Below are 57,566 nucleotides of genomic sequence, written 5' to 3' on the forward strand. Positions count from 1 at the left end.
TTATCGGCTGTGGGGGGCGGGATTGGCGACGGTGGGGGGGCTTGTCAGCATTGCCTGGGACTTCTCCGACGCCAAGGAAGCAGAAGCTAGATCCAAACCAACGCTTGCAGCAGCCTACGGACTTAGAGGAAGCGCAACCATCGCCCTAATTCTGGGACAAGGAGGAATAGCGTTTTCACAAGCGAGTGCGTTTTTCCAATGGCTATCAATGAGTGCCAACCAAACATGGAGAAGCAGCTTATACGCTACCCTTTCCACTCTTTCCGCACGGCTAGCCGCGAACCGTGCAGCCATGATGTTTCTGAGCCGCTTGAGTTGGATAGGCGGCGCTATTGTACTCGGCACCACAATAACCTTACTCATCATCGATGACGACGCATTGGAGAAGTGGTGTACAAAATGCTGCTTCCGCCTTAAACCCTCCGCCAAAGGATACATGAAGGACACCGATGAGCTCGAAGCGTTATTCAATGCCATGAATGAGGTAGTTTAATGTATTTTATTGAGTGGTTCGCATGGCTGGCCGCCATTGACCCAAAAGAAAAACGCGAAGCCTTTAAAAAGCAGAACAAAACAATCAAGAATAGAGGGGTGTATGAAAGCGAAGACGAAGAATACGTTGCAGCCGCAAAAAAATCAGTATGTGAAACCCCAAAGAGCCGTGGCCCAGTCTACGTATACAACGAGCATGTGCTCGAAATGCGCAGTGGCATGTGGGAGGATAAACGCGGACTGATATCGATACTTTCTTTGATCGTTATACTTTCAGCAGCATTTAACTTATGGATAGCCCTTGGCGGCATAGAAAAGCTCAATCATTTAATATCTAATGGCAAGCCATATGGCGAGCAATTATTTATGTCACTTTTTTTCCTTGGCATATCTTTAATCCTCGCAGTGCCTTATCTGATGTATGGCCTGCGTTTAACTCGCTTGGAAATGTTCACCTCCCGTCACTTGTTGATACGCTTCAACCGTACCACTCAACAGGTCTACCTTCATCGTCCTGTCTACTGCGGTGGGATCGTCACGCTGCCGTGGAACGGCGTATCGTCCAGCGGCTCTGATAAAAAGTATGCTCCACCGGGTGGTATGGGCATGCCGCTGGAACTCACATGGTCGCCCGTGTTCACTGGCACACTGCGTCCTGAACTGATCTGGGTCGGCAAATCCGCCAATAATTTCGCAGAGCTTCAAGCCGAATGGGAGTTTATCCGTCGTTTCATGGATGAAGGCCCAGAGGGACTACCGCGCCCCCACATCACCTCGCACTTCCCCTGGCCTTGGCAAGCCTTCACGCCTCAATTCGAAGGCCTGACCCACTACTTCCGCAATTCCCCACGCGTCATCAAGTGCGGTCTGGTGCTGCTCTCTCCTGCCTTCCTGATCATCGGAACAGGTCACTGGGTGAGTCTCCTGCTGTGCTGGAAACCTCGCTGGCCCAAAATCATCCGTGAAGCCGGCCTGCCGGGAAAACCCGTCCCGGCAGTGACCACCGTTGACGATTACCCACCCCATATTCAGGAGAGGCTGCGGGAGAACGCCTACCTCTGGACTATACGCCCAGGCAAACGACCGGAGAGGAAACCCCGTGTCTCTGAACGTCGACCCAAGAGCCCAAGTCAAACTCCTGATATCGAGAAGGATGCGCCCCATGAGGTCGACAGTAACGATCAACCGTAAAGCCGGGTTGTTGGTCGGTATGGAGGGCGTGTCCTCCGGGGCGCGGCTGCTCGCCCAGTGGTGGCGTCCGCCGGCACTCACCCCAGGCCTTGGTAAGCACAGCATCATGGCTGCAACTTTGAACGTCACGTACTGGCCAGATCGAAACTCTCCTGAGGCCTATGCACACTTAGAAATCCAGGCGATCAACGAATGACTAAAACCAATGAATATCTACCTCGCCACCCCATTGGCTGGAAGTATGACCTACCTCTTCCCACCGAAGAACCACCCCAACCATTCAACCCAGCCCTGCTACCGCCCACACCAAACCAAATAAACAACATCTACATGGAAGTCTCCAGAGCAACTTTGAGTACCAGAGGCCTTGGCAGCATCGGCGGAAGTGCAACATTACTACTTATCCTTCTAGCAAACTTACCGTTCATCTATGACTCAATCACAAATAGCAGCGAAATAGACACAGACTTCATTCTCCTAGGATACCTAATTATAACTGCATTATGTTGGACGATTATACCTTATATCCGTATAGACCTAGAACTACCGCGCGACGAGCCAATACGCTTTAACCGTTCACGCCAGAAAGTCTACTTCTATCAATACAGATTTGATCGCATCAGCGTGTTCAGCCGAAAAAAATGGGGGATCCACCCTGTGGTCTACGACTGGAAAGATCTTATCGCCGAAGTCTGTAGTGTCTACGCCCCCATGGGTAATGGTGGAGTCGTCGAAAAAGTCCTTATCGCAGTCCGCAAGCCAGGTACCGACGAAATTATCGACCGTCTCTTCCTCACCCATAATATCGAGGTTGGAACACGATACTGGGAGATCATCAGACTGTTCATGCAACAGGGCCCAGACGCCCTGCCCACCTTTGTTCGCCCACCCCGCGATTGGGACAATGACTTCGAACTCACCCCCATTCGCCGACTGGCCCCCAGGGTGCAATGGCCGGAAGCGATAGACCGAGAGTCCCGTACCGGTCCCACAGGAGACTCCACGTGAGATCGATTGCGTGTACAGCCCATCAGGAATTCATGGAACTCTGTCAATGACCATTAATAACAATACGCTACCTCACCGGGGCCTAGGGTGGAAATACAATCTACCTCTACCCAATGAAAAGCCCACACAAAATCTCAACGCAGTCGTGCTCCCCCCAACGCCAAACAAAATAAATGAAACCTACATGGAAGTACCCAGATCCACACTAAGAGTTAGAGGCATCGGCCTCATCGGCGGAAGCATAGTTCTGTTGACAGGGCTACTACCAATACTATCTTTAATATACATAACGGCATTCGAAAGGGTGAGAATTGAACTGGATTTCACCATAATAAGCCTAACCGCGCTGACAGCTATATATTGGTTGACCATTCCTATCGTACGCTTAGACGCTGAACTACCGCGCGACGAGCCGATCCGCTTCAACCGACTACGACAAAAAGTTTACTTTTACGAATACAAGCAAGACAAGGTTCGAATATTCAGCAAAAAGCACTGGGGGGTACGCCCTGTCGTTTATAACTGGAGCGACCTCATCGCCGAGGTCTATAGCCTTTATGCGCCGATGGGCAACGGCGGACTCGTTGAGAATATCGTCATCGCCGTACGCAAGACAGGTACCAACGAAATAATCGACCGCCTGTTCTTCAGTCATGACCTTGAGGATGGCAAGCAATACTGGGAGATCATCAGACTCTTCATGCAACAGGGCCCCAACGCCCTTCCCACCTTCGTTCGCCCACCCCGCGATTGGGACAATGACTTCGAACTCACCCCCATTCGCCGATTGGCCCCCAGGGTGCAATGGCCGGAAGCGATAGACCGTGAGTCCCGTACTGGCCCTGCCGCAGGAGAACCCACATGAAACCGGTCGTCCTTGTAGGCCACCTGCACGAGTGCCCGCTGCATGGCGCGGGTGTGGTGGAATCCGGCAGTGAAACCTACCAGTTCAATGGCAAACCCGTTGCCCGGGTCGGGGACCGTATCAGCTGTGGGGCGCTGATCGAAACGGGGGCCACGCACTTTCTCATCGATGGCAAGTGCGTGGCACGCCAGGGCGATCGCACCAGTCATGGTGGCACGCTTGTCGAGGGGGACTCGGGGTGGCTTCTCGACTGACAGGTGCTTGTGCCTTGGGGCAAGAGACGCCATGCACCTGCAACCACCAAATCCCAGGCACAAAAAAAGAGGCCTTTCGGCCTCTTCTTTGTGATCCCAGCGACGCACTGCGGATCGATATTTGGAGCGGGAAACGAGACTCGAACTCGCGACCCCGACCTTGGCAAGGTCGTGCTCTACCAACTGAGCTATTCCCGCGTCGTGATGGGTGCCATTCTAGCGATTTCCAGAACGGCGTCAACCCCTTGATTCAAAAAAACTTTTACTTCTGCTCCGAACCTTCGCGCAGGTGCGGCCAGGCGGCCAGCAGGTAGTGCACCATCGAGATCAGGGTCAGGCCCGCCGCCACCAGTAGCAGCCCATAGCCCAGCACCACCCAGAAGGTCAGCAGCGGCGGGTTGGCCAGCAGGATCACCAGCGCCAGCATCTGCGCGGCGGTCTTCCACTTGCCCAGGTTCGACACCGCCACGTGGGCGCGGGCGCCGAGCTCGGCCATCCACTCGCGCAGCGCCGAAACGACGATCTCGCGGCCGATGATCACCGCCGCCGGCAGCGTCAGCCAGAAGTTGGCGTGCACCTGCACCAGCAGGACCAGGGCCACGGCGACCATCAGCTTGTCGGCCACCGGGTCGAGGAAGGCGCCGAACGGGGTGCTCTGCTGCAACCGACGCGCCAGGTAGCCGTCGAGCCAGTCGGTGGCGGCGGCGATGGCGAATACCGTGCTGGCGGCCATGTAGCTCCAGTGATAGGGCACATAGAACAGCAGGATGAAGATCGGGATGAGCAGGACGCGTAGAACGGTGAGCAGGTTTGGAATATTCATCGGTACGACTGGCTGCGAGTTGAACCCGGCATTCTACTCGCTATGCAGGCTGGCATAAATCGACTCGGCAAGCTTTTTACTGATGCCGGGGGCTTTGGCGATCTCGTCGACACTGGCGCGGTTGAGCTCCTGCAGGCCGCCGAAATGTTTCAGCAGGTCGCGGCGGCGCTTGGGCCCGACCCCGGCGACGTCCTCCAGGCTCGAGGTGCGCCGGGCCTTGCCGCGCCGGGCGCGGTGGCCGGTGATGGCGAAGCGGTGGGCTTCGTCGCGGATCTGCTGGATCAGGTGCAGGGCCGGCGAGTCGCCCTTGAGGGTGAACTCGTGGGCCACGTCGTTCAGGTACAGGGTCTCGAAACCGGCCTTGCGGGTCACGCCCTTGGCCACCCCCAGCAGCGTCAGGTCAGCAAAGCCCAGTTCCTGCATCACGTCGCGGGCCATGTTCAGCTGGCCCTTGCCGCCGTCCACCAGCAGCACGTCAGGTAGCTTGCCCTCGCCGTCCTTGATCCGCCCATAGCGGCGCTGCAAGGCCTGGTGCATGGCCGCATAGTCGTCGCCAGCGGTAACGCCTTCGATGTTGAAGCGGCGGTAGTCGGACTTGAGCGGGCCTTCGGGGCCGAACACCACGCAGCTGGCCACGGTGGCCTCGCCGCTGGAGTGGCTGATGTCGTAGCACTCCAGGCGCTGCGGCACCTCGTCCAGGTCGAGCACCTGGGCCAGCGCCTCGAAGCGCGCGGCCATGTGCTGGCGGTTGGCCAGGCGGGCATTGAGGGCCTGCTCGGCGTTGGTCACCGCCAGCTGCTGCCAGCGCGCGCGGGTGCCGCGCACCCGATGGCTGATGCTGATTTCGCGGCCGCGCAGGGTCTGCAGCGCCTCGCTGATGGCGGCGAAGTCGTCGTGCACCACGTTGACGATCAGCTCGCCCGGCAGCTCGCGCTCGGCGTTGCCCAGGTAGTACTGGGACAGGAACGCGGCCATGACCTCGGCCACCTCCTCCTCGATGCCCACCTGGGGGAAGAAGTTCTTGCTGCCCAGCACCCGGCCGCCACGCACGCTGATCAGGTGCACGCAGGCGCCGCCCGGGTTGACGAAGGCCGCCACCACGTCGACGTCGCCGGAGCCGCCCTCCATGTACTGCTGGTCCTGGACCCGGCGCAGCAGGGCGATCTGGTCGCGCAGCTCGGCGGCCTTCTCGAAGTTCAGGGCCATGGCGGCCTTTTCCATCTCGGCGCTGAGCTCGTTGCCCAGCTGCTGGCTGCGGCCTTCGAGGAACATCACCGAGTGGCGCACGTCCTCGGCGTACTCCTCGGCGGCGACCAGCCCCACGCACGGCCCCTTGCAGCGTTTGATCTGGTACTGCAGGCACGGGCGGGTGCGGTTGGCGTAGTAGCTGTCCTCGCACTGGCGCACCGAGAACGCCTTCTGCAACAGGCTCAGGCTCTCGCGGATGGCACCGGCGCTGGGGTACGGGCCGAAATAGCGGCCCTTGGCCTTCTTCGCGCCGCGGTGGATGCCCAGGCGCGGGAATTCGCCGTCAGACAAGAATACGTACGGGTAGGACTTATCGTCGCGCAGCAGGATGTTGTAGGGCGGTCGCCATTCCTTGATCAGCGTCTGCTCGAGCAGCAGCGCCTCGGTCTCGTTGGCGGTGATGGTGGTTTCGACCTGGGCGATGCGCCCCACCAGGGCAGCCGTCTTCGGCGCCAGCCCGGTCTTGCGGAAATAGCTGGCCAGGCGCTTCTTGAGGTTCTTGGCCTTGCCCACGTACAGCAGCCGGGCTTCGGCGTCGAACATCCGGTACACGCCCGGGCGACCGCTGCAGGTCGCCAGGAACGCGCTTGCATCAAAAGGTTGTGACATGAGGTGTGTGCTTACAGACTTGCGTCGACCATACCGTGGCGGACAGCCAGCAAGGTCAGTTCGACGTCGCTGGTGACCGAGAGTTTTTCGAAGATTCGATAACGGTAAGTATTGACGGTCTTGGGGGACAGACACAACTTGTCAGAGATGATCTGCACCTTCTGGCAGCCGACAATCATCAGCGCAATCTGGATTTCCCGCTCGGACAGCGCGTCGAACGGCGAGCCCTGCGGCTGGAACGACTTGAGCGCCAGCTGCTGGGCGATCTGCGGGCTGATGTAGCGCTGGCCGGCGAAGGCCAGGCGGATTGCCTGGACCATTTCGTCGAGCCCGGCGCCCTTGGTGAGGTAGCCCGCGGCACCCGCCTGCAACAGGCGGGTGGGGAACGGGTCTTCCTCGCACACGGTCACCGCGACCACCTTGATGTCCGGATGGCTGCGCAACAGCTTGCGCGTGGCTTCCAGACCACCGATCCCTGGCATCTTCACGTCCATCAGGACCACGTCCGGCTTGAGCTCGCGGGCCAGCTTGAGGGCGGACTCGCCAGAGTCCGCCTCCCCCACCACCTGCAGCCCGTCGATGTCGGCCAGCATGCGTGTGATGCCGGTACGCACCAGATCGTGATCGTCGACCACCAGGACCCTAATCAAGCAGACACCTCGTCAGTGGGGCGATTGGATCCCGCCACCTTAACAAAATTTTTCACAACGAACCTAGCGCAAAGCGTCATGGAAATATGCCTGCCGGTCAGGCCGCCGAATACGCAGCACTTGTGCCCCGCCCTCCTCGCCCGCCAGGCGGTTGAGCAGGTGCCAGACCGCGGCCTGGTCGGCCGAGGGCAGGCGGCGGAACGCGTCGAGCAGACGGTTTTCGTCGGACGTGAGGCTGTCCAGCGGCGCGGGGGTGTGCACGCCGCTCAGCACATAGAGCGCATCGACACCCTTGCTGGCGACCGCCGCGAGGTAGTCCATGCGCGGCGTGCGTTCGCCGCTCTCGTATTTGCCCTGGGCGTTGGGCTCGACGCCACCGATGTCGCCAAAGATACGCTGGGTCAGCCCCAGGCGTTCGCGCTCTTCTCTGAGTCGCGGACCGAATCCGTTCATCTGCTTGCCTCCTTTGCATGAATGGAAGAAGGGTGCATCCCGCACCCGAGTGAATGCCTGCGCAGTCGTCCGGCACTATGCCAATTGGATCCAATCCTTGCAAGCCATCATTGCGCCACAGTCGGACGCCTGGGGGACATGGAAGCGCCCGACGACAGACGAAAATAGCACTTCCAAGAATCAGAAAAATCACCCAAGTCAGTAAAAAAGCGCACATCGAAGCGCGACTGAAACGGTTGAAAAAGTGGCGAAAAGCGCCATTTTGGCGTCATTTTATCGGCACAAACAAGGGTATCGTTTTTTTGACGCCCAACTTTTATCTAACTTTAAGTCATTGTTTTATAAACGATTTTTAACTTTCTCACAGGGCATTTAGAATTTATCAAAACAACAACACAACAAAGCTTGCCGAACTATCAGAAAACTCCTTAGGATGTAAAAAGACCACCAAGAAACAGCCTGCATCGCTATATATCTAGCGCGGCCTGATCCTGCGCGTCTGGCATTTTCAAAACTTCTGAACTGAGTATCTCGGCCGGCCTTGCGCCGCGCCTGGGGAGAGGGATCTATGAACATCAGTATCTTCGGACTTGGCTATGTGGGAGCGGTCTGCGCCGGCTGCCTGTCGGCACGCGGACACCAGGTACTGGGGGTGGACGTCGCCCAGGCGAAGATCGACATGATCAACCAGGGCCGCTCGCCCATCGTCGAGCCGGGCCTGGAACAGCTGCTGCTCGACGGCGTGCGCCAGGGCCGCCTGCGCGGCACCACCGATGTCCAGGCGGCGATCCTGGCCACCGAGCTGTCGCTGCTGTGCGTCGGCACGCCGAGCAAGGCCAACGGCGACCTCGACCTGGTGTACATGGAAGCGGTGTGCCGGGAGATCGGCGCGGCCCTGCGCGACAAGGCCAGCCGCCACACCGTGGTGGTGCGCAGCACGGTGCTGCCGGGCACGGTGAAGAACGTGGTCATCCCGCTCCTCGAGCAGGCCTCGGGCAAGCAGGCCGGCCGCGATTTCGGCGTGGCGGTCAACCCGGAATTCCTGCGTGAAAGCACGGCGATCCAGGACTACGACTTCCCGGCCATGACCGTGATCGGCGAACTCGACAGCCAGTCCGGCGATCTGCTCGCCACGCTGTATACAGGCCTCGACGCCCCGGTGATCCGCAAATCGATCGAGGTCGCCGAGCTGATCAAGTACACCTGCAACGTCTGGCACGCCACCAAGGTCAGCTTCGCCAACGAGATCGGCAACATCGCCAAGGCGTCGGGGGTCGATGGCCGCGAAGTGATGGACGTGGTCTGCCAGGACTACAAGCTCAACCTGTCGCGCTACTACCTGCGCCCGGGCTTCGCCTTCGGCGGCTCGTGCCTGCCCAAGGACGTGCGCGCCCTCACCTACCGCGCCAGCCAGCTGGACGTGGCGCACCCGCTGCTGGCCTCGATCATGGACAGCAACCGCAACCAGGTACAGAACGCCTTCGACCTGGTGACCCGGGCCGGCAAGCGTCGCATCGCCCTGCTCGGGCTGGCCTTCAAGGCCAACAGCGACGACCTGCGCGAAAGCCCGCTGGTGACCCTGGCCGAGCAGTTGATCGGCAAGGGCTACGACCTGCGCATCTTCGACGCCAACGTCGATCACGCCCGCCAGTTCGGCGCCAACCGCCAGTACATCGAGCAGCAGATCCCCCACGTCAGCGCCCTGCTGCGCAGCGACCTGCAGCAGGTGATCGACGAGGCCGAGGTGATCGTGCTGGGCAACAACGACGAGCGCTTCGTCCAGGCCCTGGACGTCGGCAACGGCAAGCAGGTGATCGACCTGGTCGGCTTCATGGCCGGCAGCAGCGACGCCCAACGCCACGGCATCTGCTGGTAAGGCACGCCGCCGCCCGCCGTTACGGCGGGCCCCGACCCAAGGAGCTACAACGCCATGGAACGACAGCAACAGCGGCCTTTCGCGGCCCCGGGGTATATGCGCGCGGCGGCTAGCTTCTGTGCCTGGGCGCTGCTCGCCGGGCTGATCGCCCTGGCCGCGCAGATGGTTGCGCCACAGTACCTGGACCCGAACCACCACCTGTTCATCTTCATCATCGGCACCCTGGGCATGTGGCGCTACGGCAACGCCATCGTCCACTACCTGCGCGGCATGTACTTCCTGCACTGGCGCTTCCCGCGCCTGCGCCGCCAGGTCGAGCGCCTGGGTGACGCGGCCTTGCCGTCGCACATGTTCATGGTGGTGACCAGCTTTCGCATCCCCACCCACACCACCTTCAAGGTGTACCAGTCGGTGTTCCAGGAGGTGCAGCGGCTGAAGGTGCCGTGCACGGTAATCGCCTCGATCGTCGAGAAGGGCGACGAGCAGTTCATCAAGGACATCATGCGCGACGAGGTGCGGGGCCGCGACGATATCGGCCTGGTGATCGTCCGCGCCCGCGGCACCGGCAAGCGCGATGGCCTGGCCCACGCCTTCCGCGCGCTGTCGCGGCAGATGCCGCTGGACGACGCGGTGGTCGGCGTGGTCGACGGCGACACCATGATGCTGCCCGGCTGCGTCGAGCGGGCGGTCAAGCTGTTCGCCGTGCTGCCCGACGTCGGCGGCCTGACCACCAACGAGTTCTGCGAGGTCGAGGGCAGTCGCTGGATGCGCCAGTGGCACTCGATGCGTTTCGTCCAACGGCATATCAACATGTGCTCGATGGCCCTCTCGCACCGGGTGCTGACCCTCACCGGGCGGCTGTCGTTCTTCCGCGCCGGGGTGATGACCGACCCGGATTTCATCCGCGACGTCGAGGCGGATTTTCTCGAACACTGGCGCCTGGGCCGCTTCCAGTTCCTCACCGGCGACGACAAGTCGAGCTGGCTGAGCCTGATGCGCGCCGGCTGGGACACCTTCTACGTGCCCGACAGCCACACCCTGACCGTCGAGCACCCGCCCAGCGACAGCTTCTGGGTGGCCACCCGCCAGCTGATGTTCCGCTGGTACGGCAACTCGCTGCGCCAGAACTTCCGCGCCACCGCCCTGCTCGGCCGCGCGCGCCTGGGGCTGTTCACCCTGTACGTGCTGCTCGACCAGCGGGTGTCGATGTGGACCTGCCTGATGGGCCTGACCGGCTCGGTGGTCGCCGGCCTGGTGTTCGGCATCCAGTACCTGCTGGTGTACCTGTTCTGGGTGCTGGTCTCGCGCAGCCTGGTGACGGTGCTGTTCGTCTTCGCCGGGCACCCGGTCAGCCCGATGTACCCGTTCGTTCTCTATTACAACCAGATCGTCGGTTCGCTGATGAAGGTCTACGCGATGTTCCACATGGACCAGCAACGCTGGACGCGGCAGAAGACCACCCTGGCCACCGGCAGCGTCGACTTCGACGCCAGCCTCAACCGCTGGTCCTCGAAGGCGATGCTGTGCTCCTCGATCGCCATCTTCTTCGGGGTCATCACCGTTCTCCTGGAACTCTCGCAACGTTAAGGAAAGGCGCCTGCACATGAGTACTTCGAATACCCCGGCGGCCCCGGGCACGACCGCGGCCAATATCGTCCACGAGGCCATCGACGAGCGTCAGTACGTGCGCACCCGCATGCACGCCCGGGTGCGCCTGTCCGGCGCCGGCCGCGAACCGTTCGAGGCCGACCTTGCCGATATCTCGCTGGGCGGCATCGGCCTGCTGCACGAGGCGCCGCTGACCGTCGGCGCGCTGTACGACGCCTCGATCCAGCTGCGCCTGAACCAGGTAGACCTGTCGATCGACGGCAAGGTGCGCATCGTCTCCCAGCGCGGCAAGGAGGTCGGCGCGCAGTTCGTCGACCTCGACGCGCAGAAGCGCGACATCCTGCGCTACCTGATCAGCGCCTACCTGTCGGGCGAAGTCGCCGACATAAACGGCCTGTTCAACGTGATGCAGCGCGAGAACTACATCAAGGCGCGCAAGCACCAGCAGGCCAGCGCCCGCACCCCGGCCGAGCGCCTCAAGGCCGTGGCCGGCACCGCGCTGTACGCCACCGCCGGCCTGGCCGCGCTGGGCTTCGTCGGCTACAAGGGCTACCTGCTGTTCTTCCGCGTCCCGGCGCTGCAGGCCACGGTGGCCGGCAATGCCCAGGTCATCAGCATGCCGGACAACGGCTACGTGAGGTACCTGCTGCCGGCCGGCGCCAGCGAGGTGCAGGCCGGCCAGCCGCTGGCGAACATCTCCACCCAGCTGGCCACCAGCTTCACCAGCCCGGCGGACATGAAGGCCCTGGCCGACCTCGCCCCGGGCGACCTGCAGGCGCTGCTGGGGCGCGCCAGCGTCGAGACGGTGATCAACAGCCCGTGCGACTGCCAGGTCTGGTACCCGTCGCCGCCGCTGGACGGCTATGGCTACAAGGCGGCGCCGATGATGCACCTGCTGCCGAAGCACGAGGGCTTGTTCGTGCGCGCCAACGTGCCGTTCGACAAGCTCGCCGATGTCGGCCGCGTGCGCTCGGTGGACATGCAGGTGTTCGGCCTCGACCAGCACTTCAGCGGCAAGGTGGTCGACGCCCGCTCCGACGAGCTGAACCACAACCTGGCCCTGACCATCCAGCCGGACAGCCCGCTGCCGGCGGCGGCCTACCAGAAGGCCGTGGCGGTCGACCTGTACCTGGGCCTGCCGTTCGGCAGCGGCAACTGAGGGCCGGTCATGATCGCCAAGAACGCCCCGCGCCTGTTGCTGGCCGGCCTCGGCCTGGCCTGGGCCGGCAGCGCCTGGGCCGGGCAGAGCCTGGAGCAGATCCGCTACGCGCTGTACAAGGACCCGAGCGCCGATGTCACGAGCGACCTGCGCGCCCTCGCCGAGCGTGGCGACCTGGCCTCCAAGCAGCTGCTCGGCGATGTGCTGGCCAACAGCGACAGTGCCAACCGCCAGGACATCGTGAGCCTGTACCAGGAGGCCTTCGCCGACGGCCACGGCCAGATCCCGGCGCTGGCCTCGCTGGCGCGCCTGCTCGACCGCACCCCGCGCCTGCAGCGCAGTCACGAAGCCTGGGTGCGTCAGGCCCTGGCCCGCTACCCCAACGACCGTGATCCGCGCAGCACCAGCACCAGCCTGGAGGTGTTCCTGGTCTATCCGCAGCTGTTCCCCGGCGAGCGCGCCGCCGAACTGCTGGCGCTGTACGAACAGAGCTGCCTGCTCAACTGTCGCCCTGAGCTGTACCGCGCCGTGGTCGCCGAGCGCCAGGGCGACAGCGCCGCAGCCGAGCGCTGGTACCAGCAGGCGGCGCGCATCGACCCACGCGGCATCGAGCGCTACTACCGCTTCCTCGGCGAGCGCCAGGACCCGGCCTTCCTCGCCTTCGCCCGCAGCCTGGAGCCGGAGATGGCCAGCCTGCCGGTGGAGGTCGTGCAGCGCATCGGCGCGCTGCTGGACAGCATCCACGGCACCACCCGCGCCGAGCTGGACGCCGAGCGCGAACAGCGCCTGAGCCGCGCCATGGGCCCCAAGGTCGAGCCGACGCCCGAGCAACTGGCCCGCGACAAGGCCAACGACCAGTTGCGCGCCGACGGCATCGCCGAGGCCCAGCGCTGGCTGGACAACGCCGTCGCCCGTGGCTACCTGCCGGCGCAGGTGTCCAAGGCCAACTTCATGATCTCCAACCCCACCGAGCACAACGCCGAGCAGACCCAGGCACTGATCGCCCAGGTGCGGGCCAAGGACCCGACCCGGGCAAAGGCGCTGGATGCGGCGTTCTACATGGTCAACAACTGGCTGACCCTGGATCCGCAAAAGTCCCAGGCGCTGATCGACGAGCTGATCACCGCCCGTTATCCCGACGCGCAGCTGCTGCTGGGCGACCTGTACAGCAAGGGCGGCCTCGACCAGCCCGACCAGGAGCGTGCCCTGGCCATCTGGCAGCGGCAGGCCGAGCAGGGCTCGACCGCGGCCTGGTACCGCATGGCCACCGTGCACCTGCGCGGCCGGGCCATCTGCCACGACCCGGTCAAGGCCTACACCTATGCGCGCATCGCCCTCGACCTGGGCGAGACCCGCGCCCGCGGCCTGATCAAACGGCTGGACAAGACCTTGCCCAAGGATGACATCGAGCGCGCCCTGGCCGCGCGCAACGATCTGTTGAAGGAGGCCACCCTGTGAAAGCCCACCCACCCCTGCTCGGCGCCCTGCTCGCCCTGGCGCCCCTGACGGTGCTGGCGGCCGAGGAAGTCACCGGCCCCGAGGCCGACAGCAACGCGCCTGTGCGCGTCGCGGCCGTTGACGGCAGCGAGCCGCTGATCACCTCGGAGTTCTTCAACAAGCTCACCGTGCAGACCGGCTACGGGCCGCAGGACTCCCAGGTCGGCCGCGACCGCGAAAGCTTCTACAGCCTGCGCTACGAGCCGTCGTTCGCCTGGTACTCGCCGGAAAAACGCTGGGCCAAATGGATGGTCTATGGTCGCCTGTGGCTGAACTACGACTCCAGCCAGTCGAGCAACCTGGCCAACGAGTCGACCAACAACAATGAGCGCGAGCAACCCGAGGGCTGGTACGCCGAGCTGCGCGAGCTGTACGTCAAGCGCAACCTGATCGGCGACGACCCGCGCTTCTCGCTGTCGTTCGGTCGTCAGCGCTTCTACGACGACTACGGCATCTGGTGGGACGACAGCCTGGAGTCGCTGCGCTTCAACTACCAGGACACCTTCAGCGACGCCTTCGTCGCGGTCGGGCAGAAATTTCGCAATTACAACACTGACGTCAATTCGCTGGCCGCAAGCGAAGCGCGCACGCTGTACCTGATGGGCCAGTACGCCTATCGCTGGAGCCCGAACAACCAGGTCGGCGTGCGCCTGATGCAGGAGAACGACCGCAGCGGCCACGATGTCGACGACCGCTACGACTTCAAGGGTTGGCGCTACGGGTTGTTCTTCAAGGGCGACAACCTGCCGCTGGCCAGCGACTACCACCTGGAACTGGCGGCGCTGGACGGCACGATGGACAACACCGCCGGCAACGGTGTCACCAGCACCGGCCACGGCAGCCGCGGCTGGGCGGCGCTGGGCGAGGTCGGCAAGCGTTTCGAGACCTTGCCCTGGACCCCGCGCCTGGCCCTGCGCGGCGGCCTGACCGACAAGCCGGACGACGACAACGACGGCTTCCGGCTCAACCCGATCCAGTCCGACCGCATCACCCGCCAGGGCTCGTACAGCACGCGCCTGACCAGCTCGTTCGTCGCCCTCGACCTGCGCAACCTGAGCTACTACGGCGTCGCCCTGGAGACCCGGCCCACGGCGCGCAGCGCCCTGGACCTGCGGGTGACCCAGCTCAACCTGCGCGACGAAGGCGGCGCCCTGCCGATCCGCATGACCGCCGATGCCCGCGCCCGGCGCCAGAGCGAACTGAACGCCGGCCGGCACGGCAAGGGCGACAACGTCGGCCAGATGATCGACCTCAACTACTACTGGAAGATGTTCCCGGTAGCCCTCGACGGCAAGCACCTGGACGTCAACACCCTGGTCAGCGCCAGCTACCTCAACGCAGGCAGCGCGCTGGACACCGGCGACGACTACCAGCTGAGTGTCGGCGTGGTGATCAGCTACTAAGGACCGGCCAGCATGATCTTCGCCTCCAACGTCTTCCTGTTCCTCTACCTGCCGCTGTTCCTGGCCATCTACTACCTGGCCCGGCCACAGTGGCGCTCGCTGGTGATCGTCGCCGCCAGCTACGTGTTCTACGCCTGGTGGCGCCCGGACTTTTTGCTGCTGTTCGTCGCCATCACCGCCTGGAACTACGGCTTCGGCCTGTTCATCAAGGCGCGCCTGGACGCCGGCGACAAACGCCGTGCCCTGCGCCTGCTGTGGCTCGGCGTGGCCGGTAACCTGGCCACGCTCGGCTACTTCAAGTACGCCAACTTCGGCGCCGAGGTGCTGGCCCTGCTGCTGGCGCCGCTGGGCATCAACACCTGGACCCTGGAGAACATCTTCCTGCCGCTGGGCATCTCGTTCTACGTGTTCCATGCCCTGAGCTACATCGTCGACATCTACCGCAAGGACGCCACGCCCACCCGCAGCTTCATCGACTTCGCCGCCTTCGTCGCGCTGTTCCCGCACCTGGTGGCGGGGCCGATCCTGCGCTACAGCCAGCTCGCGCCGCAGCTGCGCCAGCGCAGCCACTCGCTGGAGCTGTTCTCGCTGGGGGTGTGCCGCTTCATGCTCGGTTTCATCATGAAGGTGCTGATCGCCGACCGCCTGGCGCCGATCAACGTGCTGTTCGTCGGCGAAGGCACCCTGCAGTTCAGCGATGCCTGGTTCGGCCTGGTGGTCTCGACCCTGCAGCTGTACTTCGACTTCGCCGGCTACAGCCACATGGCCCTGGGCCTGGCCTTGATGATGGGGTTCCGCTTCCCGGAAAACTTCAACCAGCCCTATGTGTCGCAGAGCATCACCGAGTTCTGGTCGCGCTGGCACATGACCCTGGCGCATTTCCTGCGCGACTACGTGTACCTGCCGCTGGTGCGCAAGCGCGTGGCCGGCGCCCTGCCGGCGCTGGTGTGGACCATGCTGCTGTCGGGCCTGTGGCACGGCGCCAGTTTCGCCTTCATCTGCTGGGGGCTGTTCTTCGGCATCGGCATGGTGCTGGAGCGCAGGTTCAACCTGGCGACCAAGGTCACCACGCCCTATCACCTGGGCCGCAACCTGCGCACCGCGCTGCTGATCATCCTGAGCATGCCGCTGTTCTTCACCATGGACCTGCGCCACAGCCTGCAGATCTACCAGGCGCTGCTGGGCTTCAACGGTTTCGGTTCGCTGGAGCTCTATGTGCTCGGCGCCTCGAAGATGGCCATGGCCTTCGCCCTGGTGGCAATCGCCTGGCTGATCCTGGCCGGGATCAACAACGTGCGCTTCTACGCCGGCAACAAGGAAGGCTACTTCATGCGTCACGTCGGTGTGCTGCACAGCCTGCTGCTGTGGGGCGGCTTCCTGCTGGCGCTGAGCAGCCTGGCGGCCAGTTCGTTCTCGCCGTTCCTGTATTTCCAGTTCTAGGGCAAGGCTTGAGATGCCCCCTGCAGGAGCGGGCTTGCCCCGCGAACACCGGCGCAGCCGGTGCCATGCACCGCGTCGCCTTGATCGCGGGGCAAGCCCGCTCCTACAGGGGGACGTGTCGATCAATGAATCAACTAACTGTTCCGTGGAAATGCCATGTACCCAGTGATGAATTCGGCCGGCAAGGCCAACGGTGTGGTCTTCGCCCTGGCGCTGGCGGCGATGTTCGTCTATTCGCTGCCGCCGGTGCTGAGCTTTGCCCGTGCCCAGACCGACAGCTGGAACCTGTTCGTCGACGGCAAGCTGCTGCGCAAGTTCGAACAGGTCTACGACAAGCGCCTGTTCCTGCGCGAGCCCTCGCAGCGACTGTGGGCCGACGCCCAGTTCCAGCTGTTCGGCGAGGGCACCAAGGGCGTGGTGCTGGGCAAGGACGGTTGGCTCTACACCAACCAGGAATACCGCGTGCCCAACGACCTGGACGCCAGCCTGGCGAGCCAGCTGGAGCAGATCGTCAAGGTCCAGAGGCAACTGGCCGAGCACGGCAAGCACCTGGTGCTGCTGCCGCTGCCGATGAAGCTGGATATCTACGCCAACCACGCCGAGCACGCCTTCGATCCGCGGGTGCACAGCCTCTACGACCGCTTCGTCGCCGACCTGCAGCTACGCCGGCTGGACGTGGTGCCGTTGCGCGACGCCTACCTGCGCAACCTGGCCGGCCCACGGCTGTTCCTCAAGTCCGACACCCACTGGAGCCCGGACGGCGCGCGCCTGTCGGCCTATGAACTGGCCCGCCAGCGCCCGCAGTTGCTCGGCGACCAGGTGTACGTGTCGCGCAAGGCCGGCGACAAGACGGTCAAGGGCGACCTGATGAACTACCTGCAGTTCGACCACGCCCGCCTGGCGCCGCAGTTCGGCCCTAACCCGATCGAGCTGTACGAGACCCTCCAGGCCGAACAGGACAGCGACGCGCTGTTCGCCGAACAGACACAAAGCCTGCTGCTGGTGGGTACCAGCTACAGCAAGATCGACGACTGGAACTTCGTCGGGTTCCTCAAGGAGGCGCTCAACCGCGACCTGTTGTCCATCGCCGTGGAGGCCCGCGGGCCGTTCGAGGCGATGAACCAGTTTCTCGCCGGCGACCAGTTGCAGAACCCGCAGATCGACACCGTGGTCTGGGAGTTCCCCCTGCGCACCCTGTTGGCCCATCGTCCCGGCGCGCTGGCCCGCAGCGCCCAGCCCGGACATTTCTGACGTCCCTAGGAGAACCTGATGAAGCTTTCGCCCCTGTTCACCGCCCTGGCCCTGACCTGTGCCAGCCACGCCGCCCTGGCCGCCGAAGGCAATGCCGACCTGTACGACGCCGTGGCCCCGGCCGATTCTGCGTTCGTGCGTGTGCTCAACCTGTCCGACGGCAACGTCGAGGTGGCCCTCAGCGGCAAGCTCAACCCGCAGAAGGTCGCCCCCGGCCAGCTCAGCGGCTACCGCTTCGTGCCGGCCGGCGTGCACAGGATCGGTATCGGCGCCAAGGCCATCGAACCGACCCTGGTGGCCAATGCCGCCAGCACCGTGGTCTACGACGGCAAGCAGCTGCAGTTGATCGCCGACCAGTACGTCAACGAGCCGAAGAAGGCCCAGGTGGCCTTCTACAACTTGACCCCGTCCCAGGCCACGCTGCGCACCGCCGACGGCAAGCACGAGGTGGTCAAGGCCCTGGCCAGCGGCCAGACCGGCGCGCGCATGGTCAACGAGATCAAGATCGACTTCGCCGCCTACGTCGGTGGCCAGGAAGTGGCCAGCTTCGATGAGCTGTTCCTCAAGAAGGGCCGCTCGTACAGCTATGTGCTGCTGCCAGGCAACCGCAGCCTGAGCCTGGCCAACAGCATCGACCCGACCGAGTGACGCCGTGCCGCACGCAAGGATGACTGGCCCATGAACACCCTCCTCCCCCTCGGCCTCGCGGCCACCCTGGCCCTGCTCGGCGCGCAGGCAAAGGCCGCCGAGCCCGTCCGGCCCGGCTGCGAAAACCTGCAGTGCATGGTCTGCCCGGCCCTGGCCGAACCGCAGCACTATGCCGAAGGGCGCATGAAGCTGATGCGCCAGATCGTCCCCGGCAAGGAGCGCTGGCTGTTCCGCTCGATGGTCGACCTGACCAATGACTTCGGCATTCCCGCGCCCATGCGCCCGGAGTTCGCCCGGCTGATGGACGCGTTCCACCGCCAGGGCATCCAGGTGGCCATGGCGATCCAGCCGACCCGCGGCCTTATGCACCGCGACAAGCTCTACGCCGAGCAACTGCACGGGTTCGACTACGCGCGCGCCAGCCGCAACCTCGACAGCTACCTGGGGCAGCTGCGCCAGGCCGGCGCGGTGGTGGCGCCGATGATGCAGCTGGTGCGCCAGCCGCCCCAGGGCGAATACTTCTTCCGCCGCGACCACCACTGGACCCCGGCCGGCGCCGAGGCAACGGCCAGGCTCATGGCCGAGGAGATCCGCCGCCAGCCGTTCTACAACAGCCTGACCAAAAAGCGCTACAGCACCGAGCCCGGCGTGATGGTGCCCAAGGACGGCACCCTGAACCTGGCCCTGAGCTACATCTGCGGCAACAACTACGGTTTCCAGTACGTGCGCGGTTACCAGACCGTGCCGGTGGCCGACAGCAGCGACGCCCTGTTCGACGAAGCCCCCGATCCCGAGGTGATCCTGGTCGGCGACAGCAACGCGGCGGCCCGCGAGGACGAGAGCAAGCAGTTCAACTTCGACGGCTACCTGAAGCAGTACCTGGAAGCGGATGTACTCAACTACGCCCTGCCCGGCGTGGGCGAGGACGGCTCGCTGCTGGAGTACCTGCTGTCCGCCGACTACAAGCCCGAGGCGCCGCCCAAGCTGATCGTCTGGGAACTGCCGGCCAACTACCGCCTGGATTCGCCGTTGATGTACCGCCAGCTGGTGCCGGCGATACACGGCGGCTGCAGGGCGTCCAGGGAAATCCTTGGCACGAAACAGCAGCGTCCGCCACTCAAGGTCGGCGAGCGCATCGAACTGCTGAGCAATGCCGGCAGCGCCCGGCAGGCCGTGTCCAAGGGCTTTCTCGATATCCGCCTGAGCGACAGGAGCGTCAAGGACTTCTACCTCATCGTCTATTACGACAATGGCGCCCGCGACAAGGTGTGGTTCCGGCGTGAGGCTGCGGTAAGCGGCGGCCAGTACTACCTCGAACTGAGCAAGGCCCCCGAGTTCGCCGGCGCCAACCTGCTCTCGGTGTTCCTCGAACCGACCAAGGCCGGCACCGCCGCCACCGATGTGGAGACCCGCCTGTGCCTGTGAACCGCACCCACGCAATTCCTGTAGGAGCGGCCTTGCGCCGCGAAAGAGGCGCAAAGCGCCCCCACAGGTTCACGCTCACCCTGGCAGCCCTGGCCTTGCTCACCCCCACGGCCCACGCCGCGCAAACCATCTGGCCCGCCCGCGCCACCGCGCAATCGGCCATGATCGCCGACTACCGCACCCTGACCTGCAGCAAGGCACCACCACCGCCCTATACCGGCAGTCTGCACCTGCAAAGCAAGTACGACCCACGCGACGCCAGCAAGTCCACCCTGCGCGCCAGCCCCGACGTCGACAGCGAGCGGGTCGCCCGGCAGCTCAAGCAGTTCGTCGGCGGCCTGATCCAGGCCGGCAAGCGCTTTCAGAACGCCAGCAAGCCGCAGCAGGCCAACATGGCCCTGGCCTGCCAGGACCAGTGGCTGGAACACTGGGCGCAAGCGGGTGCCCTGCTCGACCCGGACGCCAGCAACACCGGCATGGCAGCGCGCAAGTGGGCCCTGGCGGCCATGGCCGGCGCGGTGCTGCTGACCCAGGCCGCGGCCGACGGCAAGACGTCGCTCAGCCCCGTGCAACGACGCTGGTTCACCCAGCTCGGCGAGCAGGTGATCCGCGAATACGACCCGCGCCGCCAGTCCACCACGGTCTACTTCAACAACCACGACTACTGGGCCGCCTGGGCGGTGGCCGCCGCCGGCATGCTGGTGGACCGCGACGACTTTATCCGCTGGGCCGACGGCAACCTGCGCCGGGGCCTGGCCCAGGCCGTGCGCCATGGCGACCAAGCCTACCTGCCGCTGGAAGTGGCACGCAGCAAGCTGGCCGCCAACTACAGCCAGTACGCCCTGGTGCCGCTGGTGCTGCTCGGCGAGTCGGCCCGGGCCAACGGCCTGGCCTGGAGCGAGGACGACCAGCGTACCCTCGACCAGCTGGCCACCTTCGCCGCCCGCAGCGTGCTCGCCCCGGACTCCCTGCCCCAGCTCAAGGGCCAGCGCCAGGCCGACGTCGCGCCCTACAAGCTGGCCTGGCTGATACCGTTCCTGGCCCGCCGGCCCGGGCATGCCCTCGCCCGCCAGCTGTACGACAGTGAAGACGGCGAGGTGGACAACTACAGCCAGATCGGCGGCCCGCTCAAGCCGGCCTACCCCAACCTGCCTTGATCAAGGACGCTCCCATGGCACCGTTCAGCCGCTTTTCCCTCACCTGCCTGGCCGCCCTGCTGCTGGCGACGACTGCCCAGGCCGCGACGGTGATGGACACCCTGCCCCAGGCGCAGTATCAGCAGCAGCTGGAGCAACTGCGCCACCAGGCCCGCCAGGCGGTGACCTTCGAGCAGGCACGCCGCCCGCCACCCGCGGGCCGCGCCAGTGTCAGCCTGCAACCGATGTTCTCGTCCCAGGCCGGCAGCTGGCCGTTCGAGCCGTTCGTCAACAACGGCCTGTTCCGCGCCATAGCCGGCTACCAGGCGCATCACCCGCAGGCCGTGGTGCTGCGCGGTGGCAGCATCACCCTGGCGCAGCTGCACGATGCGCTGCACGACCCACGGGTCCTCAAGCGCTACAAGGACGGCTACCTGCTCAGCTACCCGTTGATGATCGGCGCCGATGCCGGGCTGCTGCTGGAGGGCACGAGCCTCTACCTGTACAGCTACTCCGGCACCGCGCTGATCAACCAGGGCTGGCTGGGGCTGAACCAATCGACGCTGGAGAGCGTCGCTGGCGACAAGCCCGGCAACACCAACCGCGCCTGGCGGCCCTTCGTGGTGGCCTGGGCTGGCAGCCATACCCAGGTGATCGGCTCGACGCTCAAACGCCTGGGCTACAACACCAACCTGTCCCGCGGCCTGAGTACCGCGCTCAGCACCCAGCAGCCGTCCAGCACGCGTCCGGCCACGCTGCTGGTGGAGGCCAGTCATTTCAGCGAGCTGTCCAGCGCGGTGGAGCTGCAGCACAGCCAGGCGACCATCGTCGACAGCCGTTTCGAAGGCTCGCAGCAGTACGCCATCGACGCCCGCGACAGCCAGCTGAGCCTGCGTGGCAACCAGCTGCGTGGGGTCGACAACAACAGCGGCGTGCGCCTGCGTGGCCAGACGCGGGCATTGATCGAAAACAACCTGATCCTCGGCGCCGCCAAGGCCGCCATCGAGATCAGCGACCAGCGCGGCGCCGTGCTGCTGGCCGGCAACCGCATCGGCGACAGCCGTGGCCATGGCATCCAGCTGCGCAACCTCGCGCCGACGACCGAAGCCCCGCTGCTGATCGACGACAACCTGCTGGCCAGCAGCCAGGGCAGCGCCGTGGATGCCAGCGAGGTCACGGCCCTGACCCTGGTGGGCAACCGTATCGGCAACACCCCGGAGTACGCCGTCAGCCTGCGCAACGCCACGCCGCAGCCCGGGCCGCTGGTGATCAGCGGCAACCGCCTGGGGCAGGTGGGCAAGGCGGTGGTGCGGGTCGAGGGCGTGCGCGAGGTCGAACTGGGAGGCAATCGCTTCGATGGCAAGGCGCTGCTGCAGAACCTGCTGGCCGGCGACCTGCTGGCGTTGCAGGGGCCGGTGCTGGAGGCGATGCTGGTTCAGGGACAGATGGTCAGGGTGCGCCAGGACTGAAATACACCGCCCCTTGTAGGAGCGGCCTTGTGCCGCGAAAGGGGCGCGGAGCGGCCCCAGGATTTGAGCGTTAAAGCAAAGATCGCCGGGGCCGCGTTGCGGCCCTTTCGCGGCGCAAGGCCGCTCCTACACAGGATCGCGTCAAGGTGCCGGGCGCTGCATCCGCACAAAGCACTCGTCCATCCCGACCTCGACGAACCCACGGCGCTGGTACAGGCGCCGCGCCGGATTGCTGCTGAACACCATCAACCGCAGCCAGGGCAACCCACGCTGCGCGGTCCAGCCGGCCAACTGCTCCAGCACCCAACCTCCCACGCCCCGGCCGCGCTGCTCGGGCAACAGGTGCAGCTCGCGGATGTACAGCGCCTGGCGGTCCTGGCTAAGGCTGCAAAAGCCCAGCACCCGGTCGTCCTCGACCACCAGCCACTGTTCGCGCCAGCCCCAGGCTTCGTCGAAGGCTTCCTCGATCCACAACAGATCGAATTCGCGGTAATACGGCAGCATGGCGCGGCGCGTGAGGTCACGGGCAAACGTCAGGTGTTCGTCGCTGGCAGGAATCAGTTCAAGGGGCATAGCACACCGGCGAACTGGCCGGGCCACGGCGTTCCAGTTCGTCCTCCAGCCACCGGGCCAGGACCTGGGCGTTGTTGTGCTCGGTGTCCTTGCCGGCGTACAGCAAGGTCAGGTCGCCTTTGCCAGCCAGGTCCAGCAGCGGGTACCAATGCTCGGGGTGAGCGGCCAGTTCCTGCTGGTAGCGCTGGGTAAAACCGGCAAAGTCGAACTCGCCGGCGTGAAACGCCTTGCGCAATGCGTCGGACGGCGCCACTTCGCGCAGCCACTGCCCGTGCAGGTCTTCCTTGCGCGTGTTGCGCGGCCACAGGCGGTCGACCAGCACACGTTGGCCATCGCTCGCCATGACGGGATCGTACACCCGCTTGCAACAGATCATCGGAAACTCGCTTGGCAATTGCGTGGTGCCTTCTAGACTAGAGGTTCCGTTGACCGAGGTCACGCGGGAGTAACAGATTGTTTCTAGGATAGGAAACCTTCCCCTCTCCGTCGAAGCCCCCGGAGCCATCATGACAACTCCCTTGCTGGTCAGCCAGGACGCGCTGCCCAAGCTCGACTCCCGCCCCCACCTGTCCCACCGTCCCGGACGCGCCACCCTCACCCTGTTCTTCGGCCTGCTGCTGGCCGGCCTGGCCTACACCTTCTGGAGCCTCAAGCAGGATGTCAGCGCCAGCGGCACCGTGGTCACCACCGTCACCCCCTTCCTGCTGCTGGGCCTGGCCCTGCTGATCGCCCTGGGCTTCGAGTTCGTCAACGGCTTCCACGACACCGCCAACGCGGTGGCCACGGTGATCTACACCCATTCGTTGCCGGCGCCGGTGGCGGTGGTCTGGTCGGGGTTGTGCAACTTCCTCGGCGTGCTGCTCTCCAGCGGCGCGGTGGCCTTCGGCATCATCGCCCTGCTGCCGGTGGAGCTGATCCTGCAGGTCGGCTCGTCGACCGGCTTCGCCATGGTCTTCGCCCTGCTGCTGGCGGCGATCATCTGGAACCTCGGCACCTGGTGGCTGGGTCTGCCGGCGTCGTCCTCGCATACCCTGATCGGCTCGATCATCGGCGTGGGCGTGGCCAACGCGCTGATGCACGGGCGCGACGGCACCAGCGGCGTGGACTGGACCCAGGCCAGCAAGGTCGGTTATGCCCTGCTGTTCTCGCCCCTGATCGGCTTCGCCTGCGCCGCCCTGCTGCTGCTCGCCCTGCGCGCGCTGGTCAAGCGCCGCGAGCTGTACCAGGCGCCAGAAGGCCAGACACCGCCGCCCTGGTGGATCCGTGGCGTGCTGATCCTCACCTGCACCGGCGTGTCGTTCGCCCATGGCTCCAACGATGGCCAGAAAGGCATGGGCCTGATCATGCTGATCCTGGTCGGCACCCTGCCGATGGCCTATGCGCTGAACAAGACCATGCCCAACGAGCAGGCCCTGCAGTTCTCGGCGGTCGCCGAGGTCACCCGCCAGGCCCTGGTGCGCGCCGCGCCGGCCCCCGCACCGGCCGATCCGCGCCAGGTGCTGACCGCGTTCATCTCCGAGCCCAAGGCCAGCGCCGAGCTGGTCCCGGCGCTGGCCGCGCTGACCGGCATGATCGGCGAGGAAGTCAAAGGCTATGGTTCGCTCAAGCGCGTGCCGGCCGAGGCCATGGCCAACGTGCGTAACGACATGTACCTGACCAGCGAGGCCATCCGCCTGATCGACAAGCACCGATTGGCCCACTACGACGCCGACACCACGCGCCATGTGCAACTGTTCAAGCGCCAGCTGGACGACGCCACCCGCTATATCCCGCTGTGGGTCAAGGTGGCGGTGGCCATCGCCCTGGGCCTGGGCACCATGGTCGGCTGGCGGCGCATCGTGGTGACGGTGGGCGAGAAAATCGGCAAGACCCACCTGAGCTACGCCCAGGGCGCTTCGGCCGAGGTGGTGGCGATGTGCACCATCGGCGCGGCGGACATGTTCGGCCTGCCGGTGTCGACCACCCACGTGCTGAGCTCGGGCGTGGCCGGGAGCATGGTGGCCAATGGCTCGGGAATTCAACGCAAGACGCTGGTCAACCTGTTGATGGCCTGGGTGTTGACCTTGCCGGCGGCGATGTTGCTGGCGGGGTGCTTGTACTGGTTGCTGAACCAGATTCTCTGAATGTCGCTGAATCTGCAGGCGATCGCGCAGGATTACCAGCGTGGGAGCGGGCTTGCCCCGCGATAGCGATACTGAATTTTCCGACGCTATCGCGGGGCAAGCCCGCTCCCACGGATCCCCTGTCAGGCCGGGATCTTCAAACCGCGCTGGACCGCCGGGCGCTCGAGGAACTTGGCCAGCACCCGCTGCACTTCCCTGAAATTATCGAACCCCACCAACTCGCGCGCGTTGTAGCGCTCCACCAGGTTGCGCACCCAGGGGAAGATGGCGATATCGGCGATGCTGTACGCATCGACCATCCACTCGCGCCCCTGCAGATGGCGGTCGAGCACGCCCAGCAGGCGCTTGGACTCATTGACGTAGCGATCCCGGGGCCGCTTGTCCTCGTATTCCTTGCCGGCAAAGAAGTGGAAGAACCCCACCTGGCCGAACATCGGCCCGATGCCGCCCATCTGGAACATCAGCCACTGCAGGGTCTGGTAGCGCTGGGCAGGATCCTGGCTGAGCAACTGCCCGCTCTTCTCGGCCAGGTACTGCAGAATCGCCCCCGACTCGAACAACGGCAGCGGCTGGCCACCAGGGCCATCGGGGTCGAGGATTGCCGGAATCTTGTTGTTGGCGCTCAGGGAGATGAACTCGGGGCTCAGCTGGTCGTCGTTGTCGAAGCTGACCTTGTGCACCTCGTAGGGCAGGCCGATCTCCTCGAGCATGATCGAGACCTTGACGCCGTTGGGCGTGGCCAGCGAATACAGTTGCAGGCGCTCGGGATGCCGGGCCGGCCATTTGCGGGTGATGGGGAATGCACAAAGATCGGTCATGTTCGCGCCCTGAAGGTTGGGGGATTCAATTTAAAGACTGTCGGGCGTCCTGACCATCACCCAGTCTCGGTGCCGCTCGTCACCGCAGGGAAAGATCGCCTCGCCCACCTTGCGAAAGCCATTGCGCTCGTAGAAACGGATGGCCTTGGCGTTGAGTTCGTTGACGGTCAGGCGAACCGGGCCACAGGTGTGGGACAAGATAGACTCGAGCAGCGACTGCGCGGCGCCTGTGCCGTGGGCGACGGGCAGCACATAGCAGCGGGAAATCTCCACCAGCTGATCGGCCGCGGCGATCCCCAGTTCACCGGGTGCCAGGTCGAGCATGCTGTAGCCCAGCACCTGGCCGTCCTGCTCGACCACCAGCAGGCGCTTGTGCGGGTGGCACAGGTGCGCCTGGAAATGCTCGGGCTGCAGGTTGTGGGTGATGTAATGCTGCTGCGCCGCCGGGGCACTGTCGGGCGGGCTGGCCAGGGCGAAGGTGGCCTGGCCGATATGGCTCAGGACTGCGCAATCGTCCCTGCGGGCCGGGCGGATCTGGTAGGGCATGGCAACATCCTGTCGGGCATCCGGATCACCCTCGACAATGCCAGCCCCTCCCAACCGGCGCAAGGTTCAGGCGTCGCCGTGAGCCTGGCGCTTGAGCTTCTCGGTATCGACCCGGACAAACACCGAGTCAGCGGTGACGGTCAGCACATCACCGGCCCAGACCTCGCAGATCACCCGGCTCTTGCGCCCTACCTCACCCTCGACCCGCGCCTTGAGCTGCAGCTCGACGCCCATCGGCGTGGGCTTGAGGTAGGTCAGGCTGAGCTGGCCGGTAACGCAGTCGATACGCGGCAGGCTGCCGGGCTCGCGGCCTTCGGCCCGATAGTGGTGGGCCATCGCGGTCCAGTTGGAATGGCAATCGACCAGCATGGCCAGCAGGCCGCCGTAGACCAGGCCGGGCCAGCCGATGAAGGTCGGATCAGGGGAATGACGGCACAGTAGGTGGACGCCGTCGTCATCCCAGTGACTCTGCACGTGCAGGCCGCTGGGGTGGGAACAACCGCAGCCATAGCAGGTGCCATCAGGGGCGGCGAGTTGCTGCAGGGAAAGGGCTTGCTCGGTCATACGCGTCCTTGGCTTGTTGGATTTGGGAAGGAGGCTGGCTGCCGATGGTAGCGCCCTGCCCGTTCCACGCCAATGAGCGTGTCCCGGGATAACGTCAAAGACAACCCATCAAGTTCAGGAAGAAAACGAATGACGGCAATCGAATAATTCGTTTGCGGGATATATCCCCGCCACGCTTGGATACGACCTGACTCGAACAACAGGCCGCGTGCAGATGAATCAGGAAAGTATCAGCCAGTCCATCGCCATCGTTCACCCGATCACTCTTTCCCACGGCCGCAACGCCGAAGTCTGGGACACCGCCGGCAAGCGCTACATCGACTTCGTCGGCGGTATCGGCGTGCTCAACCTGGGCCACTGCAACCCGGCGGTGGTCGAGGCCATCCAGCAGCAGGCCGCGCGTCTGACCCATTACGCCTTCAACGCAGCGCCCCACGGCCCCTACCTGGAGCTGATGGAGCGCCTGCGCCAGTTCGTCCCGGTCAGCTACCCGCTGGCGGGCATGCTCACCAACAGCGGCGCGGAAGCGGCGGAGAACGCCCTCAAGGTCGCCCGCGGCGCCACCGGCAAGCGCGCCATCGTCGCCTTCGACGGCGGTTTCCACGGCCGTACCCTGGCCACCCTCAACCTCAACGGCAAGGTCGCCCCGTACAAGCAGCGGGTCGGTGAACTGCCCGGTCCGGTCTACCACCTGCCCTACCCCAGCGCGGACACCGGGGTGAGCTGCGAGCAGGCGCTCAAGGCCATGGAGCGCCTGTTCGGCGTGGAACTGGCGGTGGAGGACGTGGCGGCGTTCATCTTCGAGCCGGTGCAGGGCGAAGGCGGCTTTCTCGCCCTCGACCCCGCCTTCGCCCAGACCCTGCGCCGCTTCTGCGACGAGCACGGGATCCTGATCATCATCGACGAGATCCAGTCCGGTTTCGGCCGCACCGGCCAGCGCTTCGCCTTCCCCCGGCTGGGCATCGAGCCGGACCTGTTGCTGCTGGCCAAGAGCATTGCCGGCGGCATGCCGCTGGGGGCTGTGGTCGGCCGGCAGGCGATCATGGACGCGCTGCCCAAGGGCGGGCTGGGTGGGACCTATTCGGGCAATCCGATCGCCTGCGCGGCGGCGCTGGCGAGCCTGGCGCAGATGACCGACGCCAATATCGCCACCTGGGGCGAACGGCAGGAACAGGCCATCGTGGCGCGTCATGCGCGCTGGAAAGCGTCGGGAATGTGCGCAGCGCTCGGACGCCTGACCGGTACCGGAGCCATGCGCGGGCTGGAGTTCGTCAACCCGGACGGCAGCCCGGCACCGGCGCAACTGGCCAAACTGCTGGAGGCAGCGCGCAGCAAGGGGTTGTTGCTGATGCCCAGCGGCAAGGCGCGGCACATCATCCGCCTGTTGGCACCGCTGACCATCGAGCCCGAGGTGCTCGAGGAAGGCCTGGATATCCTCGAGCAGTGCCTCATGGAGCTGGGCTGAGGGTTACAGGCCCAGCTCTTCAGGGGTGGGCATGTCGCATTCGAAGGCGATCCAGCCGCCTTCGAGCTCAGCGTGGCCGTTGACGATCAGGCCGTAGTAGGTCAGGCCGTTCTCCAGGGTGACGCAGATGTGCGTGGCGCCTTTTTCGGGGGCCGCGAGCGTGCCGACGAAATGCACTTTCTTCAGCACCTCGGTCACCGCCTCAAGGCCCACGCGCATGTTGGTGTTCTCCGAGGCCTCGGTATCGCCCCCACGGTCTTCGGCGCTGATGGTCACGGTGGCGGTGTACGGGTACTTGGTGCTCAAGCGGGGTTACCTCAACAGGTGTATTAGGCGTATGGGCGCGTAGAGTACGGCAGGCGGCCCTTGTTGTCTCTAATGGCCTCTTCGCGGGTAAACCCGCTCCCACAGGGATTTTCACATTGCCTGTGGGAGCGGGTTTACCCGCGAAGAGGCCAGGCCTGCAAAAGGTGATCTGAAGGGCCCGATCTGTTAGGGTGCCCGCCGATGCACGCCACACCACGCGAGGATACCGAGTGAGCGCCGAACAACCCCTGATCGCCGACCTGTTCGAGGTCGACAAACGCCTGACCCTCAAGCCCGTCGTGGACTTCAACGCCTACCTGCGCAACGCTTTCGGCGACGGCCCCTGCCGCTGCCACCGCTGCGTCGAGGGCAATGGCGACGAGAGCGGCTACGAGCACCGTCACAGCTTCGAACTGGAAGGCCGCACCCTGCACCGGCGCTTCGCCAGCACCGCCGGCAGCGACGTGCTGATGGCACTGAAGAAGGCCTGGCTGTCGTACACCAAGGCCGAGCTGATCACCGTCGGCGCCCTGGACATGACCACCCTCAAGTCATTCACCGAAGCCGCCCTGCACGAACGCCTGCTGGCCCTGCTGCCGGCCAGCGGCCTGGCCCGCGAAAACGAAGGCCAGTGGCAGCTGCAGGTGCTCGCCGACTGACGGTCGCCCCGGCAGGATTCTCCCGCTCTGCTACCTTGGGAGAATCCTCACCCACAGGTGATCCGACCATGGCCCGCACGACCCCCATCGAGCTGTACCGCAACATCGGTATCGTTGCCCACGTGGATGCCGGCAAGACCACCACCACCGAGCGGATCCTGTTCTACACCGGGGTCAACCACAAGATGGGCGAGGTGCACGACGGCGCCGCGACCATGGACTGGATGGCCCAGGAGCAGGAGCGCGGCATCACCATCACCTCGGCGGCCACCACGGCTTTCTGGCAAGGCTCGACCAAGCAGTTCGAGCACAAGTACCGCTTCAACATCATCGACACCCCCGGCCACGTCGACTTCACCATCGAGGTCGAGCGCTCGCTGCGCGTGCTCGATGGCGCGGTGGTGGTGTTCAGCGGCGCCGACGGTGTCGAGCCGCAATCCGAGACCGTATGGCGCCAGGCCAACAAGTACCATGTGCCGCGCCTGGCCTACATCAACAAGATGGACCGCCAGGGCGCCGACTTCCTGCGGGTGGTGAAGCAGATCGACCAGCGCCTGGGCCATCATCCGGTGCCGATCCAGCTGGCCATCGGCAGCGAGGAACACTTCATCGGCCAGATCGACCTGGTGAAGATGAAGGCCATCTACTGGAACGACGCCGACCAGGGCACCAGCTACCGCGAAGAAGCGATCCCCGCCGAGCTGCAGGCCCTGGCCGACGAATGGCGTGCCCATATGATCGAGGCTGCGGCCGATGCCAGTGAAGAGCTGACCCTGAAATTCCTCGACGGCGAGGAGTTCACCATCGAGGAAATCAAGGCCGCCCTGCGCAAGCGCACCATCGCCAACGAGATTGTGCCGACCATCCTCGGCTCGTCGTTCAAGAACAAGGGCGTGCCGCTGATGCTCGACGCGGTGATCGACTACCTCCCCGCCCCCAGCGAGATCCCGGCGATCAAGGGCACCGACCCGGACGACGAGGAAAAACACCTGGAGCGCCACGCCGACGACAAGGAACCGTTCTCGGCCCTGGCCTTCAAGATCGCCACCGACCCGTTCGTCGGCACCCTGACCTTCGCCCGGGTGTATTCCGGCGTGCTCAGCTCCGGCAACGCCGTGCTCAATTCGGTCAAGGGCAAGAAGGAACGCATCGGCCGCATGGTGCAGATGCACGCCAACCAGCGCGCCGAGATCAAGGACGTATGCGCCGGCGACATCGCCGCGCTGATCGGCATGAAGGACGTCACCACCGGCGACACCCTGTGCGACATGGACAAGCCGATCATCCTCGAGCGCATGGACTTCCCCGACCCGGTGATCTCGGTGGCGGTGGAGCCCAAGACCAAGGGCGACCAGGAGAAGATGGGCATCGCCCTGGGCAAGCTGGCCCAGGAGGACCCGTCGTTCCGGGTCAAGACCGACGAGGAGACCGGCCAGACCATCATCTCCGGCATGGGTGAGCTGCACCTGGACATCATCGTCGACCGCATGCGCCGCGAGTTCAACGTCGAGGCCAACATCGGCAAGCCGCAGGTGGCCTACCGCGAGAAGATCCGCAACACCTGCGAAATCGAAGGCCGCTTCGTCCGCCAGTCCGGCGGCCGTGGCCAGTACGGGCATTGCTGGATCCGCTTCGCCCCGGGTGACGAAGGCAAGGAAGGCCTGGAATTCATCAACGAGGTCGTCGGCGGCGTAGTGCCACGGGAATACATCCCGGCGATCCAGAAAGGCATCGAAGAGCAGATGAAGAACGGCGTGCTCGCCGGCTATCCGCTGATCAACCTCAAGGCGGCGGTGTTCGACGGTTCCTACCACGACGTCGACTCCAACGAGATGGCCTACAAGATCGCCGCGTCCATGGCCACCAAGCAGCTGTCGCAGAAAGGCGGCGCGGTGCTGCTGGAGCCGGTGATGAAGGTCGAGGTGGTGACGCCCGAGGAGTATCAGGGCGACATCCTCGGCGACCTGAGCCGGCGCCGGGGGATGATCCAGGACGGCGACGAGACTCCTGCCGGCAAGGTGATCCGCGCCGAGGTGCCGCTGGGCGAGATGTTCGGCTATGCCACCTCGATGCGCTCGATGACCCAGGGTCGGGCCAGTTTCTCGATGGAATTCACCCGCTATGCCGAAGCACCGGCGAGCATTGCCGATGCCATCGTGAAGAAGAATCGCGGCGAGTCGTAGGGAGCACGCCCTCTGTAGGAGCGGCCTTGCGCCGCGAAAGGGTCGCGAAGCGGCCCCAGGATTTCAGTGTTGGGCAAAGATCGCCGGGGCCGCCTTGCGGCCCTTTCGCGGCGCAAGGCCGCTCCTACAGGTATCGTGCCTTCAGTGTTGCTCACCCGCCCGCTTAAGCAGCTTCTTGCAGCGCTCCGACAGGTGCACCACCCGCAACTGCTTGCCAGCCTTGGCATACCGCTCGCGTAAGGTCTGCAACGCAGCTATCGCCGAATAATCGACAAAGCTCAGGTGCTGGCAGTCCAGGGTGACACTGGCCGGATCATTGGCCGGATCGAACTGGTTGAGAAACGGCGTGGTCGAGGCGAAGAACAGCGTGCCATGCACCTGGTACTGCTTGGTCCCCTCGGCGTCCACATGGCTGTCGGCATACAGCTCCCGCGCATGCTGCCAGGCAAAGTTGACCGCGGCGATGACGATGCCGAACAACACCGCCGTGGCCAGGTCGGTGAACACTGTGACCACGGTCACCGCGATGATCGCCAGCACATCGCTGACCGGCACCTTGTGCAGCACCCGCAGCGAGGCCCAGGCGAAGGTCTGCTGGGCCACCACGAACATCACCCCCACCAGCGCGGCCAGCGGAATGCGCTCGATCAGCGGCGACAGGAACAGGATGAACAGCAGGATCATAACCCCGGCCACCACGCCCGACAGGCGTCCACGGCCATTGGAGCTGAGGTTGATCACGGTCTGGCCGATCATCGCGCAGCCGCCCATGCCGCCGCACAGGCCCGAGACCATGTTGGCCGCGCCCAGGGCCACGCATTCGCGGTCCGGATAGCCGCGGCTCTCGGTGATCTCGTCGGTGAGGTTGAGGGTCAGCAGGGTTTCCAGCAGACCGACCATGGCCATCAGGAATGCGTAAGGCGCGATGATCTTCAGGGTCTCGAGGTTCCAGGGCACCTCCGGCAGGGCCAGGTGCGGCAGGCCGCCGGCGATATGGGCCATGTCGCCAAGGGTGCGGGTCGGCAGGTCGAGCAGGTAGACCAGCAGGCCGACGCCGAGGATCGCCACCAGCGCCGGCGGCACGGCCCGGGTCAGCTTCGGCAGGAGGTAGACCACCAGCATGGTCAGCGCCACCAGGCCGATCATCAGGTACAGGGGCGTCCCGCCAAGCCAGTGCTCGCCGTCCTTGAAGTGCTCCAGCTGGGCCAGGGCGATGACGATGGCCAGGCCGTTGACGAAGCCGAGCATCACCGGGTAAGGCACCAGGCGCACCAGCTTGCCCAGGCGCAACGCGCCGAACAGGATCATCACCACCCCGCCGAGCAGCACTGTGGCCAGCAAGTACTGGGCGCCGTGCTGCACCACCAGGGCGACGATCACCACCGCCATGGAACCGGCGGCGCCGGAGATCATGCCGGGACGGCCACCGAACAAGGCCGTCAGGGTGCAGATGATGAAGGCGCCGTACAGCCCCATCAACGGGTTGAGGTGCGCCACCAGGGCGAAGGCGATGCACTCCGGCACCAGGGCGAAGGAAGTGGTGAGGCCGGCGAGCAGGTCGGCGCGAAGTCGGGCGGGTTTCATGGAGGTCCTGTACAGACAGCAATGGCAGCACACATTACCTGTGGGAGCGGGTTTACCCGCGAATGCGATGGTGCATTCCCTGACGCATTCGCGGGTAAACCCGCTCCCACAAGACATGCGTTGCCTTTTGGGGGCGAGACTGGAAATCGAGGGGCGCGATGGTACGAAATTTGTCTGACAGCAGCCACCGTCAATCCGCACGGCAAGTTGCACGCAAATTTGCCATCATGTCCATTCCACCCGCGGAGATCATGGACATGCCGCTACGCCCCCTGCTCGCCTCCCTGCTGCTGGCCGCCAGCCTTACCGCCCAGGCCGCCACCGAGGTCATCCCCCTGCAACACCGCAGCAGCGCCGAACTGCTGCCTGCCGCCCAGTCGTTCCTGGGCAAGGACGGCAGCGTCAGCACCTTCGAGGACAAGCTGATCGTCAACGCCAGCCAGGAACGCATCGACGACCTGCGCGCCCTGCTGCAACAGCTCGACACCGCGCCCAAACGCCTGCTGATCAGCGTCGACAACAACGACAGCAACTTCCAGGACAACCGCGGCAACGCCCGCGTGATCCGCTACGGCACCGCCAACCGCGAAGGCGGCATGCAGCAGGTGCAGGCCAGCGACGGCCAGCCGGCACTGATCCAGGTGGGCCAGAGCATCCCCGTCACCAGCACCGCCACCGACGGTTACGGGCGCATCCAGAGCAACACCGAATACCGCAATGTCACCCAGGGTTTCTACGTCACCCCGCGCCTGAGCGGCGACACGGTTCGTCTGCAAATCAGCACCAATAATGATCGAATGAGCCAGGAACGTGCCGATGTAGTGAAAGTGCAGAGCACCGACACGACCGTCACCGGCAAGCTCGGCGAGTGGATCACCCTGGCCGGGTTCAACCAGCAGAGCCAATCCGAACGCAGCGCGTCAAGCCTCAGTTACAGCACCCAGCGCGGTGAAAACATGACTTTGCGGGTGAAAGTCGACCTTCTCGACTGAACCCAGGCAATTCAAGGCCTCGACCAAAGGCCTTGAAACTGACCACCAAGTCGCATTAGACCAAAGATGTAGTAAGCCGGAAAAAGCACTACAAAACATTTGACAGGCTCTTTTCGGCAAGGGCATGATGGCCTCGCTCCCGCTAATCAGAGGCCCTGGCAAGGGTCTTCGAGGTGCGCTCCTCCCACCGTGGAGGCACCTCGTGTCCATACGGCCCACAAGGCGGTTCGACGGGATTGCGACTGCAACGAAGAAGTTGTCCCGAGGGACGGAAGCGCATCACCGCAGTTCTGGCAATCGCGTCGCACCGCAGCAAGGCAACCACGAGCCGACCTGCAGGGCACACCTTCGCCTGGCCTGCACAACCCTTCCCCTTCGAGCCTCCTGCGTTCGCCGCCGCACTCCCCCGGACAGGACAGCCGCCTGGCTTCTGATCCGCGTATCCGAGCATCAGCACAATTACACTCAAGATCGATGCGACGAGGTTTATTTCCATGGCACTGACACGCGAACAGCAAATTGCAGCCCTCGAGAAAGACTGGGCCGAAAACCCGCGCTGGAAAGGCGTGACCCGTACCTACACCGCCGCTGATGTCGTTCGCCTGCGTGGCTCGCTGCAGCCAGAGCACACCTTTGCTCGCCAAGGCGCAGAAAAACTGTGGAAGCTGGTCACCCAAGGTGCCCACCCGTCCTTCCGCCCAGAAAAAGATTTCGTCAACTGCATGGGTGCCCTGACCGGTGGCCAGGCAGTGCAGCAGGTAAAAGCCGGCATCCAGGCCATCTACCTGTCCGGCTGGCAGGTTGCCGCCGACAACAACTCGGCCGAGTCGATGTACCCCGACCAGTCGCTGTACCCGGTCGACTCGGTACCGACCGTGGTCAAGCGCATCAACAACTCGTTCCGTCGCGCCGACCAGATCCAGTGGAAAGCCGGCAAGAACCCGGGCGACGAAGGCTACATCGACTACTTCGCACCGATCGTGGCTGACGCCGAAGCCGGTTTCGGCGGTGTGCTGAACGCCTACGAGCTGATGAAGAACATGATCGAAGCAGGCGCCGCCGGCGTGCACTTCGAAGACCAGCTGGCCTCGGTCAAGAAATGCGGCCACATGGGCGGCAAGGTACTGGTACCGACCCAGGAAGCCGTACAGAAGCTGGTGGCTGCCCGCCTGGCCGCCGACGTTGCCGGTGTACCGACCATCATCCTGGCCCGTACCGACGCCAACGCCGCCGACCTGCTGACCAGCGACTGCGACCCGTACGACCAGCCGTTCGTGATCGGCGAGCGTACCCGTGAAGGCTTCTACAAAGTCCGTGCCGGCCTCGACCAGGCCATCTCCCGCGGCCTGGCCTACGCGCCGTATGCCGACCTGATCTGGTGCGAAACCGCCAAACCGGACCTGGATGAAGCCCGCCGCTTCGCCGAGGCGATCAAGAAGGAATACCCGGACCAGATCCTGTCGTACAACTGCTCGCCTTCCTTCAACTGGAAGAAGAACCTGGACGACGCCACCATCGCCAAGTTCCAGCGCGAGCTGTCGGCCATGGGCTACAAGCACCAGTTCATCACCCTGGCCGGCATCCACAACATGTGGCACGGCATGTTCAACCTGGCGCACGACTACGCCCGCAACGACATGACCGCCTACGTGAAGCTGCAGGAGCAGGAATTCGCCGACGCGAGCAAAGGCTACACCTTCGTCGCGCACCAGCAGGAAGTGGGCACTGGCTACTTCGACGACATGACCACCGTGATCCAGGGTGGCGCATCGTCGGTGACCGCACTGACCGGTTCGACCGAGGAAGAGCAGTTCCACTGAGTGCAGTGAGCTGTTGAACAAGGCCCGGGATTCGCGAGGATCCCGGGCCTTGTTCATTTTCAGGCCAAGCCCAGCTCCTCTGTAGGAGCGGCCTTGTGCCGCGAAAGGGCTGCGCAGCAGCCCCGGCGATTTTGCATGATGTAGAGATCGCGGGGCCGCTTCGCGCCCCTTTCGCGGCACAAGGCCGCTCCTACAGGGACCGCATTACCAGCAAAACCCAGGATCAGGTCTAAGCTTGTGGCTACTCCACAGCAAGGACTGCCCATGCCCCGCCCTGGCCACCTGCTTACCCTCGCCGTCGCAGCCGCCGCCTTCTATCTATACGCGCTGGCCAGCGACAACGCCCTGCTCGGCCTGCTGGTCAAACCCATTCCGGTGCTCGCACTGATTGCCTGGCTGAGCACCACCCCCGCCACACCCTATCGCCGCTGGATCATCCTCGGCCTGGCCTTCTCGGTGCTCGGCGACATACTCCTGGCGATCCCCCGAGACCTGTTCGTGTTCGGCCTTGGGGCATTCCTCTGCGCGCACCTGGCCTACCTGCGCGGCTACTGCAGCCTCACGCGACGCCCGGCCTACCCGGCCCTGGCCTGCGCCGTGCTGATCGGCGGTTCGCTGTTCGGCCTGCTCGCCGGCCATGGCCTGGGCCCACTGCTGATTCCAGTGGCGCTCTACGCCCTGACCATCGGCGCCATGCTCTGGCGCGCCCTGGCCTGTGGTGGCCTGACCGCGCTGGGCGCCTGTGCATTTGTATTCTCCGACAGCCTGATCGGCATCGACCGCTTCGTCAGCCCATTCGCCACCGCCGAGTACCTGATCATCCTCTTCTACTGGCTCGGCCAGTGGCTGATCGCTGCGTCGGTAAGCCGCGACACAAGCGACAAAGTATTGACCCAGAGCGGTGCGAGCAATGCCACAAGCTGCTAGAACGAGAGTTTTTCGCATTTGCAAGAGGGGGCGTTCGGCAGATGAACTTTACAAGGCCCAAAACAGCTAAAACATTACAGCTCAGGTTAAATGATATTAATTATCATTACGCAACTGGCCTGTCGTTACGCGGGGTAAGAAACATAATTAACAAATCCGCGTGCAATGCCCGAAACTCAAGGCTTTCAGCCAGTTACGAAAGATTTTTGTTCTTAAACCTACGAATAAATTTGCAACGGAAATTTTACTTGCACTGGGTTTACCCATAAAATCAGCGCGATTGATTCAGCTGCGACATTTGGTCACTGCGTCTGCGACACCACGTCGCCGCTCTACTTTATTTCAGACTGCAGAGCTGGGTCTCTGTATAAGGATTTCTAGCATGTCCGATTCGGCAGGACTCATCGCCCACAACTGGGGCTTTGCCATCTTCCTCCTGGGTGTCGTCGGCCTGTGTGCCTTCATGCTCGGCCTGTCCAGCCTGCTCGGTAGCAAGGCCTGGGGTCGCGCCAAGAACGAACCCTTCGAATCCGGCATGCTGCCCGTCGGCAGCGCCCGCCTGCGCCTGTCCGCCAAATTCTATCTGGTCGCGATGCTGTTCGTGATCTTCGATATCGAAGCCCTCTTCCTGTATGCATGGTCTGTGTCCGTCCGCGAAAGCGGCTGGACCGGATTCGTCGAAGCTCTCATTTTCATAGCAATTCTGTTGGCAGGTCTTGTCTACCTATGGCGCGTCGGGGCGCTCGATTGGGCTCCCGAAGGTCGCCGCAAGCGGCAAGCGAAGCTGAAACAATGAGGCTTTGGCATGCAATACAATCTCACCAGAATCGATCCGGACGCACCCAACGAGCAGTATCCGGTCGGTGAGCGGGAAACCGTCACCGATCAACTGCTGGAAGACCAGGTCCACAAGAACATCTACATGGGGAAACTCGAAGATGTGCTGCGTGGCGCGGTCAACTGGGGTCGCAAGAACTCCCTCTGGCCGTACAACTTCGGCCTTTCCTGCTGCTACGTGGAAATGACCACGGCCTTCACGGCGCCCCACGACATCGCCCGCTTCGGCGCCGAAGTCATCCGGGCCTCGCCGCGCCAGGCCGACTTCATGGTCATCGCCGGTACCTGCTTCGTCAAGATGGCGCCGATCATCCAGCGCCTGTACGAGCAGATGCTCGAGCCCAAGTGGGTCATCTCCATGGGTTCGTGCGCCAACTCCGGCGGCATGTACGACATCTACTCGGTCGTTCAGGGGGTCGACAAGTTCCTCCCCGTGGACGTCTATGTGCCTGGCTGCCCGCCGCGCCCCGAGGCATTCCTGCAAGGCCTGATGCTGCTGCAGGAGTCGATCGGCCAAGAACGACGCCCGCTTTCCTGGGTGGTTGGTGATCAAGGCATCTACCGTGCCGAGATGCCCGCCCAGAAAGACCTGCGTCGCGAACAGCGCATTGCGGTAACCAACCTGCGCAGCCCCGACGAAGTCTGATCCAGCGACCTGCCGCCCGCTCCCGAAGGAGCCGGCGGCCTGGCTTCATTCTTAACGCTGACCCAAAGCGACCGAGACCATGACAGCGGACAACGCTATTTATATTCCGCCCTACAAGGCTGACGACCAGGATGTGGTCGTCGAACTGCACAACCGTTTTGGCGCCGACGCATTCGTCGCCCAGGAAACCCGCACCGGCATGCCGGTACTGTGGGTAAAGCGTGCCCAGCTCAAGGAAGTGCTGAGCTTCCTGCGCGGCGTCGCCAAGCCGTACAGCATGCTGTACGACCTGCACGGCGTCGACGAGCGCCTGCGCACCCAGCGCCGCGGCCTGCCTGCCGCCGATTTCAGCGTGTTCTACCACCTGCTGTCGGTCGAGCGTAACAGCGACGTGATGATCAAGGTGTCGCTCAGCGAAGGCGACCTGAACCTGCCGACGGTGACCGGTATCTGGCCGAACGCCAACTGGTACGAGCGCGAAGTCTGGGACATGTTCGGCATCGACTTTGCCGGCCACCCGCACCTGAGCCGTATCATGATGCCGCCGACCTGGGAAGGTCACCCGCTGCGCAAGGACTACCCCGCCCGCGCCACCGAGTTCGATCCCTACAGCCTGACCCTGGCCAAGCAACAGCTTGAAGAGGAATCGGCGCGCTTCAACCCGGAAGCCTGGGGCATGAAGCGCCAGGGCGCCAACGAGGACTACATGTTCCTCAACCTCGGCCCGAACCACCCGTCCGCCCACGGTGCCTTCCGTATCGTCCTGCAGCTGGACGGTGAAGAGATCGTCGACTGCGTCCCGGACATCGGCTACCACCACCGTGGCGCCGAGAAGATGGCCGAGCGTCAGTCCTGGCACAGCTTCATTCCCTACACCGACCGTATCGACTACCTCGGCGGGGTGATGAACAACCTGCCGTACGTACTGGCGGTCGAGAAGCTGGCCGGTATCCAGGTGCCGCAGAAAGTCGACGTGATTCGCATCATGCTCGCCGAGTTCTTCCGCATCACCAGCCACCTGCTGTTCCTGGGCACCTACATCCAGGACGTCGGCGCCATGACCCCGGTGTTCTTCACCTTCACCGACCGCCAGCGCGCCTACACCGTGATCGAAGCGATCACCGGTTTCCGCCTGCACCCGGCCTGGTACCGCATCGGTGGCGTCGCCCACGACCTGCCGCGCGGCTGGGACAAGCTGGTCAAGGACTTCGTCGAATGGCTGCCCAAGCGCCTCGACGAGTACACCAAGGCCGCCCTGCAGAACAGCATCCTCAAGGGCCGTACCATCGGCGTTGCCGCGTACAACACCAAGGAAGCGCTGGAATGGGGCACCACCGGTGCCGGCCTGCGTTCCACCGGTTGCGACTTCGACCTGCGTAAGGCCCGCCCTTACTCCGGCTACGAGAACTTCGAGTTCGAAGTGCCGCTGGCCCACAACGGCGATGCCTACGATCGCTGCATGGTCCGCGTCGAGGAGATGCGCCAGAGTATCCGCATCATCGACCAGTGCCTGCGCAACATGCCGGAAGGCCCGTACAAGGCGGATCACCCGCTGACCACGCCGCCGCCGAAAGAGCGCACCCTGCAGCACATCGAGACCCTGATCACCCACTTCCTGCAAGTCTCGTGGGGCCCGGTCATGCCGGCCAACGAGTCGTTCCAGATGATCGAGGCGACCAAGGGCATCAACAGTTACTACCTGACGAGCGATGGCGGCACCATGAGCTACCGCACCCGGATCCGTACCCCGAGCTACCCGCACCTGCAGCAGATCCCTTCGGTGATCAAAGGCAGCATGGTCGCGGACCTCATCGCGTACCTGGGCAGTATCGACTTCGTTATGGCTGACGTGGACCGCTAAGCATGAACAGCACGCTTATCCAAACCGACCGTTTCGCCCTGAGCGAAACCGAGCGCTCGGCCATCGAGCACGAGATGCACCACTACGAGGACCCGCGCGCGGCGTCCATCGAAGCCCTGAAGATCGTCCAGAAGGAACGCGGCTGGGTGCCGGACGGCGCCATCTACGCCATCGGCGAAGTGCTGGGCATCCCCGCCAGCGACGTCGAGGGCGTGGCCACCTTCTACAGCCAGATCTTCCGCCAACCGGTCGGTCGCCACATCATCCGCGTGTGCGACAGCATGGTCTGCTACATCGGCGGCCACGAGTCGGTGGTCAGCCAGATCCAGAGCGAGCTGGGCATCGGTCTCGGCCAGACCACCGCGGACGGGCGTTTCACCCTGCTGCCGGTGTGCTGCCTGGGCAACTGCGACAAAGCCCCGGCGCTGATGATCGACGACGACACCTTTGGCGACGTGCAGCCTGCCGGCGTCTCCAAGCTGCTGGAGGGTTACGTATGACCATCACTTCCTTCGGCCCGGCCAACCGCATCGCGCGTTCGGCCGAAACCCACCCGCTGACCTGGCGCCTGCGCGACGACGGCGAGCCTGTATGGCTGGCCGAGTACCAGGCCAAGAACGGCTATGCCGCCGCCCGCAAGGCGCTGGCCGAGATGTCCCAGGACGATATCGTCCAGTCCGTCAAGGACTCCGGCCTCAAGGGCCGTGGCGGCGCGGGCTTCCCCACCGGCGTGAAGTGGGGCCTGATGCCCAAAGACGAATCCATGAACATCCGCTACCTGCTGTGCAACGCGGATGAAATGGAGCCGAACACCTGGAAGGACCGCATGCTGATGGAGCAACAGCCCCATCTGCTGGTCGAGGGCATGCTGATCAGCGCCCGCGCCCTGAAGGCCTACCGTGGCTACATCTTCCTGCGTGGCGAATACACCACCGCGGCGAAGAACCTCAACCGCGCCATCGACGAAGCCAAGGCCGCAGGCCTGCTGGGCAAGAACATCCTCGGCTCGGGCTTTGATTTCGAGCTGTTCGTGCACACCGGTGCCGGGCGCTACATCTGCGGTGAAGAAACCGCGCTGATCAACTCGCTCGAAGGCCGCCGCGCCAACCCGCGCTCCAAGCCGCCCTTCCCTGCCGCCGTCGGCGTGTGGGGCAAGCCGACCTGCGTGAACAACGTCGAGACCCTGTGCAACGTGCCGGCCATCGTCGCCAACGGCAACGACTGGTACAAGTCGCTGGCCCGCGAAGGCAGCGAAGACCACGGCACCAAGCTGATGGGCTTCTCCGGCAAGGTGAAGAACCCGGGCCTGTGGGAGCTGCCGTTCGGCGTCACCGCCCGCGAGCTGTTCGAAGACTACGCCGGTGGCATGCGCGACGGCTTCAAGCTCAAGTGCTGGCAGCCAGGCGGCGCCGGTACCGGCTTCCTGCTGCCCGAGCACCTCGATGCGCAGATGTACGCCGGTGGCATCGCCAAGGTCGGCACCCGTATGGGTACGGGCCTGGCCATGGCGGTCGACGACAGCGTCAACATGGTCTCGCTGCTGCGCAACATGGAAGAGTTCTTCGCCCGCGAATCCTGCGGCTGGTGCACGCCATGCCGCGACGGCCTGCCATGGAGCGTGAAGATGCTGCGCGCCCTGGAGAAAGGCCAGGGCCGCGCCGAAGACATCGAGACCCTGCTGGGTCTGGTCAACTTCCTCGGCCCAGGCCGCACCTTCTGTGCTCACGCACCGGGTGCCGTCGAGCCATTGGGCAGTGCCATCAAGTATTTCCGCTCGGAGTTCGAGGCCGGCGTCGCCCCAGCCACTGCTGGCAGCGAAGCCCTGCGCCCGAACCTGGCGAAGCCGATCGTGGTCGGCGCATAACAAGATGAACAGCGGATGGTCCGTGCCATCCGCCAGCCCGCCGGCCGGCCCGAACGATTCGTGGCCGGCCGCAGGCTCACCGATTTCCATTAGCCACGCCCGCCCACGCGGGCCAACGAAGAACTTTGAACAATGGCCACTATCCACGTAGACGGCAAAGCGCTCGAAGTCAACGGTGCGGACAACCTGTTACAGGCCTGTCTGTCGCTCGGCCTCGACATCCCCTATTTCTGCTGGCACCCGGCGCTCGGTAGCGTCGGCGCCTGCCGGCAGTGCGCGGTCAAGCAGTACACCGACGAGAACGACACCCGTGGTCGTATCGTCATGTCCTGCATGACCCCTGCCTCCGACGGCACCTGGATCTCCATCGACGATGACGAGTCCAAGGCGTTCCGCGCCAGCGTCGTCGAATGGCTGATGACCAACCACCCGCACGACTGCCCGGTGTGCGAGGAAGGCGGTCACTGCCACCTGCAGGACATGACGGTAATGACCGGCCACAACGAGCGCCGCTACCGTTTCACCAAGCGTACCCACCAGAACCAGGACCTCGGCCCGTTCATCGCCCATGAGATGAACCGCTGCATCGCCTGCTACCGCTGCGTGCGCTACTACAAGGACTACGCCGGCGGCACCGACCTGGGCGTATACGGCGCCCACGACAACGTGTACTTCGGTCGCGTCGAAGACGGCGTGCTGGAAAGCGAGTTCTCCGGCAACCTCACCGAGGTCTGCCCGACCGGTGTGTTCACCGACAAGACCCACTCCGAGCGTTACAACCGCAAGTGGGACATGCAGTTCGCCCCGAGCATCTGCCATGGCTGCTCCAGCGGCTGCAACATCAGCCCCGGCGAGCGCTACGGCGAACTGCGCCGCATCGAGAACCGTTTCAACGGCTCGGTGAACCAGTACTTCCTGTGCGACCGTGGCCGCTTCGGCTATGGCTACGTCAACCGCAAGGACCGTCCGCGCCAGCCGTTCCTCGCCGATGGCAGCAAGCTGGGCCTGGACGCCGCCCTGGACAAGGCCGCCGACCTGCTGCGCGGCCGCACCATCGTCGGTATCGGCTCGCCGCGCGCCAGCCTCGAGAGCAACTATGGCCTGCGTGAGCTGGTCGGCGCCGAGTACTTCTACTCCGGTATGGAAGCTGGCGAACTGGCCCGCGTGCGCCTGGCGCTGAACGTGCTGAACGACAGCCCGCTGCCAGTCCCGACCCTGCGCGACATCGAAGACCACGACGCCGTGTTCGTGCTCGGTGAAGACCTGACCCAGACCGCCGCCCGCGTCGCCCTGGCCGTGCGCCAGGCCACCAAGGGCAAGGCCGAGGCCATGGCCGACGCCATGCGTGTACAGCCTTGGCTGGACGCTGCGGTGAAGAACATCGGCCAGCACGCGCTGTACCCGCTGTTCATCGCATCCTTGGCTGAAACCAAGCTGGACGACGTCGCCGAAGAGTGTGTGCACGCTGCTCCCGCTGACCTGGCCCGCATCGGTTTCGCCGTGGCCCACGCCATCGACCCGAGCGCGCCTGCCGTCGCCGGCCTGGACGACGAAGCCAAGGCCCTGGCCCAGCGCATCGCCGATGCCCTGGTCGCCGCCAACCGCCCGCTGGTGGTCGCCGGCACTTCCCTGGCGGATCCTGCGCTGATCGAAGCCGCCGCCAACATCGCCAAGGCCCTCAAGCTGCGCGAAAAGAACGGTTCGCTGAGCCTGGTCGTGCCTGAAGCCAACAGCCTCGGCATGGCGATGCTGGGCGGCGAGTCCGTCGATGCGGCCCTGGACGCCGTGATCAGCGGCAAGGCCGACGCCATCGTCGTGCTGGAAAACGACCTGTACGCCCGCGTACCGGCCGCCAAGGTCGACGCCGCCCTGGCCGCGGCCAAGGTGGTGATCGTTGCCGACCACTCCAAGACCCCGACCCTCGACCGCGCCCACCTGGTGCTGCCGGCCGCCTCGTTCGCCGAAGGCGACGGCACCCTGGTCAGCCAGGAAGGCCGTGCCCAGCGCTTCTTCCAGGTGTTCGACCCGCAGTACCTGGACAGCAGCATCCAGATCCACGAAGGCTGGCGCTGGATGCACGCCCTGCGTGCCACCCTGCTGAACAAGCCGGTGGACTGGACCCAGCTGGACCACGTCACCAGCGCCTGCGCCGAAGCCGCCCCGCAACTGGCCGGCATCGTCAACGCCGCGCCAAGCGCAGCCTTCCGCATCAAGGGCATGAAGCTGGCCCGCGAGCCGCTGCGCTACTCCGGCCGTACCGCCATGCGCGCCAACATCAGCGTGCACGAGCCGCGTACCCCGCAGGACAAGGACACCGCGTTCGCCTTCTCCATGGAAGGCTACTCGGGCTCGGCCGAACCGCGCCAGCAGGTGCCGTTCGCCTGGTCGCCGGGCTGGAACTCGCCACAGGCCTGGAACAAGTTCCAGGACGAAGTCGGTGGCCACCTGCGCGCCGGTGACCCGGGCGTGCGCCTGATCGAGTCGCAGGGCGACAAGCTCGACTGGTTCACCGCCATTCCGGGCGCGTTCAACCCGGCTCGCGGCACCTGGACCGCCGTACCGTTCTTCCACCTGTTCGGCAGCGAAGAGAGCTCCTCGCGCGCCGCCCCGGTACAAGAGCGTATTCCAGCCGCCTACGTCGGCCTGGCCAAGTCCGAGGCCGACCGCCTGGGTGTCAACGACGGCGCGCTGCTGAGCCTGAACGTGGCCGGTGTTTCGCTGCGCCTGCCGCTGCGTATCAATGAAGAACTGGGCGCTGGCCTGGTTGCGTTGCCCAAAGGCCTGGCCGGCATTCCGCCCGCCATCTTCGGTGCAGCCGTCGAAGGCCTGCAGGAGGCAGCACAATGAGCTGGTTCACCCCCGAAGTGATCGACGTGATCATTCAGGTCGTCAAGGCCATCGTGGTGCTGCTGGCCGTGGTGGTCTGCGGCGCGCTGCTCAGCTTCGTCGAGCGTCGCCTGCTGGGCTGGTGGCAGGACCGCTACGGTCCGAACCGGGTCGGCCCGTTCGGTATGTTCCAGATCGCCGCCGACATGCTGAAGATGTTCTTCAAGGAGGACTGGAACCCGCCCTTCGTCGACAAGATGATCTTCACCCTGGCGCCGGTAGTGGCCATGAGCGCCCTGCTGATCGGCTTCTCGATCATCCCGATCACCCCGGGCTGGGGCGTGGCCGACCTGAACATCGGCCTGCTGTTCTTCTTCGCCATGGCCGGCTTGTCGGTCTACGCCGTGCTATTCGCCGGCTGGTCGTCGAACAACAAGTACGCCCTGCTGGGCAGCCTGCGGGCCTCGGCGCAGACCGTGTCGTACGAAGTGTTCCTGGGCTTGGCGCTGATGGGCGTGGTGGTGCAGGTGGGTTCGTTCAACATGCGCGACATCGTTGAATACCAGGCCAACAACCTGTGGTTCATCATTCCGCAGTTCTTCGGCTTCTGCACCTTCTTCATCGCTGGCGTCGCCGTGACTCACCGTCACCCGTTCGACCAGCCGGAAGCGGAACAGGAACTGGCCGACGGCTACCACATCGAATATGCCGGCATGAAATGGGGCATGTTCTTCGTCGGTGAATACATCGGCATCATCCTGATCTCGGCGCTGCTGGTAACCCTGTTCTTCGGTGGCTGGCACGGTCCGTTCGGCATCCTGCCGCAAGTACCGTTCCTGTGGTTCGCCCTGAAGACCGCGTTCTTCATCATGCTGTTCATCCTGCTGCGCGCCTCGATCCCGCGCCCACGCTATGACCAGGTGATGGACTTCAGCTGGAAGTTCTGCCTGCCGCTGACCCTGATCAATTTGCTGGTGACCGCTGCGATCGTGCTCTACAACACGCCAGCCGTCGCGGCCCAGTGAGGATTTGACCCATGTTCAAGTATATCGGCGACATCGTTAAGGGCACCGGCACACAGCTGCGCAGCCTGGCCATGGTGTTCTCCCACGGGTTCCGCAAGCGCGACACCCTGCAGTACCCCGAAGAACCCGTGTACCTGCCGCCGCGCTACCGCGGCCGCATCGTCCTCACCCGCGACCCCGATGGCGAGGAGCGCTGCGTGGCGTGCAACCTCTGCGCGGTGGCCTGCCCGGTCGGCTGCATCTCGCTGCAGAAGGCCGAGACCGAGGACGGCCGTTGGTACCCCGAGTTCTTCCGCATCAACTTCTCGCGCTGCATCTTCTGCGGCCTGTGCGAAGAGGCGTGCCCGACCACCGCGATCCAGCTCACTCCGGATTTCGAAATGGCCGAGTTCAAGCGTCAGGACCTGGTGTACGAGAAAGAAGATCTGCTGATCTCCGGCCCCGGCAAGAACCCTGACTACAACTTCTACCGTGTTGCCGGCATGGCGATCGCTGGCAAGCCGAAAGGCTCTGCGCAGAACGAAGCCGAGCCGATCAACGTGAAGAGCTTGCTCCCATAAGGACAGAAAGATGGAATTCGCTTTCTACTTCGCATCCGGTGTCGCCGTTGTCTCCACGCTCCGCGTGGTGACCGGCACCAACCCGGTGCACGCCCTGCTCTACCTGATCATCTCGCTGATTTCCGTGGCGATGATCTTCTTCTCCCTCGGTGCGCCGTTCGCCGGCGCCCTGGAAGTGATTGCCTACGCCGGCGCCATCATGGTGCTGTTCGTGTTCGTGGTGATGATGCTCAACCTCGGGCCGGCTTCGGTTGCCCAGGAGCGCGGCTGGCTCAAGCCCGGCATCTGGGCGGGGCCGGTGATCCTCGCCGCCCTGCTGCTGCTGGAGCTGCTGTACGTGCTGTTCGTCACCCCGTCGGGCGCCGCCATCAGCGGTACCACCGTCAGCGCCAAGGACGTCGGCATCAGCCTGTTCGGGCCGTACCTGCTGGTGGTCGAACTGGCCTCGATGCTGCTGCTCGCGGCAGCCGTCACCGCCTTCCACCTGGGCCGCAACGAGGCGAAGGAGTAAATCATGGGTGCTATCCCTCTCGAGCATGGTCTGGCGGTCGCCGGCATCCTGTTCTGCTTAGGTCTGGTTGGCCTGATGGTCCGCCGCAACATCCTCTTCGTGCTCATGAGCCTGGAAGTCATGATGAACGCCTCTGCCCTGGCGTTCATCGTCGCCGGTGCCCGTTGGGTCCAGCCCGACGGCCAGGTGATGTTCATCCTGGTGATCAGCCTGGCAGCCGCCGAGGCCAGCATTGGCCTGGCGATCCTGCTGCAGCTGTATCGCCGCTTCCACACTCTCGACATCGATGCTGCCAGTGAGATGCGCGGATGAACCTTATCTTCCTGACGTTCGTATTCCCCCTGATCGGCTTCCTGCTGCTGTCGTTCTCGCGCGGCCGCTGGTCCGAGAACCTGTCGGCGCTGGTCGGTGTCGGCTCGGTCGGTCTGTCGGCGGCCACCGCCGCCTACGTGATCTGGCAGTTCAACGTCGCCCCGCCTGAGGGCGGTGCTTACAGCCAGCTGCTGTGGCAGTGGATGTCGGTGGACGGCTTCGCGCCGAACTTCACCCTGTACGTGGACGGCCTGTCGGTCACCATGCTGGGCGTGGTCACCGGCGTCGGCTTCCTGATCCACCTGTTCGCCTCCTGGTACATGCGTGGCGAAGCCGGTTACTCGCGCTTCTTCTCGTACACCAACCTGTTCATCGCCAGCATGCTGTTCCTGGTGCTGGGCGACAACCTGCTGTTCATCTACTTCGGCTGGGAAGGCGTGGGCCTGTGCTCGTACCTGTTGATCGGTTTCTACTACAGCAACCGCAACAACGGTAACGCGGCACTCAAGGCGTTCATCGTCACCCGCATCGGCGACGTGTTCATGGCCATCGGCCTGTTCATCCTGTTCGTCCAGCTGGGTACCCTGAACGTGCAGGAACTGCTGGTGCTGGCACCGCAGAAGTTCCAGGCCGGTGACACCTGGATGGTCCTGGCGACCCTGATGCTGCTGGGTGGCGCGGTCGGTAAATCGGCCCAGCTGCCGCTGCAGACCTGGCTGGCCGACGCGATGGCGGGCCCGACCCCGGTTTCGGCGCTGATCCACGCGGCCACCATGGTGACCGCGGGCGTGTACCTGATCGCCCGTACCAACGGCCTGTTCCTGCTGGCGCCGGACGTCCTGCACCTGGTCGGCGTGGTCGGTGGCGTGACCCTGGTCCTGGCCGGCTTCGCCGCCCTGGTACAGACCGACATCAAGCGTATCCTCGCCTACTCGACCATGAGCCAGATCGGCTACATGTTCCTGGCCCTGGGCGTCGGCGCCTGGGACGCGGCGATCTTCCACCTGATGACCCACGCCTTCTTCAAGGCCCTGCTGTTCCTTGCCTCCGGTGCGGTGATCGTCGCCTGCCACCACGAGCAGAACATCTTCAAGATGGGCGGCCTGTGGAAGAAACTGCCGCTGGCCTACGCCAGCTTCGTGGTCGGTGGCGCCGCCCTGGCCGCCCTGCCGATCCTGACCGTGGGCTTCTACTCCAAGGACGAGATCCTCTGGGAAGCCTTCGCCAGCGGCAACACCGGCCTGCTGTACGCCGGCCTGGTGGGCGCGTTCATGACCTCGCTGTACACCTTCCGCCTGATCTTCATCGCCTTCCACGGCGAAGCCAAGACCGAAGCCCACGCCGGCCACGGCATCAGCCACTGGATGCCGCTGGGCGTGCTGATCGTGCTGTCGACCTTCATCGGCGCCTGGATCCACCCACCGCTGGCAGGCGTGCTGCCTGAAAGCGCCGGCCACGCCGGTGGCGAAGCCAAGCACTCGCTGGAGATCGCCTCGGGCGCCATCGCCATCGCCGGTATCCTGCTGTCGGCCCTGCTGTTCCTGGGCAAGCGCCGCTTCGTCACTGCGGTCGCCAACAGCGGTATCGGTCGCGTCCTGTCGGCCTGGTGGTTCGCCGCCTGGGGCTTCGACTGGATCTACGACAAGCTCTTCGTCAAACCTTACCTGCTGATCAGCCACATCCTGCGCAAGGACCCGGTTGACCGCAGCATCGGCCTCATCCCTCGCCTGGCTCGCGGCGGTCACGTCGCCATGAGCAAGACCGAGACCGGCCAGCTGCGCTGGTACACCGCCTCGATCGCCGTCGGCGCCGTGCTGGTGCTCGGTGCCGTGGTAGTGGCCGCGGTATGACTATGAATCTTGCGACTTTGCCAAAGGAAACCAACCCGTCATGATTTTGCCTTGGCTGATCCTGATCCCCTTCATCGGCGGCTTCCTGTGCTGGCTGGGTGAGCGCTTCGGCTCCACCCTGCCGCGCTGGATCGCGCTGCTGACCATGTCCCTGCTGCTTGGCATCGGCCTGTGGCTGTGGGCGAACGGCAACTACACCCTGGCTCCGGCCCCTGGCGCGGAGCCCGCCTGGGCCCTCGAGTACAAAGTCGAGTGGATCAAGCGCTTCGGCATCAGCATCCACCTGGCCCTCGACGGCCTGTCGCTGCTGATGATCCTGCTCACCGGCCTGCTCGGTGTGCTGTCGGTGCTGTGCTCGTGGAAAGAGATCCAGCGCCACGTCGGCTTCTTCCACCTCAACCTGATGTGGATCCTCGGCGGCGTGGTCGGTGTGTTCCTGGCCCTGGACCTGTTCCTGTTCTTCTTCTTCTGGGAAATGATGCTGGTGCCGATGTACTTCCTCATCGCGCTCTGGGGTCACAGCTCCTCCGACGGCAAGAAGACCCGGATCTACGCGGCGACCAAGTTCTTCATCTTCACCCAGGCCAGCGGCCTGATCATGCTGGTGGCGATCCTCGGCCTGGTGCTGGTCAACTACAACAGCACCGGCGTGATCACCTTCAACTACAGCGACCTGCTCAAGGCCGAGCTGCCAGCCGGCGTCGAGTACATCCTGATGCTGGGCTTCTTCATCGCCTTCGCGGTGAAGCTGCCGGTGGTGCCGTTCCACTCCTGGCTGCCTGACGCTCACGCCCAGGCACCGACCGCAGGTTCCGTGGACCTCGCGGGCATCCTGCTGAAGACCGCGGCCTACGGCCTGCTGCGCTTCGCCCTGCCGCTGTTCCCGAACGCCTCGGCCGAGTTCGCGCCGATCGCCATGACCCTGGGCCTGATCGGTATCTTCTACGGTGCCTTCCTGGCCTTCGCGCAAACCGACATCAAGCGCCTGGTGGCCTTCTCCAGCGTCTCGCACATGGGCTTCGTGCTGATCGGCATCTACTCCGGCAGCCAGCAGGCCCTGCAGGGCGCGGTGATCCAGATGCTGGCCCACGGCCTGTCGGCCGCCGCGCTGTTCATCCTGGCCGGCCAGCTGTACGAGCGCCTGCACACCCGTGACATGCGCGAGATGGGTGGCCTGTGGCACCGCATCGCGTATCTTCCGGCCATCAGCCTGTTCTTCGCCGCCGCGTCGCTGGGCCTGCCGGGCACCGGCAACTTCGTCGGCGAGTTCCTGATCCTGATCGGCAGCTTCGCCCACGTCCCATGGATCACCGTGATCGCCACCACCGGCCTGGTCTTCGGTTCGGTGTACTCGCTGATCATGATCCACCGCGCCTACTTCGGTCCGGCCAAGGCCGACACCGTGCTGGCCGGCATGGACGGTCGCGAGCTGATCATGGTGCTGGGCCTGGCGGGCCTGCTGATCCTGCTGGGCGTGTATCCGCAGCCGTTCCTGGACACCTCTGCCGCCACCATGAGCGGTGTGCAGCAGTGGCTCGGTTCCGCTTTCACTCAACTCGCTTCGGCCCGGTAAGAGCGCTATGGAATTCACCACTCAACACTTCATCGCATTGGCGCCGATGCTGATCACCACCATCACCACGGTGGTGGTGATGCTGGCGATCGCCTGGAAACGCAACCACTCGCAGACCTTCCTGCTGTCCACCGTGGGCCTGAACCTGGCCCTGCTGTCGATCCTGCCGGCACTTAAAGTCGCGCCGCTGGCGGTCACGTCGCTTGTGACCATCGACAAGTTCGCCTGCCTGTACATGGCGATCATCCTGGTGGCCACCCTGGCCTGCGTCACCCTTGCCCACGCCTATCTGGGCGAGGGTTCCAAGGGCTTCCCGGGCAACCGTGAAGAGCTGTACCTGCTGCTGCTGATGTCGGCACTGGGTGGCCTGGTGCTGGTCAGCGCCAACCACCTGGCGGGCCTGTTCATCGGCCTGGAGCTGCTGTCGGTGCCGGTCTACGGCCTGGTGGCGTACGCCTTCTTCAACAAGCGCTCGCTGGAAGCCGGCATCAAGTACATGGTGCTGTCGGCCGCCGGTTCCGCCTTCCTGCTGTTCGGCATGGCGCTGCTGTACGCCGATGCCGGCGCGCTGACCTTCGACCAGCTGGGCAAGGCCCTGGCCGCCACCAGCATGCCGAGCCTGCTGGCGCAGTTGGGCCTGGGCATGATGCTGGTGGGCCTGGCCTTCAAGCTGTCGCTGGTGCCGTTCCACCTGTGGACCCCGGACGTGTACGAAGGCGCCCCGGCGCCGGTCGCCGCGTTCCTGGCCACCGCCAGCAAGGTCGCGGTGTTTGCCGTCGTGGTACGCCTGTTCATGCTCTCCCCCGCCGCCAGCAGCGGCGTGCTGAGCACCGTGCTGGCGGTGATCGCGGTCGCCTCGATCATCATCGGCAACCTGCTGGCGCTGACCCAGAGCAACCTCAAGCGTCTGCTCGGTTACTCGTCCATCGCCCACTTCGGCTACCTGGTCATCGCCCTGGTCGCCAGCAAGGGCCTGGCCCTGGAAGCCATGGGCGTGTACCTGGTCACCTACGTGATCACCAGCCTCGGCGCCTTCGGCGTGATCACCCTGATGTCCTCGCCGTACGCCGGCCGTGACGCCGACGCCCTGTACGAGTACCGCGGCCTGTTCTGGCGCCGTCCGTACCTGACCGCCGTGCTGACCGTGATGATGCTCTCGCTGGCCGGTATCCCGTTGACCGCGGGCTTCATCGGCAAGTTCTACATCATCGCCACCGGCGTCGAGTCGCACCTGTGGTGGCTGGTCGGCGCCCTGGTGATCGGCAGCGCCATCGGCGTGTACTACTACCTGCGCGTCATGGTCACCCTGTACCTGGTCGAGCCGAACCTGCGTCGCCACGACGCCCCGCTGAAGTGGGAACAGCGCACCGGCGGCGTGATGCTGCTGGCCATTGCCATCCTCGCCTTCGTGCTGGGCGTGTACCCGCAGCCGTTGCTGGAGATGGTGCAGCAGGCGGGTCTGCAACTGATCGGTTGATCGGCTGCACGATGTGAAAGTAACCCCGCCTCGGCGGGGTTTCTTTTTGCCTGAAGGAAATCACTGGCTTCTTCGCGGGTAAATCGCAGCGGCGCACCGACGCTCCCACAGGATCACCACCATTTCCAACGGTCAGCGCTTTACCTGTGGGAGCAACTGTCTTGCTCAATTTTTAGAATCTGGCGCGATCCCTGTGGGAGCGGGTTTACCCGCGAAGCAGGCGACGCGGTGCCTGGCACCGGCTGCGCCGGTGTTCGCGGCTGAAGCCGCTCCCACAGCGACCGCGCGGCCCTCAAGCCACGCGCTATGCCTGTGGGAGCGGCGGTGCGCCGCTGCGATTTACCCGCGAAGAAGCCACTGCGGTATTACAGATCGACCACTGTGCTTCGTCTGCCCTTTGCAGCGTCAGACTCCCGCACTCGATCTGGAACCCCGCCCCCATGCGCCCCACCCTCCCCTACTCCCTGCTGGCCCTGTTCGTCGCTGGCACCGCCCAGGCCGCCAATCGCGTCGAACTCGACCAGGTGCTGATCCAGGACCGGCAGCAATCCGAACTGGAAGCCGCCGCCGAGCACCTGCGCGAGATCCCCGGTGCCAGCAACCTGGTGGACATGGACAAGGTCGGCCAGGGCCGGGTGGCCAGCAACCAGGACGTACTGGCCTACCAGCCTGGCGTATTCGCCCAGTCGGCGGGCAACGATGGCATCAAGCTGTCGATCCGTGGTTCGGGCATCAACCGCGCGCCGGGCGCCCACGGCTCGGGCGTGTACACAATGTTCGACGGCCTGCCGCTGACCGGCCCGGGCGGCACGCCCTATGAACTGTTAGAACCGCTGTGGTTGAGCCGCGCCGAAGTGCTGCGCGGCGCCAACGGCTTCGACCAGGGCTCGCTGGCCCTGGGCGGCGCGATCAACTACGTGACCCACACCGGCTACGATGCCGCGCCCTTGCAGGTGCGCTACGAAGTCGGCAGCCGTGGCTACCAGCGCCGGCACATCAGCTCCGGGCAGGTGCTGGGCAACCTCGACTACTACGTGGCCCTGACCGATGCCGAGTACGACGGCTACCAGGATCACAGCAGCGGCAGCGCCAAGGGCATCGCCGCCAACATCGGCTACCGCTTCAACCCAAACCTGGAGACGCGCTTCTACCTGCGCTACCGGGAAACCGAGAACGACCTGGCCGGGCGCCTGACCAAGGACCAGATCAAGCACCATCCCCGTGCCGCCAATCCGGCGTACCTGGCCCGCGACGACAGCCGCCCGCAACCGGGCAGCACCTGGGTGGGCAACAAGACCACCTTCTTCCTGGATGACGATTCACGCCTGGAGGCGGGGCTGGTCTATCACGACTACCCCATGGACCTGCGCGAAGGCCCGATGCGCCTTAAGGTCGCCTACACCGATGTCAGCGGCACGCTGAACTACTTGCGTCGCGACACCCTGTCCGGCCATGAGAGCAAGACCACCCTCGGTTGGCGTACCACCAAGCACCTGCCCAACAGCGGCGCCTCGCAGTTCGCTCGCCCCGGCGGCGACAACTTCGGCGCCCGCAGCCGCGATTTCAGCTACCAGGGTTCGGATACCGTGCTGCATGCGGGCAACGACCTGGAGCTGATCCCGAACCTGTGGCTGAGCACGGGCCTGGCGATGATCTATACCCGCCGCGAAAGCGACGTCACCTACCCGACCAGTGGCGGCAAGGTCAGCCAGCATGACTGGGACTACGCCCCACGCCTGGGCCTGCGTTACGACATCCGCCCTGACCTGCAGGTCTACGGCAACCTCAGTCGCTCGGTGGAGCCGCCGCACCCGTGGTCGCTGGTCTGGAGTGCGCCGGTCGCCAACCAGCCCATGAAGATGCAGAACCAGACCGCCACCACCCTCGAGCTGGGTGCCCGCGGCGACTCGGCACTGGGGCATTGGGACCTGGCCTGGTACTACGCCCAGGTACGCCACGAACTGTTGAACGTGGAAGTCGTGCAGGGTCTGCCGTTCAAGGAGTTCAATGCCAGCCCCACCGTGCACCAGGGCATCGAGGCCGGCCTGGACAGCCTGCTCTGGGAGCAACCCGGCACCGGCAAGCTCAGCCTGCGCCAGGCCTACACCTTCAGCGACTTCCACTACCGTGACGACGACAAGTTCGGCGACAACCGCCTGCCTGGCATCCCCATGCACTACTACCAGGCCGAACTGCGCTACGACTGGCCGAGCGGTTTCTACGCCGGGGTGAACACGCAGATGGCCTCCAAGGTGCAGGTGGACTACGCCAACAGCTACCACGCCGATGCCTACGCCCTGCTCGGCGCGCGCCTGGGCTGGGATTCGCCGAAACGGGACTGGCAGACCTGGCTCGACCTGCGCAACCTGACCAACAAGCGGTATGCGGCGACGGTGACACCGGGGTACAACGATGCCGGGCAGGACATCGCCCGCTCGACGCCGGGGGAAGGGTTCGGGGTGTATGCGGGGGTTTCCTACAGTTTCCGATAAATAGCTTGGGGCTACGATGCAGCCCATTCGCGGGTAAACCCGCTCCCACAGGTTTCGTGCAGTGCCCTGTGGGAGCAGGTTTACCCGCGAATGGCCCTTTCAGGATGGCAGTTGCACCTGCGGCTTGGTCGAGGCAAAGATCGCCCAGCTGGAAATGAACAACGCCGCGATCAACGGCCCGATCACGAAGCCATTGAGCCCGAACACCGCCAACCCGCCCAAGGTCGACACCAGCACCAGGTAATCCGGCATCCGCGTATCCTTGCCCACCAGGATCGGCCGTAGCAGGTTGTCCACCAACCCGATCACCAGCACGCCGAACGCCGTCAGCACGATCCCCTGCCAGATCGCCCCGGTCAGCAGGAAATACAGTGCCACCGGTCCCCAGACGATCCCCGCGCCCACCGCCGGCAATAGCGACAGGAACGCCATCAGCACCGCCCACACCAGCACGCTGGGAATGCCCAGCACCCAGAAGATCAGCCCACCCAGCGCCCCCTGGGTGATCGCCACCAGCAGGTTGCCCTTGACCGTGGCCCGCACCACGCGCTTGAACTTCAACTGCAGGCGGCGCTTCTGCTGCTCGGGCAGCGGCACCGCCTGGCGCACCTTGCGCGCCACCTCCGCGCCCTCGCGCAGGAAGAAGAACAGCAGGTAGAGCATGATGCCGAAGCTCACCAGGAACTCGAAGGTACCCTGGCCGAAGCTGAACGCCTGGCCGGCGAGGAACTGGCTGCCCTGGGTGGCCCACTTGGTGATCTTGTCGCGCAGGCCATCGAGGTTGCCCATGCCCATGCGGTCGAGGAAATGCTGGGCATAGACAGGCAGCATATCCTTGCCACGCTCGATATAGCCGGCAATGTCCAGCTGGCCGCTTTCGATGCGTTGGTACAGCGCCGCGCCCTCCTGCACCAGCAAGGCACTGATGATGATCACCGGCAGCACGGCGACCAGCAGGCAGGTGGCCAGCGCCGTCGCCGTGGCCAGGTTGCGCCGCCCGCCCAGGCGCAGCAGCAGATGGCGTTGCAACGGAGAGAATAGAATGCCGAGGATCACCGCCCAGAAGATCGCGCCGGAATACGGCAGCAGGATCCAGATGAAGGCGATGGTCACCAGTGCCAGCAGCACGGTCAGGGCTTTGTTCTGCAATACACTTTCGTTCATGGGCATTCCTCGGGGGCTCAACTGTTTAGTGCTCCGCGCATCGGCAAAAGTGCCGTTGATCCAGATCAATACCTGCACAGTGCAGCCGTCTTAGCATCCGCGCCTTTTGCCCCGGTGCGCACCATGAACTCTCCCGCCAAGCCCGAACTGCTCGCCCCCGCCGGCACCCTCAAGACCATGCGCTACGCCTTCGCCTACGGCGCCGACGCGGTCTATGCCGGCCAACCGCGCTATAGCCTGCGGGTGCGCAACAACGAGTTCGACCACGCCAACCTGGCCCTGGGCATCCAGGAGGCGCAGGCCCAGGGCAAGCGCTTCTACGTGGTGGTCAACATCGCCCCGCACAACGCCAAGCTCAAGACCTTCCTCAAGGACCTGGCGCCGGTGATCGAGATGGGCCCGGATGCGCTGATCATGTCCGACCCGGGGCTGATCATGCTGGTGCGCCAGCACTTCCCGCAGATGCCGATCCACCTGTCGGTCCAGGCCAACACGGTGAACTGGGCCAGCGTGCAGTTCTGGCAAGGCATGGGGCTGACCCGGGTGATCCTGTCACGGGAGCTGTCGCTGGAAGAGATCGAGGAAATCCGCCACCAGGTGCCGGAAATGGAGCTGGAAGTCTTCGTGCATGGTGCGTTGTGCATGGCGTATTCAGGGCGCTGCCTGCTGTCGGGCTACATGAACAAGCGCGACGCCAACCAGGGCACCTGCACCAATGCCTGCCGCTGGAAGTACCAGGCCACCCCGGCCAGCGAAAACGCCACGGGCGACATCGTTCGTGAATGCGAGCCGACCCTGGGCCTCGGCGCACCGACCGAACAGGTGTTCCTGCTCCAGGAGTCCAACCGCCCCGGCGAAGAGATGCCCGCCTTCGAGGACGAGCACGGCACCTACATCATGAACGCCAAGGACCTGCGCGCGATCCAGCACGTCGAGCGCCTGGCCCGGATGGGCGTGCACTCGCTGAAGATCGAAGGCCGCACCAAGTCGCACTTCTACTGTGCCCGCGCCGTGCAGTCCTACCGCCAGGCCATCGACGACGCCGTGGCCGGACGGCCGTTCGACCGCAGCCTGATGAGCAACCTCGAGTCCCTCGCCCAGCGCGGCTACACCGAAGGTTTCCTGCGCCGCCACGTGCACGACGAGTACCAGAACTACCAGCGCGGCAACTCGGTGTCCGAGCGCCAGCAGTTCGTCGGCGAACTGACCGGTGTGCGCGTGGACGGCCTGGCCGAAGTGAAGGTAAAGAACCGCTTCGCGGTGGGCGATCACCTGGAGCTGATGACCCCGCGCGGCAACTACCACTTCGACCTGCACCGCCTGTGCGACCGCCAGCAGCAGGCCATCGGGGTGGCGCCGGGCGACGGCCATGTGGTGTACCTGCCGATTCCCGAGCAGGTGTCGCTGGAGTTCGGCCTGCTGATGCGCGACCTGGAGAGTGGCGAGGCCGTTGCCTGACAAATCTGTAATCCGCGCCTCAGGTGGCTGACAGGCGCTGGCGAC

Annotated in this window: 50 protein-coding genes, 1 tRNA gene and 1 pseudogene; 39 read left to right on the forward strand and 13 right to left on the reverse strand. The window is 64.5% G+C overall.

Annotated features, from left to right (window positions below; genetic code table 11):
* From POF53_RS18720 to POF53_RS18745, 6 genes are all read left to right on the forward strand, one after another.
* Positions 1–493: hypothetical protein (locus POF53_RS18720; protein WP_498968934.1), on the forward strand; the 493-nt coding region annotated here is incomplete at its 5' end.
* Positions 493–1,683 (forward strand): DUF6708 domain-containing protein, encoded by a 1,191-nt coding sequence (locus POF53_RS18725; protein ID WP_498968936.1) that lies wholly within the window; start codon positions 493–495, stop codon positions 1,681–1,683. The genes POF53_RS18720 and POF53_RS18725, both read left to right, overlap by 1 nt.
* On the forward strand, positions 1,655–1,879 hold the full coding sequence (locus tag POF53_RS18730) for a hypothetical protein (protein WP_498968938.1): 225 nt from the start codon (positions 1,655–1,657) through the stop codon (positions 1,877–1,879). The genes POF53_RS18725 and POF53_RS18730 overlap by 29 nt, the downstream gene beginning before the upstream one ends.
* On the forward strand, positions 1,876–2,691 hold the full coding sequence (locus POF53_RS18735; RefSeq protein WP_498968940.1) for a DUF6708 domain-containing protein: 816 nt from the start codon (positions 1,876–1,878) through the stop codon (positions 2,689–2,691). Before POF53_RS18730 ends, POF53_RS18735 begins: the two co-directional genes overlap by 4 nt.
* 46 nt (positions 2,692–2,737) lie before the next feature.
* Positions 2,738–3,556: a DUF6708 domain-containing protein gene (locus tag POF53_RS18740; protein ID WP_498968942.1), complete on the forward strand. Its 819-nt coding sequence runs from the start codon at positions 2,738–2,740 to the stop codon at positions 3,554–3,556.
* Positions 3,553–3,810: a PAAR domain-containing protein gene (locus tag POF53_RS18745; protein WP_498968944.1), complete on the forward strand. Its 258-nt coding sequence runs from the start codon at positions 3,553–3,555 to the stop codon at positions 3,808–3,810. The genes POF53_RS18740 and POF53_RS18745 overlap by 4 nt, the downstream gene beginning before the upstream one ends.
* Positions 3,811–3,932: 122 nt before the next feature.
* On the opposite strand, the gene POF53_RS18750 is transcribed toward POF53_RS18745, so the two are convergent.
* The 5 genes from POF53_RS18750 to POF53_RS18770 form a co-directional block, all read right to left on the reverse strand.
* Positions 3,933–4,008, reverse strand: a tRNA-Gly gene (locus POF53_RS18750).
* Between the two features lie 64 nt (positions 4,009–4,072).
* A complete protein-coding gene (gene pgsA / locus POF53_RS18755; RefSeq protein WP_028692524.1) occupies positions 4,073–4,633 on the reverse strand; it encodes a CDP-diacylglycerol--glycerol-3-phosphate 3-phosphatidyltransferase in 561 nt (186 codons plus the stop codon).
* A gap of 33 nt (positions 4,634–4,666) precedes the next feature.
* A complete protein-coding gene (gene uvrC, locus POF53_RS18760; protein WP_050704747.1) occupies positions 4,667–6,490 on the reverse strand; it encodes an excinuclease ABC subunit UvrC in 1,824 nt (607 codons plus the stop codon).
* An 11-nt stretch (positions 6,491–6,501) separates the two neighbouring features.
* A complete protein-coding gene (gene gacA / locus POF53_RS18765) occupies positions 6,502–7,140 on the reverse strand; it encodes a response regulator transcription factor GacA (RefSeq protein ID WP_028692526.1) in 639 nt (212 codons plus the stop codon).
* A 63-nt stretch (positions 7,141–7,203) separates the two neighbouring features.
* Positions 7,204–7,593 (reverse strand): helix-turn-helix domain-containing protein, encoded by a 390-nt coding sequence (locus POF53_RS18770; RefSeq protein ID WP_028692527.1) that lies wholly within the window; start codon positions 7,591–7,593, stop codon positions 7,204–7,206.
* Between the two features lie 568 nt (positions 7,594–8,161).
* Here POF53_RS18770 and POF53_RS18775 point away from each other — a divergent pair.
* The 11 genes from POF53_RS18775 to POF53_RS18825 all read left to right on the forward strand — a co-directional run bounded on the left by POF53_RS18775 (position 8,162) and on the right by POF53_RS18825 (position 22,505).
* Complete coding sequence (locus POF53_RS18775) at positions 8,162–9,469, forward strand: nucleotide sugar dehydrogenase (protein WP_203652077.1); 1,308 nt, start codon at positions 8,162–8,164, stop codon at positions 9,467–9,469.
* 54 nt (positions 9,470–9,523) lie between these two features.
* A complete protein-coding gene (locus tag POF53_RS18780) occupies positions 9,524–11,056 on the forward strand; it encodes a glycosyltransferase (protein WP_498968948.1) in 1,533 nt (510 codons plus the stop codon).
* Positions 11,057–11,072: 16 nt separating this feature from the next.
* A complete protein-coding gene (locus POF53_RS18785) occupies positions 11,073–12,236 on the forward strand; it encodes a PilZ domain-containing protein (RefSeq protein ID WP_498968950.1) in 1,164 nt (387 codons plus the stop codon).
* Between the two features lie 9 nt (positions 12,237–12,245).
* Positions 12,246–13,694 carry an SEL1-like repeat protein gene (locus tag POF53_RS18790; protein WP_498968952.1) on the forward strand — a complete coding sequence of 483 codons (1,449 nt, stop codon included), beginning with the start codon at positions 12,246–12,248 and terminating at the stop codon, positions 13,692–13,694.
* Positions 13,691–15,136 (forward strand): alginate export family protein, encoded by a 1,446-nt coding sequence (locus POF53_RS18795; RefSeq protein WP_498968954.1) that lies wholly within the window; start codon positions 13,691–13,693, stop codon positions 15,134–15,136. The genes POF53_RS18790 and POF53_RS18795 overlap by 4 nt, the downstream gene beginning before the upstream one ends.
* A gap of 12 nt (positions 15,137–15,148) precedes the next feature.
* Positions 15,149–16,576: an MBOAT family O-acyltransferase gene (locus POF53_RS18800; RefSeq protein ID WP_203652066.1), complete on the forward strand. Its 1,428-nt coding sequence runs from the start codon at positions 15,149–15,151 to the stop codon at positions 16,574–16,576.
* A 156-nt stretch (positions 16,577–16,732) separates the two neighbouring features.
* Positions 16,733–17,827, forward strand: coding sequence for an alginate O-acetyltransferase (locus POF53_RS18805; RefSeq protein WP_254465303.1), 1,095 nt, complete (start codon positions 16,733–16,735; stop codon positions 17,825–17,827).
* 18 nt (positions 17,828–17,845) lie between these two features.
* A complete protein-coding gene (locus POF53_RS18810; RefSeq protein ID WP_203652062.1) occupies positions 17,846–18,475 on the forward strand; it encodes an alginate O-acetyltransferase AlgF in 630 nt (209 codons plus the stop codon).
* A gap of 30 nt (positions 18,476–18,505) precedes the next feature.
* Positions 18,506–19,900: an alginate O-acetyltransferase AlgX-related protein gene (locus POF53_RS18815; protein ID WP_232857037.1), complete on the forward strand. Its 1,395-nt coding sequence runs from the start codon at positions 18,506–18,508 to the stop codon at positions 19,898–19,900.
* On the forward strand, positions 19,897–21,057 hold the full coding sequence (locus POF53_RS18820; protein WP_498968976.1) for a polysaccharide lyase: 1,161 nt from the start codon (positions 19,897–19,899) through the stop codon (positions 21,055–21,057). The genes POF53_RS18815 and POF53_RS18820 overlap by 4 nt, the downstream gene beginning before the upstream one ends.
* Positions 21,058–21,071: 14 nt before the next feature.
* Positions 21,072–22,505, forward strand: a complete 1,434-nt coding sequence (locus POF53_RS18825) for a right-handed parallel beta-helix repeat-containing protein (RefSeq protein ID WP_498968957.1) — start codon at positions 21,072–21,074, stop codon at positions 22,503–22,505.
* A 141-nt stretch (positions 22,506–22,646) separates the two neighbouring features.
* On the opposite strand, the gene POF53_RS18830 is transcribed toward POF53_RS18825, so the two are convergent.
* Both POF53_RS18830 and POF53_RS18835 read right to left on the reverse strand, forming a co-directional pair.
* Positions 22,647–23,078: a GNAT family N-acetyltransferase gene (locus POF53_RS18830; RefSeq protein ID WP_203652052.1), complete on the reverse strand. Its 432-nt coding sequence runs from the start codon at positions 23,076–23,078 to the stop codon at positions 22,647–22,649.
* Positions 23,068–23,454, reverse strand: coding sequence for a DUF488 domain-containing protein (locus POF53_RS18835; RefSeq protein ID WP_186714710.1), 387 nt, complete (start codon positions 23,452–23,454; stop codon positions 23,068–23,070). The genes POF53_RS18830 and POF53_RS18835 overlap by 11 nt, the downstream gene beginning before the upstream one ends.
* A gap of 130 nt (positions 23,455–23,584) precedes the next feature.
* On the opposite strand from POF53_RS18835, the gene POF53_RS18840 reads away from it, so the two are divergent.
* Positions 23,585–25,201: an inorganic phosphate transporter gene (locus POF53_RS18840; RefSeq protein WP_232857034.1), complete on the forward strand. Its 1,617-nt coding sequence runs from the start codon at positions 23,585–23,587 to the stop codon at positions 25,199–25,201.
* 122 nt (positions 25,202–25,323) lie between these two features.
* Here POF53_RS18840 and POF53_RS18845 read toward each other — a convergent pair whose 3' ends face one another.
* The 3 genes from POF53_RS18845 to POF53_RS18855 form a co-directional block, all read right to left on the reverse strand.
* On the reverse strand, positions 25,324–26,019 hold the full coding sequence (locus tag POF53_RS18845) for a glutathione S-transferase N-terminal domain-containing protein (RefSeq protein WP_232857033.1): 696 nt from the start codon (positions 26,017–26,019) through the stop codon (positions 25,324–25,326).
* 30 nt (positions 26,020–26,049) lie between these two features.
* Positions 26,050–26,565 (reverse strand): GNAT family N-acetyltransferase, encoded by a 516-nt coding sequence (locus POF53_RS18850; RefSeq protein WP_203652046.1) that lies wholly within the window; start codon positions 26,563–26,565, stop codon positions 26,050–26,052.
* 66 nt (positions 26,566–26,631) lie between these two features.
* A complete protein-coding gene (locus POF53_RS18855; protein WP_203652045.1) occupies positions 26,632–27,129 on the reverse strand; it encodes a PaaI family thioesterase in 498 nt (165 codons plus the stop codon).
* 214 nt (positions 27,130–27,343) lie between these two features.
* On the opposite strand from POF53_RS18855, the gene POF53_RS18860 reads away from it, so the two are divergent.
* Positions 27,344–28,594: a 2-aminoadipate transaminase gene (locus tag POF53_RS18860; protein ID WP_498968961.1), complete on the forward strand. Its 1,251-nt coding sequence runs from the start codon at positions 27,344–27,346 to the stop codon at positions 28,592–28,594.
* 3 nt (positions 28,595–28,597) lie between these two features.
* Here POF53_RS18860 and POF53_RS18865 read toward each other — a convergent pair whose 3' ends face one another.
* The gene (locus POF53_RS18865) at positions 28,598–28,900 is read right to left on the reverse strand and encodes a hypothetical protein (protein ID WP_110738050.1); all 303 of its coding nucleotides are present in this window, start codon (positions 28,898–28,900) and stop codon (positions 28,598–28,600) included.
* A 230-nt stretch (positions 28,901–29,130) separates the two neighbouring features.
* Between POF53_RS18865 and POF53_RS18870 the strand changes: the two genes are divergently transcribed.
* Positions 29,131–29,559 carry a hypothetical protein gene (locus POF53_RS18870; RefSeq protein WP_498968963.1) on the forward strand — a complete coding sequence of 143 codons (429 nt, stop codon included), beginning with the start codon at positions 29,131–29,133 and terminating at the stop codon, positions 29,557–29,559.
* A gap of 68 nt (positions 29,560–29,627) precedes the next feature.
* Positions 29,628–31,742, forward strand: coding sequence for an elongation factor G (gene fusA / locus POF53_RS18875; RefSeq protein ID WP_254464967.1), 2,115 nt, complete (start codon positions 29,628–29,630; stop codon positions 31,740–31,742).
* Positions 31,743–31,883: 141 nt separating this feature from the next.
* On the opposite strand, the gene POF53_RS18880 is transcribed toward fusA, so the two are convergent.
* The gene (locus tag POF53_RS18880) at positions 31,884–33,326 is read right to left on the reverse strand and encodes a SulP family inorganic anion transporter (RefSeq protein WP_498968964.1); all 1,443 of its coding nucleotides are present in this window, start codon (positions 33,324–33,326) and stop codon (positions 31,884–31,886) included.
* 227 nt (positions 33,327–33,553) lie between these two features.
* Between POF53_RS18880 and POF53_RS18885 the strand changes: the two genes are divergently transcribed.
* The 17 genes and pseudogenes from POF53_RS18885 (at position 33,554) to POF53_RS18965 (ending at position 54,899) form a co-directional block, all read left to right on the forward strand.
* Positions 33,554–34,318: a secretin GspD/PilQ domain-containing protein gene (locus tag POF53_RS18885; protein ID WP_177330852.1), complete on the forward strand. Its 765-nt coding sequence runs from the start codon at positions 33,554–33,556 to the stop codon at positions 34,316–34,318.
* Positions 34,319–34,812: 494 nt separating this feature from the next.
* Positions 34,813–36,138, forward strand: a complete 1,326-nt coding sequence (gene aceA / locus POF53_RS18890) for an isocitrate lyase (RefSeq protein ID WP_203652037.1) — start codon at positions 34,813–34,815, stop codon at positions 36,136–36,138.
* Positions 36,139–36,402: 264 nt separating this feature from the next.
* The gene (locus POF53_RS18895) at positions 36,403–37,065 is read left to right on the forward strand and encodes a lysoplasmalogenase (protein ID WP_498968967.1); all 663 of its coding nucleotides are present in this window, start codon (positions 36,403–36,405) and stop codon (positions 37,063–37,065) included.
* Positions 37,066–37,447: 382 nt separating this feature from the next.
* Entirely contained in the window at positions 37,448–37,861 is a 414-nt protein-coding gene (locus POF53_RS18900) for an NADH-quinone oxidoreductase subunit A (RefSeq protein ID WP_028692461.1), read from the forward strand.
* A gap of 9 nt (positions 37,862–37,870) precedes the next feature.
* Positions 37,871–38,422, forward strand: a pseudogene (locus tag POF53_RS18905) (NADH-quinone oxidoreductase subunit B); the annotation flags it as partial.
* A gap of 205 nt (positions 38,423–38,627) precedes the next feature.
* Complete coding sequence (gene nuoC / locus POF53_RS18910; RefSeq protein ID WP_110733467.1) at positions 38,628–40,409, forward strand: NADH-quinone oxidoreductase subunit C/D; 1,782 nt, start codon at positions 38,628–38,630, stop codon at positions 40,407–40,409.
* A 2-nt stretch (positions 40,410–40,411) separates the two neighbouring features.
* On the forward strand, positions 40,412–40,909 hold the full coding sequence (gene nuoE, locus POF53_RS18915) for an NADH-quinone oxidoreductase subunit NuoE (protein ID WP_012313767.1): 498 nt from the start codon (positions 40,412–40,414) through the stop codon (positions 40,907–40,909).
* Positions 40,906–42,273 (forward strand): NADH-quinone oxidoreductase subunit NuoF, encoded by a 1,368-nt coding sequence (gene nuoF / locus POF53_RS18920; protein WP_203652033.1) that lies wholly within the window; start codon positions 40,906–40,908, stop codon positions 42,271–42,273. Before nuoE ends, nuoF begins: the two co-directional genes overlap by 4 nt.
* A 132-nt stretch (positions 42,274–42,405) precedes the next feature.
* Positions 42,406–45,120, forward strand: a complete 2,715-nt coding sequence (gene nuoG / locus POF53_RS18925; RefSeq protein ID WP_254464964.1) for an NADH-quinone oxidoreductase subunit NuoG — start codon at positions 42,406–42,408, stop codon at positions 45,118–45,120.
* Complete coding sequence (gene nuoH, locus POF53_RS18930; protein ID WP_050706494.1) at positions 45,117–46,124, forward strand: NADH-quinone oxidoreductase subunit NuoH; 1,008 nt, start codon at positions 45,117–45,119, stop codon at positions 46,122–46,124. Before nuoG ends, nuoH begins: the two co-directional genes overlap by 4 nt.
* An 11-nt stretch (positions 46,125–46,135) precedes the next feature.
* Entirely contained in the window at positions 46,136–46,684 is a 549-nt protein-coding gene (nuoI, locus tag POF53_RS18935; protein WP_003251442.1) for an NADH-quinone oxidoreductase subunit NuoI, read from the forward strand.
* Positions 46,685–46,694: 10 nt separating this feature from the next.
* Complete coding sequence (gene nuoJ, locus POF53_RS18940; RefSeq protein WP_110733459.1) at positions 46,695–47,195, forward strand: NADH-quinone oxidoreductase subunit J; 501 nt, start codon at positions 46,695–46,697, stop codon at positions 47,193–47,195.
* A 3-nt stretch (positions 47,196–47,198) separates the two neighbouring features.
* Entirely contained in the window at positions 47,199–47,507 is a 309-nt protein-coding gene (gene nuoK / locus POF53_RS18945) for an NADH-quinone oxidoreductase subunit NuoK (protein WP_008096201.1), read from the forward strand.
* Positions 47,504–49,357, forward strand: coding sequence for an NADH-quinone oxidoreductase subunit L (gene nuoL, locus POF53_RS18950; RefSeq protein ID WP_254464963.1), 1,854 nt, complete (start codon positions 47,504–47,506; stop codon positions 49,355–49,357). Before nuoK ends, nuoL begins: the two co-directional genes overlap by 4 nt.
* A 40-nt stretch (positions 49,358–49,397) precedes the next feature.
* Complete coding sequence (nuoM, locus tag POF53_RS18955; protein ID WP_110733457.1) at positions 49,398–50,930, forward strand: NADH-quinone oxidoreductase subunit M; 1,533 nt, start codon at positions 49,398–49,400, stop codon at positions 50,928–50,930.
* Between the two features lie 7 nt (positions 50,931–50,937).
* Complete coding sequence (gene nuoN / locus POF53_RS18960) at positions 50,938–52,407, forward strand: NADH-quinone oxidoreductase subunit NuoN (protein ID WP_102685131.1); 1,470 nt, start codon at positions 50,938–50,940, stop codon at positions 52,405–52,407.
* Between the two features lie 440 nt (positions 52,408–52,847).
* Positions 52,848–54,899, forward strand: a complete 2,052-nt coding sequence (locus POF53_RS18965; RefSeq protein ID WP_254464962.1) for a TonB-dependent receptor family protein — start codon at positions 52,848–52,850, stop codon at positions 54,897–54,899.
* Positions 54,900–54,998: 99 nt separating this feature from the next.
* On the opposite strand, the gene POF53_RS18970 is transcribed toward POF53_RS18965, so the two are convergent.
* Positions 54,999–56,063 (reverse strand): AI-2E family transporter, encoded by a 1,065-nt coding sequence (locus POF53_RS18970; protein ID WP_254464961.1) that lies wholly within the window; start codon positions 56,061–56,063, stop codon positions 54,999–55,001.
* Between the two features lie 123 nt (positions 56,064–56,186).
* On the opposite strand from POF53_RS18970, the gene trhP reads away from it, so the two are divergent.
* Positions 56,187–57,521, forward strand: coding sequence for a prephenate-dependent tRNA uridine(34) hydroxylase TrhP (gene trhP, locus POF53_RS18975; RefSeq protein WP_254464960.1), 1,335 nt, complete (start codon positions 56,187–56,189; stop codon positions 57,519–57,521).
* The last annotated feature ends 45 nt before the right edge of the window (positions 57,522–57,566 follow it).

The sequence above is a fragment of the Mitsuaria sp. RG genome (assembly GCF_028369275.1).
Lineage (GTDB): Bacteria > Pseudomonadota > Gammaproteobacteria > Pseudomonadales > Pseudomonadaceae > Aquipseudomonas > Aquipseudomonas peradeniyensis.

Coding starts and splice junctions, on each gene's coding strand:
- POF53_RS18725 (WP_498968936.1), top strand. CDS start 493: ATGTATTTTATTGAGTGGTTCGCATGGCTGGCCGCCATTGACCCAAAA.
- POF53_RS18730 (WP_498968938.1), top strand. CDS start 1,655: ATGAGGTCGACAGTAACGATCAACCGTAAAGCCGGGTTGTTGGTCGGT.
- POF53_RS18735 (WP_498968940.1), top strand. CDS start 1,876: ATGACTAAAACCAATGAATATCTACCTCGCCACCCCATTGGCTGGAAG.
- POF53_RS18740 (WP_498968942.1), top strand. CDS start 2,738: ATGACCATTAATAACAATACGCTACCTCACCGGGGCCTAGGGTGGAAA.
- POF53_RS18745 (WP_498968944.1), top strand. CDS start 3,553: ATGAAACCGGTCGTCCTTGTAGGCCACCTGCACGAGTGCCCGCTGCAT.
- pgsA (WP_028692524.1), bottom strand. CDS start 4,633: ATGAATATTCCAAACCTGCTCACCGTTCTACGCGTCCTGCTCATCCCG.
- uvrC (WP_050704747.1), bottom strand. CDS start 6,490: ATGTCACAACCTTTTGATGCAAGCGCGTTCCTGGCGACCTGCAGCGGT.
- POF53_RS18770 (WP_028692527.1), bottom strand. CDS start 7,593: ATGAACGGATTCGGTCCGCGACTCAGAGAAGAGCGCGAACGCCTGGGG.
- POF53_RS18775 (WP_203652077.1), top strand. CDS start 8,162: ATGAACATCAGTATCTTCGGACTTGGCTATGTGGGAGCGGTCTGCGCC.
- POF53_RS18780 (WP_498968948.1), top strand. CDS start 9,524: ATGGAACGACAGCAACAGCGGCCTTTCGCGGCCCCGGGGTATATGCGC.
- POF53_RS18785 (WP_498968950.1), top strand. CDS start 11,073: ATGAGTACTTCGAATACCCCGGCGGCCCCGGGCACGACCGCGGCCAAT.
- POF53_RS18790 (WP_498968952.1), top strand. CDS start 12,246: ATGATCGCCAAGAACGCCCCGCGCCTGTTGCTGGCCGGCCTCGGCCTG.
- POF53_RS18800 (WP_203652066.1), top strand. CDS start 15,149: ATGATCTTCGCCTCCAACGTCTTCCTGTTCCTCTACCTGCCGCTGTTC.
- POF53_RS18805 (WP_254465303.1), top strand. CDS start 16,733: ATGTACCCAGTGATGAATTCGGCCGGCAAGGCCAACGGTGTGGTCTTC.
- POF53_RS18810 (WP_203652062.1), top strand. CDS start 17,846: ATGAAGCTTTCGCCCCTGTTCACCGCCCTGGCCCTGACCTGTGCCAGC.
- POF53_RS18815 (WP_232857037.1), top strand. CDS start 18,506: ATGAACACCCTCCTCCCCCTCGGCCTCGCGGCCACCCTGGCCCTGCTC.
- POF53_RS18825 (WP_498968957.1), top strand. CDS start 21,072: ATGGCACCGTTCAGCCGCTTTTCCCTCACCTGCCTGGCCGCCCTGCTG.
- POF53_RS18830 (WP_203652052.1), bottom strand. CDS start 23,078: ATGCCCCTTGAACTGATTCCTGCCAGCGACGAACACCTGACGTTTGCC.
- POF53_RS18835 (WP_186714710.1), bottom strand. CDS start 23,454: ATGATCTGTTGCAAGCGGGTGTACGATCCCGTCATGGCGAGCGATGGC.
- POF53_RS18840 (WP_232857034.1), top strand. CDS start 23,585: ATGACAACTCCCTTGCTGGTCAGCCAGGACGCGCTGCCCAAGCTCGAC.
- POF53_RS18845 (WP_232857033.1), bottom strand. CDS start 26,019: ATGACCGATCTTTGTGCATTCCCCATCACCCGCAAATGGCCGGCCCGG.
- POF53_RS18850 (WP_203652046.1), bottom strand. CDS start 26,565: ATGCCCTACCAGATCCGCCCGGCCCGCAGGGACGATTGCGCAGTCCTG.
- POF53_RS18855 (WP_203652045.1), bottom strand. CDS start 27,129: ATGACCGAGCAAGCCCTTTCCCTGCAGCAACTCGCCGCCCCTGATGGC.
- POF53_RS18860 (WP_498968961.1), top strand. CDS start 27,344: ATGAATCAGGAAAGTATCAGCCAGTCCATCGCCATCGTTCACCCGATC.
- fusA (WP_254464967.1), top strand. CDS start 29,628: ATGGCCCGCACGACCCCCATCGAGCTGTACCGCAACATCGGTATCGTT.
- POF53_RS18880 (WP_498968964.1), bottom strand. CDS start 33,326: ATGAAACCCGCCCGACTTCGCGCCGACCTGCTCGCCGGCCTCACCACT.
- POF53_RS18885 (WP_177330852.1), top strand. CDS start 33,554: ATGTCCATTCCACCCGCGGAGATCATGGACATGCCGCTACGCCCCCTG.
- aceA (WP_203652037.1), top strand. CDS start 34,813: ATGGCACTGACACGCGAACAGCAAATTGCAGCCCTCGAGAAAGACTGG.
- POF53_RS18895 (WP_498968967.1), top strand. CDS start 36,403: ATGCCCCGCCCTGGCCACCTGCTTACCCTCGCCGTCGCAGCCGCCGCC.
- POF53_RS18900 (WP_028692461.1), top strand. CDS start 37,448: ATGTCCGATTCGGCAGGACTCATCGCCCACAACTGGGGCTTTGCCATC.
- nuoC (WP_110733467.1), top strand. CDS start 38,628: ATGACAGCGGACAACGCTATTTATATTCCGCCCTACAAGGCTGACGAC.
- nuoE (WP_012313767.1), top strand. CDS start 40,412: ATGAACAGCACGCTTATCCAAACCGACCGTTTCGCCCTGAGCGAAACC.
- nuoF (WP_203652033.1), top strand. CDS start 40,906: ATGACCATCACTTCCTTCGGCCCGGCCAACCGCATCGCGCGTTCGGCC.
- nuoG (WP_254464964.1), top strand. CDS start 42,406: ATGGCCACTATCCACGTAGACGGCAAAGCGCTCGAAGTCAACGGTGCG.
- nuoH (WP_050706494.1), top strand. CDS start 45,117: ATGAGCTGGTTCACCCCCGAAGTGATCGACGTGATCATTCAGGTCGTC.
- nuoI (WP_003251442.1), top strand. CDS start 46,136: ATGTTCAAGTATATCGGCGACATCGTTAAGGGCACCGGCACACAGCTG.
- nuoJ (WP_110733459.1), top strand. CDS start 46,695: ATGGAATTCGCTTTCTACTTCGCATCCGGTGTCGCCGTTGTCTCCACG.
- nuoK (WP_008096201.1), top strand. CDS start 47,199: ATGGGTGCTATCCCTCTCGAGCATGGTCTGGCGGTCGCCGGCATCCTG.
- nuoL (WP_254464963.1), top strand. CDS start 47,504: ATGAACCTTATCTTCCTGACGTTCGTATTCCCCCTGATCGGCTTCCTG.
- nuoM (WP_110733457.1), top strand. CDS start 49,398: ATGATTTTGCCTTGGCTGATCCTGATCCCCTTCATCGGCGGCTTCCTG.
- nuoN (WP_102685131.1), top strand. CDS start 50,938: ATGGAATTCACCACTCAACACTTCATCGCATTGGCGCCGATGCTGATC.
- POF53_RS18965 (WP_254464962.1), top strand. CDS start 52,848: ATGCGCCCCACCCTCCCCTACTCCCTGCTGGCCCTGTTCGTCGCTGGC.
- POF53_RS18970 (WP_254464961.1), bottom strand. CDS start 56,063: ATGAACGAAAGTGTATTGCAGAACAAAGCCCTGACCGTGCTGCTGGCA.
- trhP (WP_254464960.1), top strand. CDS start 56,187: ATGAACTCTCCCGCCAAGCCCGAACTGCTCGCCCCCGCCGGCACCCTC.